At 53.2% G+C, this 57,671-nt stretch carries 53 protein-coding genes (2 of these 53 only partly in view); 1 reads left to right on the top strand and 52 read right to left on the bottom strand.

All coding sequences use genetic code 11. The annotated features are described in order from the left end of the window. The 16 genes from recA to uxaC form a co-directional block, all read right to left on the bottom strand. Nucleotides 1-204: the 5' portion of a recombinase RecA gene (recA, locus tag MKX76_RS03760; RefSeq protein ID WP_341033011.1), read on the bottom strand. It extends 858 nt beyond the left edge of the window; 204 of the gene's 1,062 nt are visible here — the first part of the coding sequence; its start codon is at nt 202-204; its stop codon lies beyond the left edge, outside the window. Nucleotides 205-492: 288 nt separating this feature from the next. Then, entirely contained in the window at nt 493-1,761 is a 1,269-nt protein-coding gene (locus tag MKX76_RS03755; RefSeq protein ID WP_007128678.1) for a competence/damage-inducible protein A, read from the bottom strand. 108 nt (nt 1,762-1,869) lie between these two features. Then, nucleotides 1,870-2,457, bottom strand: coding sequence for a CDP-diacylglycerol--glycerol-3-phosphate 3-phosphatidyltransferase (gene pgsA, locus MKX76_RS03750; protein WP_007128679.1), 588 nt, complete (start codon nt 2,455-2,457; stop codon nt 1,870-1,872). A gap of 259 nt (nt 2,458-2,716) precedes the next feature. Beyond that, a complete protein-coding gene (locus MKX76_RS03745) occupies nt 2,717-3,208 on the bottom strand; it encodes a YajQ family cyclic di-GMP-binding protein (protein WP_007128680.1) in 492 nt (163 codons plus the stop codon). A 161-nt stretch (nt 3,209-3,369) separates the two neighbouring features. Then, a complete protein-coding gene (locus MKX76_RS03740; RefSeq protein ID WP_007128681.1) occupies nt 3,370-3,543 on the bottom strand; it encodes a hypothetical protein in 174 nt (57 codons plus the stop codon). Nucleotides 3,544-3,628: 85 nt separating this feature from the next. Then, on the bottom strand, nt 3,629-4,606 hold the full coding sequence (locus MKX76_RS03735) for a RodZ domain-containing protein (protein ID WP_341033010.1): 978 nt from the start codon (nt 4,604-4,606) through the stop codon (nt 3,629-3,631). A gap of 44 nt (nt 4,607-4,650) precedes the next feature. Next, nucleotides 4,651-5,418 (bottom strand): DUF3388 domain-containing protein, encoded by a 768-nt coding sequence (locus tag MKX76_RS03730; protein WP_007128683.1) that lies wholly within the window; start codon nt 5,416-5,418, stop codon nt 4,651-4,653. Between the two features lie 201 nt (nt 5,419-5,619). Then, nucleotides 5,620-5,874, bottom strand: coding sequence for a DUF3243 domain-containing protein (locus MKX76_RS03725; protein ID WP_007128684.1), 255 nt, complete (start codon nt 5,872-5,874; stop codon nt 5,620-5,622). Between the two features lie 106 nt (nt 5,875-5,980). Then, nucleotides 5,981-6,748: an elongation factor P 5-aminopentanone reductase gene (gene ymfI / locus MKX76_RS03720; RefSeq protein ID WP_251537203.1), complete on the bottom strand. Its 768-nt coding sequence runs from the start codon at nt 6,746-6,748 to the stop codon at nt 5,981-5,983. Nucleotides 6,749-6,751: 3 nt separating this feature from the next. After that, on the bottom strand, nt 6,752-8,032 hold the full coding sequence (gene yfmH, locus MKX76_RS03715; RefSeq protein WP_007128686.1) for an EF-P 5-aminopentanol modification-associated protein YfmH: 1,281 nt from the start codon (nt 8,030-8,032) through the stop codon (nt 6,752-6,754). Nucleotides 8,033-8,035: 3 nt separating this feature from the next. Further along, on the bottom strand, nt 8,036-9,316 hold the full coding sequence (gene yfmF / locus MKX76_RS03710; protein WP_341033009.1) for an EF-P 5-aminopentanol modification-associated protein YfmF: 1,281 nt from the start codon (nt 9,314-9,316) through the stop codon (nt 8,036-8,038). Nucleotides 9,317-9,441: 125 nt separating this feature from the next. Beyond that, a complete protein-coding gene (gene sleB, locus MKX76_RS03705) occupies nt 9,442-10,272 on the bottom strand; it encodes a spore cortex-lytic enzyme (RefSeq protein ID WP_144866393.1) in 831 nt (276 codons plus the stop codon). Nucleotides 10,273-10,512: 240 nt separating this feature from the next. Next, complete coding sequence (locus tag MKX76_RS03700; protein ID WP_341033008.1) at nt 10,513-11,634, bottom strand: glycoside hydrolase family 88/105 protein; 1,122 nt, start codon at nt 11,632-11,634, stop codon at nt 10,513-10,515. Between the two features lie 181 nt (nt 11,635-11,815). Continuing rightward, nucleotides 11,816-13,339 carry a UxaA family hydrolase gene (locus tag MKX76_RS03695; protein WP_341033007.1) on the bottom strand — a complete coding sequence of 508 codons (1,524 nt, stop codon included), beginning with the start codon at nt 13,337-13,339 and terminating at the stop codon, nt 11,816-11,818. Then, nucleotides 13,336-14,853 (bottom strand): tagaturonate reductase, encoded by a 1,518-nt coding sequence (locus MKX76_RS03690; protein ID WP_341033006.1) that lies wholly within the window; start codon nt 14,851-14,853, stop codon nt 13,336-13,338. The genes MKX76_RS03695 and MKX76_RS03690 overlap by 4 nt, the downstream gene beginning before the upstream one ends. A 2-nt stretch (nt 14,854-14,855) precedes the next feature. Next, nucleotides 14,856-16,283 carry a glucuronate isomerase gene (uxaC, locus tag MKX76_RS03685; RefSeq protein ID WP_341035021.1) on the bottom strand — a complete coding sequence of 476 codons (1,428 nt, stop codon included), beginning with the start codon at nt 16,281-16,283 and terminating at the stop codon, nt 14,856-14,858. A 194-nt stretch (nt 16,284-16,477) separates the two neighbouring features. Between uxaC and MKX76_RS03680 the strand changes: the two genes are divergently transcribed. Next, a complete protein-coding gene (locus MKX76_RS03680; protein WP_341033005.1) occupies nt 16,478-17,335 on the top strand; it encodes an AraC family transcriptional regulator in 858 nt (285 codons plus the stop codon). A 187-nt stretch (nt 17,336-17,522) separates the two neighbouring features. Here MKX76_RS03680 and MKX76_RS03675 read toward each other — a convergent pair whose 3' ends face one another. The 36 genes from MKX76_RS03675 to MKX76_RS03500 all read right to left on the bottom strand — a co-directional run. Then, nucleotides 17,523-20,162 (bottom strand): FtsK/SpoIIIE family DNA translocase, encoded by a 2,640-nt coding sequence (locus MKX76_RS03675; protein WP_341033004.1) that lies wholly within the window; start codon nt 20,160-20,162, stop codon nt 17,523-17,525. Between the two features lie 61 nt (nt 20,163-20,223). Further along, complete coding sequence (locus MKX76_RS03670; RefSeq protein ID WP_007128695.1) at nt 20,224-20,481, bottom strand: YlzJ-like family protein; 258 nt, start codon at nt 20,479-20,481, stop codon at nt 20,224-20,226. Then, the gene (locus tag MKX76_RS03665) at nt 20,478-21,251 is read right to left on the bottom strand and encodes a ClpP family protease (protein WP_007128696.1); all 774 of its coding nucleotides are present in this window, start codon (nt 21,249-21,251) and stop codon (nt 20,478-20,480) included. The genes MKX76_RS03670 and MKX76_RS03665 overlap by 4 nt, the downstream gene beginning before the upstream one ends. 391 nt (nt 21,252-21,642) lie before the next feature. Continuing rightward, on the bottom strand, nt 21,643-23,322 hold the full coding sequence (locus tag MKX76_RS03660) for a ribonuclease J (protein WP_007128697.1): 1,680 nt from the start codon (nt 23,320-23,322) through the stop codon (nt 21,643-21,645). Nucleotides 23,323-23,553: 231 nt separating this feature from the next. Further along, on the bottom strand, nt 23,554-24,435 hold the full coding sequence (dapA, locus tag MKX76_RS03655; protein WP_341033003.1) for a 4-hydroxy-tetrahydrodipicolinate synthase: 882 nt from the start codon (nt 24,433-24,435) through the stop codon (nt 23,554-23,556). 160 nt (nt 24,436-24,595) lie between these two features. Next, a complete protein-coding gene (dapG, locus tag MKX76_RS03650; protein WP_341033002.1) occupies nt 24,596-25,810 on the bottom strand; it encodes an aspartate kinase in 1,215 nt (404 codons plus the stop codon). A gap of 167 nt (nt 25,811-25,977) precedes the next feature. Further along, on the bottom strand, nt 25,978-26,568 hold the full coding sequence (locus MKX76_RS03645) for a dipicolinate synthase subunit B (protein ID WP_007128700.1): 591 nt from the start codon (nt 26,566-26,568) through the stop codon (nt 25,978-25,980). Next, nucleotides 26,565-27,464: a dipicolinate synthase subunit DpsA gene (gene dpsA, locus MKX76_RS03640; RefSeq protein ID WP_341033001.1), complete on the bottom strand. Its 900-nt coding sequence runs from the start codon at nt 27,462-27,464 to the stop codon at nt 26,565-26,567. The genes MKX76_RS03645 and dpsA overlap by 4 nt, the downstream gene beginning before the upstream one ends. 258 nt (nt 27,465-27,722) lie before the next feature. Beyond that, on the bottom strand, nt 27,723-28,169 hold the full coding sequence (gene dut, locus MKX76_RS03635; RefSeq protein ID WP_208604280.1) for a dUTP diphosphatase: 447 nt from the start codon (nt 28,167-28,169) through the stop codon (nt 27,723-27,725). Further along, nucleotides 28,144-29,412, bottom strand: coding sequence for a M16 family metallopeptidase (locus MKX76_RS03630; RefSeq protein ID WP_341033000.1), 1,269 nt, complete (start codon nt 29,410-29,412; stop codon nt 28,144-28,146). Before MKX76_RS03630 ends, dut begins: the two co-directional genes overlap by 26 nt. A 107-nt stretch (nt 29,413-29,519) precedes the next feature. Beyond that, nucleotides 29,520-30,518, bottom strand: coding sequence for a polysaccharide deacetylase family protein (locus MKX76_RS03625; RefSeq protein WP_341032999.1), 999 nt, complete (start codon nt 30,516-30,518; stop codon nt 29,520-29,522). Nucleotides 30,519-30,707: 189 nt separating this feature from the next. Beyond that, nucleotides 30,708-32,801, bottom strand: a complete 2,094-nt coding sequence (gene pnp, locus MKX76_RS03620; RefSeq protein WP_007128705.1) for a polyribonucleotide nucleotidyltransferase — start codon at nt 32,799-32,801, stop codon at nt 30,708-30,710. Between the two features lie 414 nt (nt 32,802-33,215). Further along, nucleotides 33,216-33,485, bottom strand: coding sequence for a 30S ribosomal protein S15 (gene rpsO, locus MKX76_RS03615; RefSeq protein ID WP_006211281.1), 270 nt, complete (start codon nt 33,483-33,485; stop codon nt 33,216-33,218). 169 nt (nt 33,486-33,654) lie between these two features. Continuing rightward, complete coding sequence (locus tag MKX76_RS03610) at nt 33,655-34,608, bottom strand: bifunctional riboflavin kinase/FAD synthetase (protein ID WP_028405660.1); 954 nt, start codon at nt 34,606-34,608, stop codon at nt 33,655-33,657. Nucleotides 34,609-34,639: 31 nt separating this feature from the next. Next, nucleotides 34,640-35,554, bottom strand: coding sequence for a tRNA pseudouridine(55) synthase TruB (truB, locus tag MKX76_RS03605; protein ID WP_028405661.1), 915 nt, complete (start codon nt 35,552-35,554; stop codon nt 34,640-34,642). After that, entirely contained in the window at nt 35,551-36,528 is a 978-nt protein-coding gene (locus MKX76_RS03600; protein WP_028405662.1) for a DHH family phosphoesterase, read from the bottom strand. The genes truB and MKX76_RS03600 overlap by 4 nt, the downstream gene beginning before the upstream one ends. A 29-nt stretch (nt 36,529-36,557) precedes the next feature. Continuing rightward, the gene (gene rbfA, locus MKX76_RS03595) at nt 36,558-36,911 is read right to left on the bottom strand and encodes a 30S ribosome-binding factor RbfA (RefSeq protein ID WP_007128709.1); all 354 of its coding nucleotides are present in this window, start codon (nt 36,909-36,911) and stop codon (nt 36,558-36,560) included. 18 nt (nt 36,912-36,929) lie between these two features. Continuing rightward, nucleotides 36,930-39,530: a translation initiation factor IF-2 gene (infB, locus tag MKX76_RS03590; RefSeq protein WP_341032998.1), complete on the bottom strand. Its 2,601-nt coding sequence runs from the start codon at nt 39,528-39,530 to the stop codon at nt 36,930-36,932. Next, nucleotides 39,523-39,846 (bottom strand): YlxQ family RNA-binding protein, encoded by a 324-nt coding sequence (locus MKX76_RS03585; protein WP_028405664.1) that lies wholly within the window; start codon nt 39,844-39,846, stop codon nt 39,523-39,525. Before MKX76_RS03585 ends, infB begins: the two co-directional genes overlap by 8 nt. Then, nucleotides 39,839-40,150, bottom strand: coding sequence for an RNase P modulator RnpM (gene rnpM, locus MKX76_RS03580; protein WP_028405665.1), 312 nt, complete (start codon nt 40,148-40,150; stop codon nt 39,839-39,841). The genes MKX76_RS03585 and rnpM overlap by 8 nt, the downstream gene beginning before the upstream one ends. A gap of 27 nt (nt 40,151-40,177) precedes the next feature. After that, nucleotides 40,178-41,275 carry a transcription termination factor NusA gene (gene nusA / locus MKX76_RS03575; protein ID WP_007128713.1) on the bottom strand — a complete coding sequence of 366 codons (1,098 nt, stop codon included), beginning with the start codon at nt 41,273-41,275 and terminating at the stop codon, nt 40,178-40,180. Between the two features lie 32 nt (nt 41,276-41,307). Beyond that, nucleotides 41,308-41,769, bottom strand: a complete 462-nt coding sequence (rimP, locus tag MKX76_RS03570; RefSeq protein ID WP_213616422.1) for a ribosome maturation factor RimP — start codon at nt 41,767-41,769, stop codon at nt 41,308-41,310. A 197-nt stretch (nt 41,770-41,966) separates the two neighbouring features. Then, complete coding sequence (locus tag MKX76_RS03565) at nt 41,967-46,283, bottom strand: PolC-type DNA polymerase III (protein WP_213616420.1); 4,317 nt, start codon at nt 46,281-46,283, stop codon at nt 41,967-41,969. 210 nt (nt 46,284-46,493) lie between these two features. Then, entirely contained in the window at nt 46,494-47,951 is a 1,458-nt protein-coding gene (proS, locus tag MKX76_RS03560) for a proline--tRNA ligase (RefSeq protein WP_007128716.1), read from the bottom strand. 260 nt (nt 47,952-48,211) lie between these two features. Further along, a complete protein-coding gene (gene rseP, locus MKX76_RS03555) occupies nt 48,212-49,486 on the bottom strand; it encodes an RIP metalloprotease RseP (RefSeq protein WP_007128717.1) in 1,275 nt (424 codons plus the stop codon). 130 nt (nt 49,487-49,616) lie between these two features. After that, the gene (locus MKX76_RS03550) at nt 49,617-50,756 is read right to left on the bottom strand and encodes a 1-deoxy-D-xylulose-5-phosphate reductoisomerase (protein WP_210095132.1); all 1,140 of its coding nucleotides are present in this window, start codon (nt 50,754-50,756) and stop codon (nt 49,617-49,619) included. A gap of 20 nt (nt 50,757-50,776) precedes the next feature. Next, on the bottom strand, nt 50,777-51,577 hold the full coding sequence (locus tag MKX76_RS03545) for a phosphatidate cytidylyltransferase (RefSeq protein ID WP_007128719.1): 801 nt from the start codon (nt 51,575-51,577) through the stop codon (nt 50,777-50,779). A gap of 20 nt (nt 51,578-51,597) precedes the next feature. Beyond that, on the bottom strand, nt 51,598-52,365 hold the full coding sequence (locus MKX76_RS03540) for an isoprenyl transferase (protein ID WP_007128720.1): 768 nt from the start codon (nt 52,363-52,365) through the stop codon (nt 51,598-51,600). A gap of 71 nt (nt 52,366-52,436) precedes the next feature. Continuing rightward, nucleotides 52,437-52,991, bottom strand: coding sequence for a ribosome recycling factor (frr, locus tag MKX76_RS03535; RefSeq protein ID WP_007128721.1), 555 nt, complete (start codon nt 52,989-52,991; stop codon nt 52,437-52,439). Beyond that, nucleotides 52,991-53,719, bottom strand: a complete 729-nt coding sequence (gene pyrH / locus MKX76_RS03530; protein ID WP_077567096.1) for a UMP kinase — start codon at nt 53,717-53,719, stop codon at nt 52,991-52,993. The genes frr and pyrH overlap by 1 nt, the downstream gene beginning before the upstream one ends. A gap of 281 nt (nt 53,720-54,000) precedes the next feature. Beyond that, nucleotides 54,001-54,651 carry a translation elongation factor Ts gene (gene tsf, locus MKX76_RS03525; protein ID WP_007128723.1) on the bottom strand — a complete coding sequence of 217 codons (651 nt, stop codon included), beginning with the start codon at nt 54,649-54,651 and terminating at the stop codon, nt 54,001-54,003. A gap of 237 nt (nt 54,652-54,888) precedes the next feature. Further along, nucleotides 54,889-55,587, bottom strand: a complete 699-nt coding sequence (rpsB, locus tag MKX76_RS03520; RefSeq protein WP_007128724.1) for a 30S ribosomal protein S2 — start codon at nt 55,585-55,587, stop codon at nt 54,889-54,891. Nucleotides 55,588-55,832: 245 nt separating this feature from the next. Beyond that, nucleotides 55,833-56,477 (bottom strand): hypothetical protein, encoded by a 645-nt coding sequence (locus tag MKX76_RS03515; RefSeq protein ID WP_341032995.1) that lies wholly within the window; start codon nt 56,475-56,477, stop codon nt 55,833-55,835. Continuing rightward, complete coding sequence (locus MKX76_RS03510; protein ID WP_007128726.1) at nt 56,474-57,010, bottom strand: DUF6115 domain-containing protein; 537 nt, start codon at nt 57,008-57,010, stop codon at nt 56,474-56,476. Before MKX76_RS03510 ends, MKX76_RS03515 begins: the two co-directional genes overlap by 4 nt. Before the next feature lie 67 nt (nt 57,011-57,077). Further along, complete coding sequence (locus tag MKX76_RS03505) at nt 57,078-57,392, bottom strand: hypothetical protein (protein WP_007128727.1); 315 nt, start codon at nt 57,390-57,392, stop codon at nt 57,078-57,080. Between the two features lie 95 nt (nt 57,393-57,487). Beyond that, nucleotides 57,488-57,671, bottom strand: partial view of a DUF342 domain-containing protein gene (locus tag MKX76_RS03500; protein WP_007128728.1) — the 3' portion only. It continues 1,226 nt past the right edge of the window; only the last 184 of its 1,410 coding nucleotides appear in the window; its start codon lies off the right edge, out of view; its stop codon occupies nt 57,488-57,490.

The following is a 57,671-nucleotide window of genomic DNA, read 5'->3' as shown; positions in this document are numbered from 1 at the left end:
GGAGGATTCCGGTCCATATACTTCAATAATCCGGCCTCTAGGCAATCCGCCGGTTCCAAGTGCTATATCCAATGCCAGCGATCCGCTAGGCACAATCTCTACCTGCATATGGGTGGACTCACCCAATTTCATGATGGAACCTTTTCCGAACTGTTTCTCTATCTGACGAAGCGCCATTTCAAGCGCAGCACGACGATCTGACAATTGTTCCACAACCCTTCACTGTTGATAGTCTAATCATACCTTGTTTTGACACGTTTGCCAAGCTTTTTTTCGAACATACATTCGTTTTTTTTAACCCTCCCCCTTCCCTGCTCATTTCCGGGCAGTCTCCATAAACAAGCAAAACCGCGGCATCATCCTTCGATATGCCACGGTTCTTCCGTACTTCCGATTATACCTGGATCGATTCTCCAGTTCAAGACCAATGTAAAAGATTTACTATTATTATGTCATGCAGCTCCGCATTCATTCACGAAGATGGGGCTCCTGCTACGCCTGCTCCGATCCCTCCGAGACAAGCCGCCGCCATAAGCGGTACAGCAGCGCCTTCGTCGCGCGCAAACGGATCGTCTCCCGGTTGCCTTGAAGATTAAGCTCGTGCACCTCGGTCTCTCTTCCGCGCTGGGACAATCCGATGTATACAAGCCCCACCGGCTTGCGTTCGGCATAACCGGGGCCGGCTACGCCGGTAACGGACAGTCCGAAATCGCTGTCGGTGATCAGCCGGACATTCTCCGCGAGGGCCTGAGCGACCTCCCTGCTCACTGCGCCGGGCGCATCATCGCCTTCCAGCAACGCTTGCGGGATATGCACAAGCTTTCGCTTCATTTCATTCGTGTAGGAAACGATCCCTCCAAGGAACATCGTCGCGCTGCCAGGTACGGAGGTCAAGCTTTCCGCCACCAGACCGCCCGTGCAGCTCTCCGCCGCGCTCAGCGTCAATCCCCGGTCTGCCATCGTGTCGACAATCACCTTCTCGATCGGCACATCCTCGCTGGCGTACATGAATTCGGGGCCGCGCTCGCGAATCCGCTCTTGCAGCTCATCAAGGCGGACCATCGCTTCGGACTCGCTTGCAGCCTTGGTGGATATGCGGACGGTCACCTCACCGTCCTTCGCATACAGCGCGATCGTCGGGTCGGTCTGCTCGGTGATCAGGTCCGAAAGCCTCTCATCCAAGGCAGATTCCCCGATTCCGGCAAACTTCAGCATCTTGGAGTAGATCGGAAGCTCATCCGTCAGCACATGCTGGAGCAGCCAAGGCTTGGCTTGCTGCTCGAACATCGGGATCAATTCCTTCGGCGGTCCCGGCAATACGATGTAATGCGTCCCGTCCTGCGTGATCGCATTGCCAACGGCCAGCCCGGTTTCGTTCGGCAGCGGCGTTCCCCCTTCGATGGCAATCGCCTGGCGGCGATTGTTCTCGGTCATAACGACGCCCCGGTCCTGGAAGAAACGCTCAATGCGGTCCATGGCCATCCTGTCGATATGCAGCGACCGGTTCAGCAGCGAAGCCAGCGCATCCTTCGTCAGGTCGTCCTGGGTAGGGCCGAGCCCGCCCGATAGGATGACGATGTCCGCTCTGCTGCTCGACAGGCGGAGCGCTTCCTTCAATCGCTCCATGTTGTCCCCGACTACGGTTTGGTAATATACGTCGATGCCCATGGCTGCAAGCTCTCTGGATAAGTACTGGGCATTGGTGTTTACAATCTGCCCCAGCAGCAATTCCGTTCCGACTGCAATGATCTCTGCTTTCATACGATAATAGCCCCTCCTGTACTCTTTTATGTTTGGTCTCGATATGGCTCAAACGGTGATAACAATGGAGCGCGGAAGAAAAAAGCAATAGGATTGCTCCTATTGCTGTTATGCTCCTGCACCGTCAAGCAGATGCCTGTTCTTGACAAAGTATTCGATTCCCGAATAAATCGTAATGGCCGCAGCAGCCCAGATCGCAATGATATCGAAAGGGATGCCGAGGAACACAAACGGAAAGTTGTTAATCAGCAGCGCGACAATCGCCACAATCTGAATGACGGTTTTGATCTTGCCGGACTGCCCGGCCGCGACGACCGCGCCGTCAAGAAGCGCAATCTGGCGCAATCCGGTAACCGCAAACTCCCTGCTGATAATGACAACCGCAATCCAAGAATCGCATTTGCCCATCTCCACAAGGGAAATGAGAATAGCCGCCACGAGCAGCTTGTCTGCCAGCGGATCCAGCAGCTTTCCGAGGTTCGTTACCATGTTGTTCTTCCTGGCCAAATACCCGTCAATCCCGTCCGTGCTTGCAGCAAGGATGAAGATCAGCGCCGCGATCAGCTGATTGTACGGGAGCTCGAAACCGTGCCACACAATCGGATCCGGGTAAAAATCAAAATCCACCAGCAAAAATACCATCATGATAGGGATCAAGCATATACGGGCAAGCGTGATTCGGTTGGGTAAATTCATAGGGCAACCTCCCTTGCATCGGGTTGTCTTGAAATTTCAGCAGCCCCACAAACGGCTGAGCGGATCTCTCGCGGCAAGGCCGCCCCTCCCAAGGGCCAAAAAGGTCTGAAGCGCTGAACGCTTTCCGTCATATTCATCCCCCAGTAATCTATGTATACGTTAATTCTTATATATCGTTTTTTAGTATAATCTTTCCGATTGCAGCCTGTCAAAAGGACAAACTGCAAGCCGGCAGGAATGCAGATGAAACGTCCATAGATTATTTGAAGTTGGTGAATTGCAAATCGAGCGGCAGATCCGCTTTGCGCAGCAGCTGCATGATCGCTTGAAGATCGTCCTTGCTCTTTCCGGTTACCCGGATTTGGTCCCCTTGAATCTGGCTCTTGACCTTCAGCTTGGAATCCCGGATAAGGATATTGATCTTCTTGGCGTTCTCCTGATCGATCCCCTGCTTCAGCGCCAGCCGCTGTCTCACCGTTCCCATCGAAGCCGGTTCGATTTTGCCGTACTCGACGTTCTTGATCGACAAGCCGCGCTTGATCATCTTCGTTTGCAGAATATCGATGACCGCATTCAGCTTGTACTCATCGTCGGACGTAATGATCAGGGCGTCCTTCTCCAGCTTCAGGCTGCTCTTGCTTCCCTTGAAATCAAAACGGTTCTCGATTTCCCGTTCAGCCTGATTAACCGCGTTGTTCAGTTCCTGCATATCCATCTTGGATACGATATCAAATGAATTTTCCGAAGCCATGGTGAATCCTTCCTCCTTGCATTATGCTGCTTCTATTATAGGTAAAACGAAGGCGCAAGTCTAATCCGTAAATGACATATACAGGCGGCGCGCCCTTCATTTTCGGGAACGAAAAAGACCCCGTTGTCCGCCGGCCCGGCGAACACGAAGCCCATCCATCGTCAATGTCTTGATTTCGGCTCACGCATCGGACGGCGGAACATGCTCAGAATTCCGAGCAGGACAAATGCCAGCCCAAAGCCTAATATGCCGTATCCCCAGTCGCCTGGAATTAAATAATATCCCAAGAGGCTGACAATAACACCCAATCCGAACACGATCCAGTTGACCGTCATACCGCATCACCTCATAAACAGGAAGTGAATAACAGCATGTTTCATCCAAACATGCCGTTAGTATCATTTCCTCGAAGCAAGGCAATTATTCAGTAGCGGCTTCGGCCGGCTCGAGAATGATGCGGGACGTCGTCTTGCCGTCGGTCACCGTCTGCCCGCCTACCTTAATCGTTGTTGCGGTCGAGTTGCCGGATTTTACGTACATGCCCTGACTGTCCAGATCGTAGCTGATCGCTGCGCCGTTCTCCAGCATCCCGAAAAACAGCTTCTCCCCGGACGAATTTTTCCCACGGTATACTTCAACCCAGCTCTGGGCATTGCTGCCTGCCACAAGCTCTACCTTTACATTAGATCCCGTTACCTTAAAGATGGTGTTTTTGCCTTCGGTCCGATCCTGCGTCACCGTCGTTTGACCTGGAACCGCGTCATCCGGACTATCCGTACCCGTTCCATCCGTACCATCGGTGCTGTCCGTATTATCGGTGCCTTCGGTGCCGTCAGCGGCATCCGTGCCGTCCGTGCCTTCCGTCCCTTCGCCGTTCGTGTCACCGCCGGTTTCGCCTGTCGTCCCGCTGCCCTTGGCGCCATCGCCATCACCCGGCGTTTGGGTCGTCTGTTGCTGGCCCTGATCCGTCTGCGTCTGGTCATTCTGGCTGACCGGAGGCGCATCCGATTTATTGGAATGGGTCGCAACCAGGTAGATCACCACGACGATCAGGATGGGAAACGTCCACATCAACAGGGTCGGCAGCCATTTCATATTCCGTTCGCCTGCAGGCCGGCTGGCGCGTTTTTGGATCACCGGCTCCATCGTCGGCTCCGCTTCCGTTTTCGGAACATCCTGTTTATGACCTTCCAGCAGCTCCTCCGGGTTGATGCCCACGGCTTCCGCATAGGTTTTGATGAATGCCCGCACGTAAAAACTGCCGGGAAGTACTTTGTAATCCCCTGCCTCGATGGCTTCCAAGTATCGTTTGCGTATTTTTGTCATTTCCTGCACGTCATCAAGGCTCATTCCTTTTTGCAGACGCGCCTCCCTCAATTGCTGTCCCAGTTCGGACATGCCATCACCTCCTACTTAGAATACTATGTAGTCCGAAGAACATATTATAAATCGTCACTATAAGAACCTGTGAACGTATCATAAACGATTTCCTCGTCCGGATTGTTTCGCAATTCAATAATAATGTCAAAATCATCATAGGAATATTCGGATTCGCGCACGAAAATATCCGGATGCTCGATTACCTTCGTGCTCTCCATGCTCATAATGTCCTGGAGCAGCTGGTAATGACGCTCATTCGAACGGATCGTGCTGACGATTCCGTCGATGATAAACACGTTGTTCGGGTTCATTTCATCCTCGGAGAGCTGACTGCGGATCGTCTGCCGCAGCAGGGTGGACGAAACGAAGGTCCAGCGCTTCATGGCGCAGACGCTGCCCGCAATAATAGACTCCGTTTTGCCGACGCGCGGCATGCCCCGAAGTCCCACCACCTGATTTCCTTCCCTTTTGAACATTTCACCCAAAAAGTCAACAAGTAAACCGAGCTCATCGCGCGTAAAACGAAATGTTTTACGATCGTCCGAGTCCCGGTCAATGTATCGTCCATGCCGGACAGCCAAAATATCCACCAGCTTGGGAGGTCTTAAGGCTGTTACCGTAATATTCGCAACCTTATTTAACATTTTACCCATGAGGATGATTTTTTCTTCATCATCGGTCTCTAGGAGCATACCGCGAGTACGGCCTTCCACGCCGTTGATCGTCAGGATGTTCACTTCCAGCATACCGAGCACGGAGGCGATGTCGCCAAGGAGGCCCGGCCGGTTTTTATGTATTTTATACTCCATGTACCATTGATTCGATTCCACAAAGACACCTCTTTGCACTTCTTTTCCATCTATATTCGACAATTCCCCTGTATTTTCCACAAAAAACGAGTCAAATGATTAATGGGTCACGTTAATGATATATAAAATAAAAATGAAAGGCAAGTATTAACGGTGACATGAAAATTACATTCTTTTATCTTGACAAAAAGCCCCTTGTAAAGGGGGCTTTTTGCAAGCGTATTAGGCGTTGTGTTTGGCCAATTTCACCATCAGACGGGCGATCACGCGGCGCTCTTCTTCACTTCCTACGTCCCACAATTCCTTAATTGCACGGTTGGAAGCATTCTGTGGGTCGATCTTCTCGTCGAGAAAGTCGCCGATTTCGTACGCAAGCTGTGAAATGGTGTCTTCGTTCATACCGGCTTTTTCGGCTTGCACGACACGCTCGCCCAGGAACTTCTTCCAGGAATCAAAGTTCTTGATTACGGATGACATGATGAAATCCTCCTTTTGCTTGTGGCAATTGAGATTGAAGTAACCAATAGTAATATGTCCCCGTAATCAATCCCTTATGAGTGGTGAATTACACCACGATTGCCGCCTACGTCACCCATCCGCCGTTCGGACTGATCACTTGACCGGTAATGTATCCGGATTCGGGCAGCGCCAGAAAATATACAAGCGACGATATTTCATCCGGATGCGCCAACCGGCCCGCCGGAATTTCCTCTTCGAGCATCCGAATCTCATCGGAAGCCAAATGCTCCAGCATCGACGTATCCACCGCGCCGGGTGCAACGGCATTAACGGTGACGCCCGAAGGGGCTAGCTCCTTCGCCAGCGCCTTCGTAAACGCATTGACGCCGCCTTTGCTTGTGGAGTACAGCACCTCGCACGAGGCGCCGGACAGTCCCCAGACGGAGGACACATTGATGATTCTCCCGAAGCGCTGGGAGATCATCCGATCCATGAAGGCCTGGGTGCATAGGAACATGCCTTTTAAATTAATCGACATGAGGGAATCCCACTCCGCTTCTGTAACGTCGGACAACAGCCCATAGTGGGACACCCCTGCATTGTTGACCAGTATATCAGGCTCCATGCCGTGGCTCTGGAGCTTTTCCTTCATCCGCAGAATCTGCTCCTTGTCGCGCAGGTCGGCCGATACCGTCAGCACCCGCGCGCCATGCTCAAGGCATCGCCTCGCCACTTCATTGGCCGCTTCATGCGAATTCATATAGTGGATGATCACATTCATCCGAACCGACGCGAAGCGCTCGGCAATCGCCGCTCCGATTCCCCTGCTGGCGCCTGTAACAAGCACCGTCATCTCCCCGATCGGCTTCATTTCCTTTCCCATGCCTGCCATCACCTACGGGCTCACCACGATCGAAACAGCCAGCTGATTCCAATCGACATGCTCCTGGAGACGGCGGTTTACTTCTTCAAGCGTGATCGATTCATAGACTGGCAGCACTTTAAACAGGTCGGCACCGCGGAACTGATAACGTGTAAATTCATGCGCAATGTTCTCAGGGGAATTGAGCATGCGCAGGTAACCGCCCATTTTTTTCTTGCGGGCCCGCTCAAAATCATCCTCCCGGAATCCGCTGGCCTTCAGCTTATCGACTTCTTCGCGGATGCGGGCAAGCAGGGCGTCCGGATCCTTCGTATCCCCGCCGACCGCGGAGAACGCATACTCCGGCGAGCTGTTGTATTCGTGCCCGAAGCTGTCCGAGATCAGGTCGTCTTCATACAGCTTCTGATACAGCTCGGTGCTCGCCCCGAACAGAAGATCCATCATCAGCTTGGTGGTCAAATCCCGGCGCAGCTGCTCCTCACCAGACAAGCCCGTCTCCTTCTCCTTGAAGCCGAACAGGCACTTCGGCAGCGATACCGCAAGCCGGCTCTCGCGCCGCTTCTCGGCAACCTCCGTCGGCTCAGGATCGAAAATACGCTCAATCTTGCCTTGTTGATCATAAGATTTCCGCGCTTGGTTGGAACGGATCAAATTCATCGTCTCTTCCGGGTCCACCCCGCCGACCACGAACAGCAGCATATTGCTTGGATGATAGAATGCATTGTAACAGGTGTACAGGTCTTCCTTCGTGATCGTTCCGATGGACTCCACCGTGCCGGCAATATCAATATGAACGGGATGTACCTTATACATTGCCTCGATCAGCCCGAAATATACGCGCCAATCCGGGTTATCCTGGTACATATTGATTTCTTGGCCGATAATCCCCTTCTCCTTCTCGACGTTCTGGTCCGTAAAATAAGGGTTCTGAACGAAATCGATCAAGGTTTCCAGGTTTTCATGGATATGATCCGTAGCGGAGAATAGGTACACGGTCTGGTCAAAACTGGTGAAGGCGTTGGCGGAAGCTCCGTTGGAAGCAAATTTCGCAAAGATATCGCCCTCTGGCTCCTCGAACATTTTGTGCTCGAGAAAATGCGCGATCCCGTCCGGCACCCGAACCTCAGCTGCTCCCTCCACCTTGAAGTGATTGTCCACCGAACCGTATTTGGTAGCGAAGGTCGCATAGGTTTTCTGGAATCCGGGCTTTGGCAGCACATAGACGCGCAGCCCGTTATCCATCACCTCGTAATACAGCGTCTCCTGCAGGTTGTCATAATGAATGCGTTCCACGGGCTATTCCTCCTTTTGACCTTTCAGGAAGTAAATCGTGTCCAGTGAAAATGCGGAGGCCGCCTGCTTCACATCATCCGCGGACATGCGATCCACCTGATCGAGAAGCTCATCCGGCGTGCGCTCCTTGCCGGACAGCTGGCGGTTGAAATCATAGGCGATCATCTCGAAGGCCGAATCCTGCATTTCCTTGATCACGTTCCGGATCATGGCCTTTGTCTGGGACATCTCGATATCCGTAATGGCGCCTTGCGCCATATCATCCAGCTGCTTGCGGATGATATCCACCGCTTTGTCAAAATTTTGAACCTCAATGCCGGACTGGATCGTGGCGATGCCCTTATGCCCGTCATAGCGGGAAGAGGCGTAATAAGCGAGGCTTGCCTTCTCGCGCACGTTGACGAACAGCTTCGAATGCGGATATCCGCCAAGAATGCCGTTGTAAAGAAGGGCTGCGGCATACTCGTCGTCCCCGTACGTGATGGTGCTGCGGAGCCCCATGTTCAGCTTGCCCTGGTTAATGTCCAGCTGCTCGATGACCGTTTGGGTATCTCTAGCCGCCGCGCGCGTAACCGAAGGCTTGTAATCCTTGGTCTTCGTCCGGTCCAGCTTGAAGTGCTCCTCCACAAGCTTCTTTACTTCATCAAGGGTGGTATCGCCGACCACGTACAAATCAAGCACCGACTCATCCAGCCATTTCCGGTAAGCCTGATAAAGCCCATCCGGCGTGATTCCTTCGAGATCCTTGCGTTCTCCCAAAGGATGCAAACGGTAAGGCTCATCCTTGCACATTACCTCGATGCAGCGATCGCCGGCGTAGCGGATTTTATCATTCACGATGGATTCGAGCTTCTTCCTTACGGTATCGCGTTCGGTCTGCACGTATGCTTTGCGGAATGCGCCGTTCTCGAGCACCGGCTCCGTAAACGCCTCGCCTAAAAATGCAAACGAAGAAGAAAGCAGGCTCTCCGGGCTGTTTACAAACGAATCGTTAATCGTGTCCATCCGGAAGTGAACGATCTGATAATCGCCCCGTTTATAAATATCGAAGCCAAAGCCGGCTCCATACAGCTGCTCAAGGCGTTCCCGGAACGCTCTGGTCTCGGGATAGGATACGGTTCCCCGGCGCAGCACGAATGGCGTCAGCGCGGTCGTTGTGACGGTATCTTCAGCTAAAGGGCTTCCGGCGTAAAGCGATATCGCAAATGTCTTGAATCGGCGCGTAGGCAGCACGTGGATCCGCATTCCACCGGCTGTGCCGTGTTCAAATTCGGTTTTCGTCAAGGTCCTTATCCCCTTACTTCGTGGATTGTCATTGCCATAATTTACTCATCATTTATCGTTCATTCTAACCCATTGCAAAGTGAAGAAGCAACCGAAGACAGGTCCCCGGTTGCTTGTAAAACGGCTTACATACAGAAGATATGCTGTCCGATGGTCTTGACCTGAGGCCGTGTCCAGATCCAAGGCGATGTCGCCGTTTTCGGGTTAAAGTAATAGAGACAGCCGCCGGTCGGATCCCAACCGTTGATGGCCTGGATTACCGCTTTTCTGGCATTTTCGTTCGGCTCGAGCCAAATTTGCCCGTCCGCGACGGCCGTGAATGCCCGCGGCTGAAAAATAACCCCGTGCGGTGTATTCGGGAAGCTTGGCGACTTGACCCGGTTTAAAATAACGGCTGCAACGGCAACCTGCCCTTCGAATGGTTCGCCCCGGGCTTCCCCATAAACCGCGTTGGCCATGATCTTAATGTCATTTTCAGATAAACCCATCGTATTCGAAGAGGCCAGGTTGTTGTCTCCCCCGCCGCCTGCATTCCCTGCATTCCCAGCATTCCCTCCGGCTCCGGCTCCGGCATTGCCGCCGCCCCCTTCATGAAGCTTCGGCTCCGTCGGCTTAAAATCCTTCGTTGCATTGTACAGCTTCAGCTTGACCTTCGGTCCGACGATGCCGTCTACCTTCATTCCGAATTCGGATTGGAACCATTTCACCGCTCCCAACGTTTTGGAGCCGAATACGCTGTCGATTTTTCCATAATAAAAGCCCAAATGCTTTAGACGGCCCTGCAGCTCATATACATCCTCGCCATAGGAGCCGAATTTGATCGTTTGCTGGCTGAAAGTGGGTATCGCATCCTGTACTGCCGGATTGTCGTCTGCATGAAGGGTGCCTTGCGCGAATACCGTGCCTGATAACAGAATCGCCGTGCTTATCATAATCAAGATTCTCGAGTTTTTCATGCTGCGCTCTACCTTTCTCTTATGGTTTAACAAGCCTCGCTAACGTATATTATGACAAGCCTGCCATGTTCCTATGCACCTGATGAACCTTGGGCACGGAGCTGTATCGATGGGAGGAACGTTTCGTGCAGCAGGATGCTTTTTCACGACAAAAAGGGTGCCCCGCATGATCAAATGATCATTACGAGCACCCATTTTTAACGCAAATTAACACCATATGCGCAAATCATGACCATTGCTTCATCCATGCAGCGATTCGCTTTGATCCAGCTCGACGCATGCCATGACAAGAGCGCCTACCCCGTGAAGGTCATTTTCGCAGCGGTCCCTCTGCACGTAATGCCTGTAATCGCCGACGCCTGTCCCGATACAAATATCGGGCATGATCAGCTGACCCCGTTCATTGTAGTATACCGCATCGACCAGTCCCTGGTACCCGCGCCGAGCATGCTCCAGGCACGAAGAATCCAGATGGCCCAGCCGCACGCCCTTTGCCAGTGTATACACAAAGAGGCTTGAGCATGACGTTTCCAGCCAATTATCCGGCTCCCCTCCTTTATCCAGCACCTGATACCATAGTCCGCTCGCCGGGTCCTGGCAACCAACGAGAGCCTTGCATAAGTCGCGCAGCACCGGTATAAGCGTTGCCCTTCCCGCATGATCCTCAGGGAGCATATCAAGAAATTCGACAAGCGATAGCGCATACCATCCCACGGACCGCCCCCAATATTCGGGCGATTGGCCTGTGGCCGGATCGGCCCACGGCATATGCCTGCTCTCATCCCATGCATGGTAATACAAGCCGCTCGCTTCATTCCGCGTATTTTTTCGCATCAGCTGCTCCTGATACAGCACTTCATCATACAAATGCGGCTGCCCGTATTGCTGTCCGTATTTCATCGTAAACACGCCGCCCATGTACAGCCCGTCAAGCCACATCTGGTAAGGATACCGGTCCTTATGCCAATATCCTCCCTCGGTCGTCCGGTTCAAGGCAGACTGCAGGCGAAGCAGCTTATCCGCCGCTGCCTTGTATTTGCGCTCTGGCTTGATCGCGTCCAGCTCCAGCAGCAGCAGGCCGGCCTGAACGGAATCCAGCTCGCCGCGGTCCAGCAGTACATTCCCGTTTGTATCGACGAGATGATCGACATAACCTTTTATATATTCCAAATATCGCGCTTCTCCGCATCTCTTCCAGAGCTGGAACATTCCCGTCAGAAACACGCCCTGATGGTAATGCCATCTCCCGGCAGGCGGGAGCTCCTCAGGGGAAAATGTCTCCATGATGGAACGGCAGGCCTCGATGCCAAGCCGGAGTGGTGTAATGTCTGCGGGCGCTTTGTGCTGCGTTTGATTGGACATCTCTACTTCCTCCCTTTAGAGGTTGTTCAAAAAGTCATCTTTGATCACGAGGCGAATCAAAGTAACCCGGCATCGAATCTTGAATTCAGCCGGGCCGAAGCATAAGCTTCAGTGTTGAAAAACCGGACTTTTGAACTCGCTCTTTAAATGATCTGCTTGAGCTGAACATCAGAATACCGATTTACAGAATAACGCCATCCTTGAAGATGGAGATTTCCCGGAAGCCGCCCATTTCGTTATGTGTCCGCCGCACCCCCGAGGCCAGCTGAAGGATCTGATCGGTCAATGCCTCCTCGAGCTCTTCCATACGGGCTCCTTCCACCAATGTTCCCGCATTGAAATCGATCCAATGGGGCTTACGGGCGGCGAGCTCCGAATTCGTAGAAATCTTTACCGTTGGCACTGGCCCGCCGAACGGCGTTCCTCTTCCCGTCGTGAAGAGCACGAGATGCGCTCCGGCCGCTGCAAGCGCCGTAACGGACACCAAATCATTGCCGGGAGCCTGAATCAGGTTCAATCCCGGGCGGCTAGACCTTTCGCCATATGGCAGGACAGCGGAAACGATGGCCGTTCCCCCCTTCTGCGTGCATCCCAGTGATTTTTCCTCCAACGTGGTTATGCCGCCGTCTTTGTTACCAGGGGAAGGATTTTCATAGATTTGCTGGCCATGGGAAATGAAGTACTGCTTGAAATCATTAATGAGCGACGTTATCTCTTGGAATACCTGCTCATTTTCCGCCCGTTCCATCAGGATCGTCTCCGCGCCGAACATTTCGGGCACCTCCGTCAGCAGCGCAGTGCCGCCTGCCGCCGTTACCCAATCCGCGATCCGGCCGGCTAGAGGGTTGGCGGTAATGCCGGAAAGCCCGTCGGAACCGCCGCATTTAAGCCCGATCTTCAGCAGCGACAACGGAAGCTCGGAACGCTGATAGCCCTCGGCATAATTCACAAGCTCCTCGATCATCGCCAGCCCGGATGCAAGCTCGTCTTCTACGTCCTGTGCACGCATGTATCGGACTCTGTCCGGCTCGTCTTCACCGATTAACGCCTGCATCTGGTCAATTTGATTGTTTTCGCAGCCCAATCCGACGATCAGCACGCCTGCGGCATTGCCGTGCCGCGCCAAGGAAGCAAGGAGGCGCTGGGTATGGGCCAGATCGTCCCCGAGCTGGGAACAACCGTACGGATGCGGGAAATGGTAAACCCCGTCAATTCCTCTACCGCGAAACTGCTGGTCTGCTATCCGGGCGAGCTGCTCGCAGGTTTTATTGATGCAGCCGACGGTATTAATGATCCAAATTTCGTTGCGGATGCCGGCTTCGCCATTCCTGCGCAAATAGCCCTGGAACGTTGGCCCCGCTTGTGCCGGATTGCCCGCCGGAACGAATGGCGGAGCGCTTGTACGGCCAGGCGTATAATGGTACTCCACCTCGCCGGCAAGTCCCGTCTTTAAATTATGCGTATGGACCCACGCCCCGGGTAAAATAAGCTGCGATGCCTTGCCGATGGAATAGCCGTACTTCAACACCGAGCGGTCCTTCTCGATGACCCGAAGCGCCACTTTATGTCCCTTCGGCACATCCTCGGCTAACTCGATAGCATGCTCTTTCCCATTGATGGTGACTACGGCATGTGCACCCGCCGTTAAAGGACGGAGCGCAACCCCTACATCATCTTTAGGGTGAAGGATGATTAAATCGGTCATGATTGCTTACGCTCCATTTCCTGAAGATTTCGGTGTACGCTCTGGACCAGCCCCGGAATATCGTTCAGCTTCTCGCCCCACAGCAGCTCCGAGCCCAAGATGGCATTCACCCGCTCGAGCCGGCTCCATTCCCCGCGGAGCTCCTTCTGCCACACGTCATGGAGAAACGCTAATGCGTCCGGATCGTCCCGGAGCAGCACCGGTTCGCCATCCAGACGGGTCCCGTGCCACTGATTATCGATCTGATGCGGCTGATAGAGCCTGATTAGCGACGACAGCGCCAGTGTGATTACGTCAGGGAGCTTGCCGTACTGATCCGCATAGCCCTTCAGGCCGGGGAGCAGCCGCACTCTGAATTTGGAAACGCTGTTCATGGCGATGTCGCCCAGCTTATGCCGGATAAAAGGGTTAAGGAACCGCTCCCAAACCGCATCGGCGTACAGCTTTGCGGATTCTGGAGGCAGCGGGACCAACGGGACGATTTCGTTCAGCATGGCTTCTCGAATCCGCGCTCCCCACATCGGGTGCTCAGCTGCCTCCCTGACCTCGCTTACACCGTGTAGCAGGCCGATCAGCGCCATTAATGTATGGGTCCCGTTCAGAATCCGCACCTTGCGGATCTGATAGGGAGACAGATCCGGAACCCATTCCACCTGCAGTCCAGCTGCTTTCAGCGGCAGCCTCCCGTCCAGAGAAGGATCCCCTTCAATCGCCCAGAAGTAATAAGGCTCTGCCGTATTCAGCAGTCGGTCCTCAAAGCCCCATTCGCGAAAATATTCCGGCGCATTGTCGGGATATCCGGTCACGATTCGATCGACCAGTGAATTCAGAAACATATTGCATTCGTCTAACCATTTCCTGAATGCGTCAGACAGTCCCCAATCGTCCGCATGCCGGAGCACAATCGCCTTCAAGGCGTCTCCGTTCCGCTCCAGCAGCTCGCACGGCATGATCATCAGGCCTTTGCCGGGATCTCCCCGGAAATGCTCGAACCGTCGATTCAGAAGCATAGTCAGCTTCCCGGGATAAGTGGCCGGCGGCTCGGAAGGAGTCCAAGGGATCTCCTCATAACAAATTCCGGCCTCGGTCGTATTGGACACAATGAGATCAAGCTCTGGGTTTTCAGCCATCGACAGGAATGTCTCCCACTCCGAATAAGGATCGATAAATCTTGAAAATATGGAAATCAGCTGCCGTTCTTCGATTTCATGTCCGTTTTGAATTCCTTTGACCAGCAGCCCATAAATTCCGTCCTGCTCGCGTAGCTGGTCCAGCTTATATTTACCACCCGGCCTCGGCTGGCTGACGGCCACGCTGCCCCGGAACAATCCCTGACGGTTGCACTCAAACAGCATCCAATCGATAAACCCTCTCAAAAAATTTCCTTCTCCGATCTGCAATGCTCTTACAGGATAACTGCGGGCATCCGTCTCCGGCTTTAGCTTTCCTGCCTCCCGCTGCTCCAGCGTATGGCGGTTAAGCAGCGGAAGCGTATCTTCACGCATCGTATCCATCGTCATGCTCCTTCTCTTGCCTGTCCGAATCGGAAGTAGGCCTCTGCATTGTAATAGCAAATATCCTGGACAATTCCGCCCAGCCATGGCAGATCTGCCGGGGCTTCGCCTTTCGTGACCCAGTCTCCGATGAGATCGCACAGCACCCGCCGGAAGTATTCATGACGCGTATAGGACAGAAAGCTTCTGGAATCGGTCAGCATGCCGACAAAGCGGCTGAGCAGCCCCATATTTCCGAGCTTGCTCATCTGATCCATCATGCCGTCTTTCGTATCGTTGAACCACCAGGCCGATCCGAACTGGATTTTCCCCGCGATTCCATCTCCCTGGAAGCTTCCGATGAGCGCAGCAAGAATGTCGTTGTCTCTAGGGTTCAATGAATACAGAATCGTTCTCGGAAGCGCTTGTTCTTGATCCAGGCGGTCCAATAAACGGACCAGCGGCTCGGCAATCAAGCCGTCGTGTATCGAATCATAACCGGTATCCGGACCAAGCTGCCGGAACATCCGGGTGTTATTGTTCCGATGAGCGTTAATATGAAATTGCATCGCCCATCCCAGCTTTGCGTACATCCGACCCAGCTCAAGCAGTGTTGCGGTCTTGAACTGCTCTTCTTCTTCACGGGAAACCGGACGCCCTTCAAGCGCTTTCAAAAAGATGTCTGCGACTTCACGCTCCGTTGCTTCGCGGTATGGCACAAAGTCGAGCGCATGATCCGAAACCCGTCCCCCAACCGAATGGAAAAATTGAATTCGATCCGACAACGCCTCCAAAAATTCGGTGTAGCTTCCAATGTCCTTCCCGCACCGCTCCGACAGCTGCTTCACCCAGCCCGTGAAGGTCGGACGGTTGATTTCAAGCGCCTTGTCCGGCCGGAAGGAAGGTAGCATCTGAAACCGGCTTTCCCCTTCTTGCGCTAGCTTGATATGGTATTCCAGGGAATCCGCCGGATCATCCGTCGTGCACACCACTTTCACCCCACTTGAAGCGATGAGCCCCCGTGTCGTGAAATCATCCTCCATTAAACGCGCATTGGCCGCTTCCCATATACGCGGCGCATTTTGCTCATTGATGATCTCCTGAATCCCGAACAATCGCCGCAGCTCCAGATGGGACCAATGGAATAACGGATTGCCGAGGGTTTTGGGAACCGTTTTCGACCAGGCAAGGAAACGGTCATAGTCCTGAACGCCTTCTCCTCCGGTGATATGGGCCTCATCTATGCCATTGGCCCGCATGGCCCGCCATTTGTAGTGGTCTCCGTTGATCCATGCCTCGGTCAGATTGCCAAACCTGTGGTTGTCGTAAATCATTTGCGGATTTAAGTGACAGTGGTAGTCGATGATCGGCATGTTCTTCGCATAATTATGGTATAAGTTCTGGGCTGTCTCGCTGTTCAACAAAAAATGCTCATCCATAAATGCCTTCAATGGGTTCACCTGCCATCTCTTTAGATTACTTCTAATCATACGGCATCATCGGTTGTATTTCTTCACGTTTATTGCTTACTTCGTTTAAAAATCAACATATCTTGCTTTTTTATTCCCGGCCCGCCTGATAGAATTAGAATTAAGATGATGAAACCCAAAAACTGACCGGATAATCAAAAGGAGGGCACAGCGATATGCCAGTCGATCATCACATTGTCTCTTTTGGCAACGAAGAAGAGGAATTTTACTATCATCGCATTCATCGGACGCGGCCCTTCGAGCGGAATAACCATTATCACGGAACGTACGAGATCTATTATCTGATCTCCGGTGAACGCAGTTATTTCATTAAAGAAAAGCTATATTCGATCCAAGCCGGAGATCTGATCCTGATCAACAAATTCGATGTTCATAAAACATCCGGCCAAGGTGATCCCGAGCATGAGCGCATTGTCATCAATTTCAGCGACTCCTTCCTGGGCAGCGGTCATCCGTTCCTGCCCGCCGGCTTGCTGAGGATGTTCGAGCTGGACCAGCCCGTACTGCGGCTGAGTCCTTCCGAGCAGAGCAGCGTCATGCAAATTCTCGACAGCATGGCTGCCGAAATCTTGAACCGGCCTTCAGCCTTCGAGCATATGCTCCGCCTGCTGCTGACAGAACTGCTGATCAAGGCGAACCGCTTGTCCGCTTCCGCCATAAAGCCTGCGTCACCGTCCTTGAACCCGCTGCATCAGAAAATTACGGATGTCGTCCAGTTTATCAACAGCCATTATCCGCTTAAAATCACGCTCAAGCAGCTGTCCGATACCTTTTACATCAGTCCGTTCTACCTCAGCCGCATATTCAAGGAAATCACCGGCTTTACGATCGTCAATTATATTCAGCTGACGCGGATCCGGGAGGCCCAGCGGCTGCTGGTCAGCACCGACCTGCGGATCGTCGATATTGCGGAGACCGTCGGATTTGAAAGCCTGACCCATTTTGACCGCACATTCAAAAAAATGACCAGCATGACCGCAAGCCGATACCGCAAGTTGAATAGCCAAGTATAAACACTCATGACGAGCAGCTCATCCTGGCCACAGTTGACGGCGATGATATAAGGAGCTAACCCATAAACCATCCCCGACTTGCTTATCACCCGCTTTTTTCGTTCATCCCATATATATATAAAACCGGAAAGGGCGTTTCTTCATCCATAAGAAACGCCCTTTCCGGACCTGGTTGGCTTAAACTTCATCAGCTTATTCGGTTTTGCTGCTGCTGATACTGCTCCATCGACATCAGCACTTCGCGTGGCTTGCTGCCCTCATAGGGACCTATAACCCCGCGGGCTTCCATGGAATCGATGAGCCGCGCCGCTCGGGTATAGCCGACGCGCATTCTCCGCTGCAGCAAGGAAACGGAGGCCTGCTTCGCTTCAAGGACGATGGTGACCGCCTGATCGTACAGCTCATCGAGCTCCTCATCCTCGGATTGCGCGGACTCCTCAATCTCCGGAACAAGCGATTCGTCATATTCCGCCTGCCCCTGATCGCGCACGAAGGAGACGATATTCTCAACCTCCTGGTCGCTCATAAAAGCTCCCTGTACGCGAATCGGTTTGGATGACCCCATTGGCATAAACAGCATGTCGCCACGGCCAAGGAGCTTCTCCGCACCGGCCATATCGAGTATGGTCCGTGAGTCGACCTGAGAGGAAACGCCAAAGGCGATCCGTGAAGGGATATTCGCTTTGATAACGCCCGTAATGACATCGACCGACGGCCGCTGCGTTGCTATGATCAGATGGATGCCCGCGGCACGGGCCATCTGCGCGAGACGGGTAATAGCATCCTCCACGTCGTTAGCCGCTACCATCATCAAGTCTGCGAGCTCGTCCACGATAACGACGATATATGGCAATACCGCCGCCGGATTATCTTTCATTAGATTGTTATAACCTTCGATATTGCGGGTGCCTGACTTGGAGAAGAGATCGTAGCGCTTCTCCATTTCGACCACGATTTTCTTCAAGGCGAGCGACGCCCGCTTCGGATCGGTCACGACCGGTGCCATCAAATGAGGAATCCCGTTATAAACATTCAGCTCGACCATCTTCGGATCGACCATCAGGAACTTGACCTCATCCGGCTTGGCCTTATACAGAATGCTCGTAATGATCCCGTTGATACAGACCGATTTACCCGACCCTGTCGCACCTGCGACGAGCAAATGGGGCATCCGTGCCAGGTTGCCGACGATCGTCTGGCCCGAAATATCCCGGCCAAAGGCGATCGACAGCTTCGATTCGGCCTCCTGGAAGATCGGTGTCTCCATAACCTCACGCATGGTTACAATGGATACCTCATTATTCGGCACTTCGATGCCGATGGCGGATTTGCCCGGAATCGGTGCCTCCATCCGAATATCCTTGGCAGCCAGCGCAAGGGCGATGTCATCCGTCAGGTTGACGATTCGGCTGACCTTTACGCCGATATCCGGCTGGATTTCATAGCGGGTCACCGAAGGCCCTCTTACGACCTCCAGCACCTTGGCACGGACGCCGAAGCTTTCCAGCGTAGCTTCCAGCTTGCGGGCCGTCTGCATGTAATCGCTTTGATCCCCGCCTTTTCCGCCATTCTTCGGCTTGGACAGCAAACGGAAAGGAGGCAGCTTATAAGGCTTAGGCGGTGGTGCGGGAGGTGCGGCAGGGATGGATTCTTCGGCTCCATTCCCGGCACCATCCAAGCTGTTTGCGCCTGCTGCTGCCCCGTCTCCCTCTGCTTCGGCTTGGCCGTCATCGACCGCAGCTTCCGAATGCTGCAGCGATACGTCCATTCCCTGTTCGCCGATTGGCCCGTCCGAATCATCAGCCTCCTCGTGCAGGCTGCCTTCCTGCTTCACCTGCTCGAAGAAATCACGGATAATCGGCGAGGAAGGAGCCCCTGAATGTTCGGCTGCTTCCGGTGACAAATGCGGTTCATCGTCATTCCGGTACAGAACCTTCTCGTCTTGATCATGAACTCCGTTCCCGGCCGTAAATACCGGTGCTTGGTCATCATCATGATCATCGTTGAAATCGGGCGCTGCCTGAGCCGTTTTCTGACCCTTGCCGCCAAACAGCTGGAAAAACTGCGGGGCTTTACGACGCGGCAGCCGCAGCTCCTCCATATCGTCCAAATCATCATCAAAATCGTCCGGCAGCGGCGTCCGCTCTTCCTTCGCGGCTGTTCTGGCAGCGGCTTTGGCCTTCGTCTGCCGACTGTTCATCTTCTTCTGCAGCCGTTCTCCCGCCTTGACGACTCTTACGCGGAACATTCGCATCAAATCCACATAAGACAAGTTCGTAATCAGCATAAAGCTGATAAACAGCATGACGATGACAATAAGTCTTGCGCCAAGGCTGCCAAACAGCATGATCAACAGCGCAAACTGCAAGGCTCCGACATATCCTCCGCTGATATCTCTGCCCATAACGGGGTGTTGATCGCTGCGAACCTCCCCATGCAGAAGCTCTCCTTGCAAATCGCTATGTATCTGGCTCATCACATTCGAAGCAGTCAACTGCCCGATGGGAGCCAGCTTGGATCCCAAGCCTGCGATGCTGCTCATCAATGTGAGCGCTAAGACCAGAAGAAGAACGCCGGTTCGTCTGCTGTTCCAACGACGCGGCCATTTACGGTGAATCATCACCATTAATCCGTAATAGATACCGATCAGGGGGATGATGAAATAATATTTGCCAAGCAAATATCCCGACATCTTGGCCAGGGAACGTCCGACCGGCGCCTCTCCGGATAACGCAATCACCGAGAGGGTCATGAGCACGATCCCGTAGATTTCATACTTCAGTACGGCTGCAAAGGCAGCCTTCTTCTTTTTTCTGCGCTTCGCCAAAAAGTCTCACCCCCGAAACCATATTATAGCATAAATTCGGTGGCGTACCTATGTTCTGTTTTCAGCCTTTAGCCTCATTTTCATCGGCTGCGATCGTCGGAATATAGCGAACGATACTGCCCGGAGCATAGCTGGAATTCAAGTAATGCTCGAGCCCGCAATCCAGGAGACGGACGATCCGGGCCTGCTCCTCTCCCATCGGTTCGACTTCCATCAGGACGCCTCCGATACGGACCTCTCTGAAGCGACTGCCCGGCTCTATATCGTCCGCACCTGGAGCCAGGCTCCGCTCAAGTGGAATAATGCTGTACCAGCTCATTGCGTGATCCCCCCCGGGCTGACTGCTTTACGCTCGGCAATCATGTGATTCAGCCGGTGCAGTGCTTGACCGATCCCTCCGACTTCATCCATCAGCCCGTATTCGACCGCGTCGGAGCCCGATACCGCCGTACCGATGTCCCGGTTTAGCTCGCCTGTCTTGAACATGAGATCCTTAAACTGCTCCTCTGTGATCCGGGAGTGACTCGTGACAAACCGGACGACTCGCTCCTGCATCTTCTCCATATACTCGAACGTTTGCGGTACACCGATCACAAGGCCGCTCATCCGAATCGGATGGATCGTCATTGTCGCGCTTTCCGCGATGAACGAATGATCGGCTGCAACGGCTATCGGCACTCCGATGCTGTGCCCACCTCCGATAACCACCGTGACGGTCGGTTTTGTCAGCGATGCGATCATCTCGGCGATGGCCAGGCCGGCCTCTACGTCTCCGCCTACCGTATTAAGAATAATGAGAAGTCCTTCAATCTTCGGATTCTGCTCGGCTGCCACGAGCTGCGGGATCATATGCTCGTATTTCGTTGTTTTATTTTGCGGAGGCAGCACGAAATGCCCCTCGATTTGGCCGATTATGGTCATGCAGAATACATTGGATTCATTGCCGACCGGCACTCCGGTTTGGCCAAGCTGGGTGATCGCTTCCGTTACGGCACTCTTCTTGCCCTCTTCGGCCGGAGCCGCCGGCGCTTCGGTTTCCCCGGTAATGCCGGCTCCCTTTCTGCCGGTAAACTCTAGCTCATTTTGCATAACGCCATCCCTGCCTTTTCACTTATTCTTGGGCTGCAGCTATATCCATAGCTGACCCTTAGTATGGCAAGCGGCGGCATAGTTTTATGCTTGCCGCAGGGATCGGCGTGCAGGCTTTCATATTTTTTAAAGTTATCCTTGTGCATGAGGCGGCCGATTCCGGCGCCAGCAGGCGTCCTCGACAGTACCTTCTCCCGGCAAACCCTCCGATAACATGATCGATGGCCAATCCGCCACGAACTGGATTTTCGCTTGTAGGTCGATGGAATCCCTGCGGTTTGTAAGACAACATAAAAAGCCCCTCTTTCGCGGAAACCGTCCAATTATTACCTGCGAAAGAGAGGCGACTGTGTGCCTGATTATTTTTGAGGTCGTTATGCTAAAACGACAATTACACTTCCATGATGATCGGCAGGATCATCGGTCTGCGGCGTGTCTGCTCGTACAAGAAGCGTCCGAGAGCGTCCTTGACGCTTGTTTTCAGTGACGCCCACTCGTTTACGTTCTCACTCATCAGCTTCTGAAGCGTGCTGGAAACGATACGGTTGGCCTCATCCAGGAGACCTTCAGATTCACGGACATAAACGAATCCGCGAGAAATGATATCCGGACCGGATACGATGGAGCCGTTCTGCTTGCTCAAGGTAACGACAACGACAAGGATGCCGTCTTGGGACAACAGCTTCCGGTCACGCAGCACGATGTTGCCTACGTCGCCTACACCGAGCCCGTCAATCAGAACGTTGCCTGCGGTTACCTTGCCGGCCTTGCGGGCGGCACCGCCTTGAATCTCTACGATCTCCCCGATATCGGTAATGAAGATGTTGTCCGGGTCGACGCCGACGGACTCTGCAAGCAGAGCGTGACGGCGCTGCATCCGGTATTCCCCGTGAACAGGGATGAAAAATTGCGGTTTCATCAGGTTCAGCATCAGCTTCAGCTCTTCCTGGCTTCCGTGTCCCGAAACGTGCACACCGGAATTGGAACCGCTGTAAATCACATCGGCACCGAGGCGGAACAGCTCGTCGATCGTGCGGCCGACGTACTTCTCATTGCCAGGAACCGGAGTTGCCGCAATGATAACCGTATCGCCAGGCAAAATATCCACCTTGCGGTGGGTCGAGCGCGCCATGCGCGTAAGCGCAGACATCGGCTCTCCCTGACTGCCTGTACACAATACGACCACGCGGTCGGCTGCCATCTTGTTAACCTCTTCCGGCTCGATCAGCATGCCGTCCGGGATATGAAGATATCCAAGCTCGGCTGCGATCGAGACGACGTTCACCATGCTTCTTCCGATTACCGTAACCTTGCGGCCGGTTGATTCGGCAGCATTCACCACTTGCTGGATCCGGTGCACATTCGATGCGAATGTAGCCACCACCACACGCTGCTCGGCCTTGCGGAAAATATCTTCAAGAACGATGCCCACATTTTTCTCCGATGGCGTAAAGCCGGGTCTTTCCGCATTGGTGCTGTCGGACAGAAGGGCGAGAACGCCCTTGCTTCCGATTTCAGCCATCCGCTGCAAATCCGCATATTGGTCATTGACCGGCGTATGGTCGAATTTAAAGTCCCCTGTATGCACCACATTGCCTTCAGGCGTCTCGATGCAGATGCCGACCGAATCCGGGATACTGTGGTTGGTCTTGAAGAAGGTCGCTTTCATGGTGTTTCCGAGCTTGACTTCTGAATCGGCATGAATCAGAATCCGTTTCGTTTCGCCCAGCAGATTCGCTTCCCTGAGCTTATTCTCCACCAATCCGAGCGTCAATTTCGTTCCGTACACCGGAACATTCAAGTGCTTCAACACGTACGGGAGTCCGCCGATATGGTCCTCGTGACCGTGAGTCAGCAAAATCCCTCTCACCTTGTCGCGATTTTCCGTTAAATAGCTAATATCAGGAATAACGATATCAATTCCAAGCATATCTTCTTCTGGGAACTTCAGCCCAGCATCCACGACTACGATGTCATTGGCATATTGGATGACATACATGTTTTTCCCGATCTCACCGACGCCGCCCAAGGCAAAAATCGATAGTTTATCGCTGCTTATTTTCTTAGACAAATGTATCTAACCCTCCTATAGTTTTGGACGTCGTACCATTGTTATATTTAAATTTCAAAAAAATACCGCACCCAGTCACTTGAATTCATTATACATGATGAAAAAGTGAAAACACAAGTCAGCCGCCTACGTGTCCCATAGGATGCCCGAAACGGTGCGGTTTAAAACGAAAGAAGCCGCTGCCTTGTTCAGGCAGCGGCTGTACGTTTACTCGGTTTTGAAGCAGGTATATTACAATGACGCCAGCATCGAACGGATAAACGATGCTTCGCTTTCACTCGGCGAGACGAGCGGCAGGCGGACATCCCCTACCTGATAGCCTCTTTCATTCAGGGCGAACTTAACGGCGGACGGGTTCGGAAGCGGGTCCGGACACTCGAACAGTCCCTTGAACAGCGGGAATAACGATTGGTGAAGCTTTGCAGCTTCCTGCACATTCCCGGCAACATATGCATCGATCATATCCTTCATCCGTGCACCGGCAATATGACTTGCAACACTCACGATACCATAAGCGCCTACCGCCAGAGCCGGCAGCGCTGCAGAGTCATCGCCGGAATAGACGATAAATCCTTCCGGTGCGCCTGCAGCGATCGCAGTCACCTGATCGATCGAGGCGCATTCCTTCGTGGCAACGATATTCGGCAATTGCGCCAACCGCAACGTCGTGGCGGTGCTCAAGCTGACTCCCGTGCGTCCCGGCACGTTATATAGCATGACAGGCAGCGAGGTTGCTGCTGCGATTGCCTCAAAATGCTTATACAGACCTTCTTGATTCGGTTTATTGTAATATGGCGCAACCAGCAAGATGCCGTCGACCCCGCAAGCTTCCGCTTTCTTCGTCAATTCGACGGAATGTGCGGTATTGTTGCTGCCTGTGCCTGCGATAATTTTGCATTTTCCGGCCGCCTGCTTTACAGCGAATGCGAACAATTCGAGCTTTTCCGATTCACTCAGCGTGGGAGACTCGCCGGTTGTGCCGGCGATCACGAGGGAGTCTGATTTTTGATCCGCAATCAAATGCTCAATTAATCTTGCCGTCTCGTCCCAATTGATCTCGCCGCTGTGATCGAACGGGGTTACCATGGCCGTAATCAATCTTCCGAAATCCACAATGATTCCTCCTTAGCTTTTTCCCGTATACGGGAAAACCTGCTTCATTCTCTACATAGCATATCCTAAATCAGGGCAATCTGCATTACCCATACCTTAATCCCGTACCGATAAATTGATAAACGATGATGTCACACAAACCTGGAAAAACGACACGGATCTATCGATGAAGCTCAAATTTGCTGTGCAGCGCGCGCAGCGCCTGAGCCATATCTTCTTTTTTGACAAGCACCCAAATCGTTGTATTGGAGTCAGCCGATTGCAAAATCGAAATATCGTGCTCGCTGAGCGATTCGACAATTTTCGCCATAATGCCAGGCACACCGTTAATGCCGCCTCCGATTACCGATACCTTCGCGCACCCGGATAAGCTTCTTGGCTTCAATCCAAGGTTCTGCAGCACCTCGATCGCTTTTTCCGAATCGCTGTCGAATACGGTATAAACAACCCCCGTCGGGGTAACATTAATAAAGTCTACGCTGATCGAATGCTCAGCCATGGATTTGAATACCTTCAGCTGTAAGCCTTCGGTCCGATCGCACTCGACCGAAATTTGGGTAATGTTGCTCACATAAGCAACGCCGGTCACATAACGGTCTACAATACCGGATTGGATATCCCTGAATCCTTCAGGCTGGGTCACAAGCGTTCCTTCGCTATCCGAGAAGGTCGAACGGACGCGAACCGGAATTTGGGACTGCATCGCGATCTCCACCGCTCTCGGATGAATGACCTTGGCCCCCTGATGGGCCATGTTGCAAATCTCCGTGTAGCTTACATAGCTTAACGGCTTGGCATCCTCTACAATCCGGGGATCTGCCGTCAAAATGCCGTTGACATCGGTATAGATATCCACCATTTCAGCGCGAAGCGCCGCACCCAGTGCTGTTGCGGAGGTGTCACTGCCTCCTCTGCCGAGCGTCGTTAAATCACCCGACTCGGTCTGCCCCTGAAAGCCCGTCACGATCACGACCTGATATAACTCCAGCTCCTTCAACACCCGGTCAGGCTTCACATCCTTGATTCGTGCATTGCCGAAATGATTGTCGGTTAGAAATCCGGCTTGGGCGCCCGTCAGAACCGTAGCGGTAATGCCCTCATGGTGGAGCAGGCTGCACAGGGTTGTCGCCGATATCACTTCTCCACAGCCCAGCAGCATGTCCCTTTCCCTGCTTGGTAGTGCATTTCCGTTATGCTCGATCCAATCAAGCAGGGTGTCTGTTGCGTAGGGTTCCCCACGTCGTCCCATCGCGGACACCACGACAACCAATCGATACTGATTGTCCAACTCGCGCCGGATGTGTCCGATAACATGGGTTCTCGCTTGCGGTGTGGACAACGAAGTGCCTCCGAATTTTTGAACTAAGATGCGCATGCATATTCCTCCGTTTATCTATGCCCGGGAGCGTGAAAACTCGGGGCCGACCGACTGAAACGGCCGGCTATTTAGCCTGGCCGCTTCGGTTCGTGCAGGTTGATTTCAGCAAAACTCCATGGTCTGCTGTTTTTCGAATGTTAAGGTTCTAAATGATGCCTATCGTATTAATGAGCGTATTCCACGAGCATTGGCTGCAGCTGTTTTCCTTCCAACGCCGCGTAGCAGGCTTCCGGTATCAGGTCCATTCTCGCCACGAGCGAGTTCGGCTTCTGCTGCGGGTTATCCTGGCCGAACGGAACGAAATATATATTCTTCGTAACCAGCAGTTTGGCGATATTGGCTGCATTCAGTCCCAGTCCATCATTTGTTGAAATGGCAAGCACGAGCGGTCTGCAGTTTCTCATCTGCGCCTTGGCAGCCATCAGAACAGGGCTATCCGTCATCGCGTTCGCCAGCTTGCTGGTCGTATTCCCTGTGCAAGGTGCAATGACCAGCACATCAAGAAGCTTGGAAGGTCCAAGCGGCTCCGCCTCAACAATCGTAGAAATAATATCATTCCCGGTTATATCTTTCAACTGTTTCTGCCAATTTTCCGATGTCCCAAATCGGGTATCCGTCGTCATGATGGTGCTCGATACAATCGGAATCACATTCGCTCCGCCCGATTTGAAACGCTCGATCTGCGGCATCACTTCTTCCAGCGTGCAGTGGGACCCCGTCAGGGCATAGCCCACCGTTTTTCCATTCCAATTCATTTCGCATCCCCCCGAATCTTGATTTCTTCAGAAATCAGCTCCACCAGCGCATTGGCGATAATGATGCCGGCTGTCTTAGGAGCCACGATTCCGGGTAGTCCGGGTGCGAGCATGGCTTTGATACCCCGTTTTTCGGCATAGCGAAAATCGCATCCGCCGGGTGCGGAGGCGAGATCGATGATAACGGCCTCCCGAGGCATTTTCGAGATGATTTGTGCTGTGACTATCATAGTTGGAATCGTGTTAAAAAGCAAGTCAATGCCGGCTACGTGAGTCCCCAAATCCTTTATGAGAAAAGGCTTCCAGCCCATTTCCTCCGCTCTGGCATAATGCTCCGATTTCCGTACGCCCATTATGACATTCGCACCGAGCCCCTGCAGGCTCCGCGCCATCGTAAATCCCGTCCGGCCCATGCCGAGCACCATGCTCGTGGATCCATGAATCGTAAAATCGGTATTTTGGATCGCCATCATCAGCGCTCCTTCTGCCGTCGGGATGGAGTTGTAGATCGCTACATCGTCCCGCTCAAATATTTCCACCAGCTTGATGTTATATTTGTCGCACAGCGATCGTAAATAAGGTTTGGCCATGCCGGTATAAACGACTCCGTGCTTCGGCATAGCGGCAATATGATCCTCCTGCAGCCGTAATGGACCTTCCGAAAACAATGCGCTGACACGTCCTTCATCATCACAGCCCACTACCGGCAAAATCAGGGCATCGGCATCCGCCATCAGCTCGGTGGAAAGCGTCTCGCGCGTAACCCCTTGGAATGAATCCTGCAGCTTCTCAAAGCCCGCGATCATGACGGAAGCATCCATCTCGGCGCACTTGCGGATCACTTCAATTTGCCTTGCGTCTCCTCCAACGAAGACGGTCCGGACTCCAGTCAGCATGGAAGGCGTCGCTCCTTTCTTTCTAACCAATGTATAGACCATCTTATGCTGCGGCCCATAAGGTGGTGAGCGAATTATCCATGTAACGCGTTGGATAGCCCCTTACGCTGCGGGAAGCGAGGTTTCGGCCCGATGGTCATCGTCGCACGGAAGACCCGACAAACCGGGGATGTCCTTGGCAACGGCAAAAAAGGCCGCCTTGGCTAATCAGCCAAAACGACCTTTCCAATTCGATGTGTAGAACTCGTAAACGCGAGCCTATTTCCCCGTGTGTCCAAATCCGCCCGTGCCGCGAACGGTTTCGGACAGCTCTTCCACCTCGGCAAAGGCGACTGCAGGCACGGTCTGAAATACCATTTGCGCTATCCGCTCGTTCCGCTCGATCGTAAATGGCTCTTGTCCCAAATTGATGAGCAGCACCTTCACTTCGCCGCGATAGTCGGCATCGATGGTGCCCGGCGAATTCAAGCAGGTAATCCCGTGCTTGAACGCCAGTCCGCTGCGAGGGCGGATTTGGGCCTCCAGCTCTGCCGGCATGGCCATTGCAAAGCCAGCCGGGATCAGCTTGCGCTCGCCGGGCTGCAGAACGACCGGCTCCGGTACAGCGGCATGCAGGTCGAAGCCTGCAGCGAGCTCGGACATTTTCACAGGCAGCTTCACATCTTCATTACCGGGTAATCTATGGATTTGAACGTAGTGCAACAAATTCATTCCTCCTAAGTCCATTCAATGCTTTGTCTGAGGTTCCAACCATCGCGAGTGCATATGGAGTATTAAACATTCGGTCGAGGACGGCATTCACATCCTCCATGCTTACTTGCTCAATGCGCTTGATCAGCTCATCAAGGGTGTGATGCCGGCCCAGCATCAGCTCGTTCTTGCCAAGCCGGTTCATGCGGCTGCTGGTGCTCTCCAGACTAAGGATGAGGCTTCCCTTCAGCTGCTCCTTCCCCTTCTTGAGCTCCTGCTCCGTCATTCCGTTCGTTGCCAGATCATGCAGCATCTCGATCGTCAAATCCAGCACATCCTTCGTCTGCTTGGGCGCCGTGCCCGCATAGATGGTGAACATGCCGCTGTCCGCATGGGAGCTGTGATAGGAATATACCGAGTAAGCGAGCCCCCGCTTCTCCCGGATTTCCTGGAACAGCCGCGAGCTCATTCCACCGCCGATGGCATTGTTAAGAAGCACCATTGCATATTGCAGATCCTCGCCGATCGAGCAGCCCGGGAACGACATGCAGATATGATTCTGCTCGGTCTTCTTCTTCCGGAACTGGACGCCGTCCAGAAATGACGGCACCTCAAGGGCTTGGGGCGCACGGCGATTGGAAAATCCGCCGAAGTGCCGCTCCAGCAGCTCGATCGTTCCTTCATTGATATTTCCGGCAAGCGCAATGACCGTATTCTCGATCGTATAGTGATCTTCCATGTAAGCGCGCAGCGCATCGGAATCCATCGCTTCCAGCCGTTCCTTCGTACCAAGGATCGGAAATGCGAGCGGGTGATCGCCATAAACGGCCGTTGACATCAGGTCGTGCACCAGATCATCCGGCGTATCCTCATACATGGCGATCTCTTCCAGGATTACATTCTTCTCCTTGGCCAGCTCTTCCGCATCCAGCTTGGAGTTGAAGAACATATCGGAGAGAACATCGACAGCAATCGGAAAATGCTCATCCAATACCTTAGCATAATAGCAGGTATACTCTTTAGCCGTGAACGCGTTGACGTTTCCACCGATCGCATCGAACTGCTCGGCAATCGCACGGGCGTCAAACCGCTCCGTCCCTTTGAACATCATATGCTCTATAAAATGCGTAATCCCATTGATCTCCGGCGTCTCATTGCGGGATCCGGTCTTCACCCAGATGCCGAAGGATACCGAACGACTTGTGGGGATGCTCTCCATAACCACACGCAGGCCGTTTGACAATTGTATTTTTTTCACGCAAGGCCCCCCTAACTGTCCATCCAGGTTCATTTCAGCTGACCAACAGCCTCATGCCATCCATTCATTCTATCAAACTTTACCATGTGCCACAACACCCTGGACTTCTAGGTTCCACCCGGCATGATCCGGTCAGGCGAAAGCGTCTGGCTGACCGTGCCGATCGATAGACCCTTGGCCCGTATCCCGTCAATCATGCCCTTCAACGCTTTCGAGGAGGAGTCTGTTGGATGCATGAGAATGAGGAAGCCTGGTTCGACTTTACTGCTTATTTTCTGAACGACCGCTTCCGGCTCAGGATGCTGCCAGTCCACGGTGTCAAGCGTCCACAGCACCGTTTTCAGCCCCCGGGCATGGGCGATCGCTACCGTCTGCTTGTTGAAATCGCCGGAAGGGGGCGCAAACCATTTATTTTCCACCCCTAAACTGGTCTTAAGCAGCTCCTGCGTTTTCGCAATTTCCAGATCGGCGCGTTCCCTGCTTAGACGGCTCATGTTGGGATGGGTGAAAGCATGATTCTCGACTTCATGGCCCCGCTTTACAATCTCGCCTGCAAGCTCCGGATTTTTCTTGAGCCAGCTGCCGTCGAGGAAGAAGGTGGTCTTGATATTTTCCTCATCGAGCGTATTCAGCATGGGCTCCAGAAATTCGTTGCCCCAGGCAACATTAATCATGAGCGACACCATCGGTTTATTCGGGTTCCCCCGATAGATCGGGTGAGATGCAAGATCCAGGTCGTTTAGCGTTACTTTGGCCGGAATTTCACGATATACGAGCGGGAGGGCCTCTCCCTTCCCCCGGTTCTTCACGGCCAGATTATATGTAGCCTCCACATCGACCTCAAGTCCGTTATAGCCGGGGATTGCCTCCCATACTCTGTCCACTCTCGCGTCAACAGGCTCTACTCTTTCCTTGGCAGCCGCAGCCTCAATCTGATTGAGCAGCTCCACGTCGACTACCGCTCCCGTAAGACTGCTGCTGTTCACGAGCTTTGTATTTGCCGCGGGCTCAAGTCCGGACACATAACCCCACGCGCCGCTGAACACGGCGGCAGCCGATACCAATGCGGTACCGGTCAGGAGCACGGCGATTTTCTTATCTTTCATGGGCTCTCCCACTCCCCCTCAGGCAGCTTTGTCCCATTTTATGTGCCGGGCTCCGGAATTATGAGCCAAAAGTAGAGCTGCGGCCTCGGTATGAGGGTGTATGGCGAGCTAGACGCAAAAAAAGAGCCAGAATCAGGTTCTGCCTCTTTCTTCATTTGCTATTTCGGACGCTCAGGCCATGGCCCGCGCTTACTTCGCTTCCGCAGTCAATACCGCTTTGCGCGACAGGTTAATGCGTCCTTGCTGATCGATTTCCGTGACCTTAACGGTGATGACGTCACCAATGGCAACAACATCCTCCACCTTCGCCACCCGCTCGGTCGACAGCTGGGAAATGTGAACCAGCCCGTCTTTATTAGGCAAAATTTCCACGAACGCGCCGAACTTCTCGATCCGTTTGACGGTACCGGTATAAATTTCGCCGACCGCGACTTCCTTCACAATGCCTTCGATAATCGTAAGAGCTTTGCGGTTCATCTCTTCATTCGAAGAAGCGATAAATACGCGTCCATCCTGTTCGATATCGATCTTCACGCCGGTTTCCTCAATGATTTTGTTGATAATTTTGCCGCCGGCTCCGATGACATCGCGGATTTTGTCCGGATTGATCTGCATCGTGATGATCTTAGGCGCATATTGGGACAAGCTTGCTCTCGGTTCTTTGATGACCTCCATCATTTTGCCGAGGATATGCATGCGTCCTTCCTTTGCTTGCTGGAGTGCTTCCTGCAAAATCGCGCGGTCAATGCCGTCGATTTTGATATCCATCTGAATGGCGGTAACCCCATCCGGCGTTCCGGCAACTTTGAAGTCCATATCGCCGAGATGGTCCTCCATTCCCTGGATGTCCGTCAGAATGGATACATGCTCTCCGTCCTTAATCAAGCCCATGGCTACACCTGCTACAGGCGCTTTGATCGGTACACCGGCATCCATCATCGCCAGCGTGCTTGCGCAAATGCTCGCCTGGGAAGTCGATCCGTTCGATTCAAGCACTTCCGATACCAGGCGGATCGTGTACGGGAACTCGGCTTCATTAGGAATAACCTTGCTCAGTGCACGCTCACCCAAAGCACCATGTCCGATCTCCCGGCGACCCGGCGCGCGGAGGGGACGAGCCTCACCTACGCTGAACGGCGGGAAGTTATAGTGGTGCATGAAGCGCTTGGTCTCTTCCAGGTCGATGCCGTCAAGAATCTGCACATCGCCGAGGGCACCCAAAGTACATACGCTGAGCGCTTGCGTTTGACCGCGCGTGAACAAGCCGGAGCCGTGGGTTCTTGGAAGCAGACCCGTGTCGCATTCGATCGGACGAATCTCGGACAGGCCGCGTCCGTCCGGACGAACCTTGTCATGCGTAATGAGACGACGGACTTCCTCCTTCACGATGTCGTGAAGAACCTCTTTAACATCCTTCAAAAGTTCCGGCGTTTCAATATACTTTTCCTCAAATACGGTATAAGTCTCTTCATTAATCGCATCGATGGCATCCTGACGGGCATGCTTCTCTTCAATGCGAACGGCTTCGACAAGGCGGGCCTCCGCAAACTCGCGAACCTCGCGATTGACGTTTTCGTCTACGGCATGGAGCTTCACTTCCATCTTTTCCTTGCCGGCAACGGCCACCAATTCCTCGATCTTCGCCACAATCTTCTTGATTTCCTCATGACCGAACATGATCGCTTCCAGCATCACTTCTTCCGGAACCTCATTCGCTTCGGCCTCAACCATCATGATCGCGTCTTTCGTACCTGCAACGACGAGATAAATGTCACTGGCTTCCTGCTCTGCAATTGTAGGGTTCACGACAAAATTGCCGTTAACGCGTCCTACCGCCACGCCGCCGATCGGTCCGTTGAACGGAACATCGGAAATGCTGAGGGCTGCAGAGGTACCGATCATCGCGGCAATTTCCGGCTCGCAGTCCTGATCCACGCTCATGACGAGATTAAGGACCTGAACATCGTTGCGGAAGCCTTCGGGGAACAGCGGCCGGATCGGACGGTCAGTCAAGCGGCTTGCAAGGATTGCTTTCTCGCTCGGTCTGCCCTCCCGTTTAATGAATCCCCCCGGGATTTTACCAACCGCATACAATCTTTCCTCATAGTTCACCGTTAACGGGAAGAAATCCAAATCCTTCGGCTCACTTGAAGCCGTCACCGTACAGAGAACCGCCGTGTCGCCGTAACGGACCATAACAGCCGCATTTGCCTGCTTGGCCAGCCGACCGGTTTCGAGTACGAGAGGTCTTCCGCCAAGCTGCATTTCAACACTAGTTTCCATGTATTCCCTCCTCATAGGGATAAATTTTTTTGTCGTCTTCTAGCTTTCAGTATTGCCTAAAAACAGCATCATCTTTAATAATGCCGCCCGTTTGATCGATCGGAGTGTTTCACTGGATTCTATTGCTCGAGCTTATGTACGACAAACAACGAACTCATCTTGGAACACTCGATGACGAAAGCGGGAAACGCCGGCAGAAGCTTAAAGCTTATGGAAGGCGAATCGGGTATATCAATATCTATGTGAATATCTTTCGCTGCAAAGCCTCGGCTTATGAATAACAACATGGCTTTACAGGAAAGCGGGCAAACGAAAGCAATTTCCATAATACTTAGAAAAGAGCCCGGTTGTGCCGCTGTCGTTCCAAGAAGGACAGTGGACAACCAGGCTGTTTTCGGTAAATCCTATGGATGATTAGCGACGCAATCCAAGCTTCTCGATCAAAGCACTGTAACGTTTTACATCCTTGTTTTTCAAGTATGCAAGCAACTTACGGCGTTGGCCGACCATTTTCAGCAATCCACGGCGGGAATGATGATCCTTCTTGTGCGTACGCAAGTGGTCAGTCAAGTTCGTAATGTTTTCCGTTAGGATAGCGATCTGCACCTCTGGAGATCCTGTATCGGACTCGTGAGTTTTGTGCTCGTCAATCAGTTGTTGTTTACGTTCCTGAGTCAATGCCATCCTGTTCACCTCCTTCGTCATAATCGCCGTTGGCCCAGATACCGACGGTGAGATCAAACATCCAAGCCAAGGTTAAATTGCCCGAATCCCGGGCAACCTCTAAGAGTATAGCATACTTTTCCGAAAAAAGAAAATCCGATCCGCCAATTTATCGAAAAAGCGTGCTGCCCTATTCCATGTCCTTGAGAATCCTGCGGGCTTCGACCGCATCCCGGTGAATCCACTCCACAAGCTCCTGCACCGATTCGAATTTATGCTCTTTCCGAATATATTGAACCATCTCCACCGTCATGACCTGACCGTATAAATCGCCGCTGTAGTCGAAAAGATGCACCTCGAAGATCGGCTTCGTGATGCCTTCATGGAACGTTGGCTTGACACCGACGTTCATGACCCCGGCAATCCAGCCCCCCTCCTGATCCGAACGGGCACGCACGGCGTACACGCCCAGGGCCGGGATGACGTACGGATCCGTCAGCTCGAGATTCGCCGTCGGAAAGCCGATCTGCCTTCCGCGCTTCTCGCCGTGGATTACGGTTCCCCGAATGCTGTAATTTCTGCCGAGCCACCGGTTAGCATCCGCGAGCTGTCCGGTCTGCAGGGCAATCCGGATAGAAGAGCTGCCTACCTTCTCTCCATCCACTAAGAATGGCGGAACGGTGACGACAGACATCGCCCCTTCGCTTAATGCCTGAAGCTTGACGGCATCTCCCGCTCCCTTATGTCCAAAACGGAAATCGAATCCGACCACGGCCGTCTGCAGCGAGAGCGGGAGCAGCATGTCCGATACGAACGCTTCCGGACTGACTTCGGAGAACGCTTTGTTGAACTCCACAACGTACAGGATATCAATCCCCATCTCCTGCAGCAGCTTTTCCTTATCAGCCTGGGGAGTAAGATAGCCCTCATAATTTCCTTTGCCGATCACATCTTTAGGATGGGGATAGAAGGTGATGAGAGCGGCAGGAAGCCCTTGCTCCCGCGCAATTCCGACGGCCGTCGTAATCACGCTCTCATGACCCAGATGCAGACCGTCAAATTGTCCGATGGCCGCGACCTTCGGCACGCCGGCTTCCAATACGTTCTCCGGATTTATGGGGTAGGACAACGATACAATCCTCATGTTTCTCACCTCCATTCAACTAGAACAAGCACTATCTTGAAAATACCTTCACTGGCACGATCGCGCCTGATTCGGCTTGCCGCTTGTAGATTCCAAGAAAGCTTCCTTGGCTGTCATAGAGCCGGATCGGCTCGTCGCCTTCAACCAGAGGCTCCACGGCTCTGGCGGACAAGCGCTGTCCTTGCAGGGCAGCTTCCGCTTTCTCATCCGATACGGTATGAGCCGGAAGATGGGAGACCGCCCGGTCGACCGGAATCAGCTTATTCTGAAGCTGTCCTTCCTTCATAAGCTGTTCAATGGTTTCAAGGGTCAGGCAGTCGGCTGCCGGAATGCCGGCCGAGATCGTGCGTACAAGCCGAACCATGACGGAAGGAACGCCGAGCTTGCGGCCGATATCAACGCACAATGTGCGGATATATGTACCTTTGGAGCACAGCACCCGAAACGATATTTCGGGATAGGCGCCGCTGGCGTCAAAGCCGGTCATCTCAATCTCATGAATGGTGACGGTCCGGCTTTTGCGTTCAACGGTCTTCCCTTCCCGCGCAAGCTCATACAGACGCTTGCCGTTTACCTTGACGGCGGAATACATCGGGGGAACCTGGGAGATTTCACCCACAAACGAACTCAGCGCTTCCTCCGCTTCCTCCCTCGTTACCAGCACGCTGTCTGCCTCTTCAATGACCGTACCCGTGGCATCCTCCGTATCCGTAGCATACCCAAGACGCAGAACAGCCTCATATTCCTTCGGCAGTTCCTGCATATACTCCACGACTCGCGTCGCTCTGCCCAAACACAGCGGCAGCACTCCCGTAACCTCCGGATCAAGCGTACCCGTATGGCCAATCCGTTTCATGCGGACAATTCCTCTTACTTTGGCTACCACATCATGCGATGTCCAGCCGGCGGGCTTATGCACGGCCAAAATACCTTCCAACTCTGTCATAACCGTAGTCTCACCTGCTCCACAACGCGGGGGATAACATCCTCCAAAGGCCCCTCCAGACTGCAGCCGGCAGCCCGGACATGGCCTCCGCCTCCGAACCCTTGGGCAAGGGCGGCAACGTCGACTTTTCCGGCGGAGCGAAGGCTAACCTTCACGATACCGGATTTCAGAAGCTTAAACAAGATTCCGACCTCGACGCCTTGAATATTGCGGGGATAATTGACAATCCCCTCCAGATCCTCGCTGGCTGCACCGCAGCGGTCCATATGGTCAGGGGTAACGTGCACCCATGCGATTTTTCCATCCTCCGACACCTGGAGCGTATTCAGCGCTTCAACAAGCACTTTCATCTGGGGAAGAGTCATCTCTTCCAGCAGGATCTCCGCGAGCTCCGGCCCGTTAACGCCATGACCTAGCAGCTCTGAGGCAATGCTCATCACTTTAGGCGACGTGTTCGTATAACGGAAACCTCCGGTATCTGTAAGAAGCCCCGTATAGACGGACGTAGCAATCTCGGCATCCCAGGTGATCCCGCATACATTCAACAGGTCATACAGAATTTCTGCCGTCGCGGCGGCTTGAGGCAGCACCAGGTTAACGGAGCCGTACCGGTCATTGGTAGGGTGGTGGTCGATGTTCACGATTCTGGCATTCTCGGCAAACAACGTCCGGATGTGCCCTACCCGGGCAAAATCCGCGCAATCCACGCAGATCACATGCGTAAACGTCCGATCCGGCAGCTCTTCCGACCCGTTGATAATATCCTCGGCATGCCACAGCATGTTCATTCGTTTCGGGATCGGCCCTTCATTGATCATCGTGAATTTCTTGCCCAGACATGAGAGAAGCCAGCCCACCGCAAGGGTGGAACTGACTGCATCTCCATCGGGCTGAACATGCGACACAACCAAATAGTCATCGTGCTCCAGCAGAAACGACTTTACCTGCTGCAGCTCTTGCTCATAGGTCTGCATTCGCCCTCTCCTTTATTTACGAACTTGCATTATTTCTCTTCGCGCTCTCCGATTTCGTTGAGCAGCTTCTCGATCCGGCTGCCATAGGCAATGGATTCGTCAAACTTGAAGATCAGCTCCGGAACATGCCGGAGACGGATCCGTTTGCCAAGCTCGGAACGGAGGAAGCCGGTGGCCTTTTCCAGACCTTTCAAGGAAGCTGCCTTCTGTTCTTCGTCACCGAGCACGCTCAAGTACACCTTGGCTTGTGACAAGTCATTCGTCACATCAACGCCGGTCACGGTAATGAAGCCGATTCTCGGATCTTTGATTTCAGTCTGAATCAGTTGGCTGAGCTCTTTCTTAATCTGCTCGCCTACGCGCCCTGTTCTGATTTTTGCCATCGTTGATCACCTCGTTTATTAGCGCTCTACCGTCTCCATGATAAAGGCTTCGATGACGTCTCCTTCTTTCACATCGCTGTAGCTGGCCAACGTAATACCGCACTCGTAGCCTTGTGCCACTTCCTTCGCGTCGTCCTTGAAACGCTTGAGGGAATCGATCTTGCCCTCATGAATGACGATGCCGTCGCGGATCAAGCGGGCTTCGGCATTGCGCGAGATTTTTCCGGAAGTAACCATACAGCCTGCAATCGTACCAATCTTGCTCACTTTAAAGGTGTTGCGGACTTCCGCATGTCCGATCACGGTTTCTTTATATTCCGGATCGAGCATCCCCTTCATAGCTTGCTCAATTTCCTCGATTACATTATAGATGACACGGTGCAGACGCACGTCAACCTTCTCCTGCTCCGATGTCTGTTTTGCTTGAACATCCGGACGGACGTTAAAGCCGATGACGATCGCATTGGAAGCAGCCGCCAAAATAATATCGGATTCCGTGATCGCTCCGACGCCGCTGTGGATGATTTTTACGCGTACGCCTTCCACTTCGATCTTGTTAAGCGAGCTCTTCAAGGCTTCAACCGAGCCCTGTACGTCACCCTTAATGATCACGTTCAGATCCTTGATCTCGCCGTCCTTGATATGCTTGAACAAGTCGTCGAGGGTTACGCGGGTATTCGTGTTAAGCTCGGACTGACGCTGCGTGACCGCACGCTTCTCGGCGATCGAACGCGCCTTGCGCTCGTCCTCGAACACCATGAACGGATCGCCTGCGCCCGGCACTTCCGTAAGACCGGTAATTTCAACCGGCGTGGATGGACCGGCTTCTTTCAGGCGGCGCCCTTTATCATTCACCATCGCACGGATGCGGCCGAAGCAGTTGCCCGCTACAAACGCATCGCCGACTTTCAGCGTTCCGTGCTGAACGAGGATACGTGCAACCGGGCCTCTTCCCTTATCCAGCTCCGCCTCAATAACCGTACCGCGGGCACGCTTATCCGGATTGGCTTTGTATTCATTCACTTCGGCAACAAGCAGAATCATTTCGAGCAGATCCTCGAGACCCATGCGCTGTTTTGCCGAAACGTTAACGAAGATCGTATCTCCGCCCCATTCCTCCGGCACAAGCTCGTATTCGGTCAACTCCTGCTTCACCTTATCCGGGTTGGCAGACGGTTTGTCGATTTTGTTCACGGCCACGATGATCGGCAATCCTGCCGCCTTCGCATGGTTGATCGCTTCTACCGTCTGCGGCATCACGCCGTCATCGGCTGCGACAACAATAATCGTCATATCCGTAACCTGCGCACCGCGTGCACGCATAGCGGTAAACGCTTCGTGGCCCGGCGTATCCAGGAAGGTGATCTTCTTGCCGTTGATTTCAACTTGATAAGCACCGATGTGCTGTGTGATGCCGCCGGCTTCGCCGCCGCTCACGTTCGTGGAACGGATCGCATCCAGCAGCGTCGTTTTACCGTGGTCGACGTGACCCATGATGGTAACGACCGGAGGGCGCTCCTTCAAATCTTCAGGCGCGTCATTCTCTTCGACTGTCTCGAACCGGTCTTCTTCCACCGGAATCTTCACTTCAACCTCGACACCGAACTCCCCTGCAAGCAGCTGAATCGTCTCGATGTCCAGCTCCTGGTTGATCGTGGCCATCACGCCGAGGAAAATCAGCTTCTTGATGACTTCGGAAGCGTCCTTATGAAGCAGCTTCGCCGTTTCACCGACGGTCATGTCGCCACGGACGATAATTTTCTTCGGCGTGTTGTCGATTTTCTCACGAGGCGGCTGCTGGTTGTTCTGGTTCCGTCCGCGGTTATTCTTCCCACCGCGATTGTTGCCGCGGAAACCGCCCTGGCGGTTGTTATCATCAAACCGCTTGGAATTGTTGTTGTTATTGTTTCTTCCGCCCCGGTTGTTTTGACCGTTGCTGTTGTTCTGGCTGCCGGAGTCATTGCGTCCCGTTCTGCCTTGCGGACGCGAAGCGCCTTGAGCGCCGTTGTTCTGCGGACGAGCACCGCCTTGACCTCCGCCTTGCGGACGGGAGCCGGTTGCTGTACCGCCTTGCGGACGGGAGCCAGTTGCTGTTCCACCTTGTCTTGGTGCCTGGTTGCTGCGATTTTGGTTCTGGCTTCCTTGAGCCGGGCCTGATTGGTTTCTGCGAGAATCCTGTCCCTGTCCTTGTGGACGCTGGGAACCGGATGTGTTCTGGTTATTTTGATGATTTCTACTATTCATACCTACCTGCTTTTCCTGTTGTTTTTTGGGTTGACCTTGACCTTGACCGCGCTGACCTGCATTTCGAGAGCCGTCTTGCCCGCTGCTTACTTTCGCATCAGCAGCGGAAGAGTTGGAAGCAACCGACACGGGCGGCTTGCGGCCCTCGCCGCGGGAAGCGTCCGCACCGTCACGCTTGGCTGCCGCATTCGATTTGATATCCTTAAAGAACTGCTCAACTTTGGATACCGTATCGTTCTCCATGACGCTCATGTGGTTGTTAACCGGAATGTTCAAACGCTTAAGGATCGTTATAATTTCTTTACTGCTCATATTCAGCGATTTCGCGTATTCATATACGCGAAGTTTATTGTCTTTGTTTTCTTGTTTACTCAATATACTCCACCTCCGACATTGTCTCCATTGTTCTGGAGATCATTTCTGCGAATCCTTGATCCGTAACGGCCAGCACAACCCGCTCGGGTTTACCTACACTTGTGCCCAGACTTTCCCGGTCAAATCCGATTACCAGAGGGATGTTATAAGAACCGCATTTGTCGCGGAACTTTTTTTTAGTATTATCTGAGGCGTCACCCGCAAGAATAACCAACTTTGCTTCTGAAGACCGGATGGCTTTGAGCACGATCTCATCACCCGTAACCACCTTGCCGGCCCGCATGGCCAGGCCGAGCTGAGAAAGCGCCCTATTCATCATCGGCTGCACGCTCTTTAGCAGCCAGGAATTCATCCTCAACCTTGATGAAATCCTGGGCCAATTGTTCATAGATCTCAGGTTTCACTTGCTGCTTCAACGCTCGATCCAAAGCTTTATTTTTGTGTGCAAGCTTGAAGCAGGAAACTTTGCCGCATAGATAAGCGCCGCGGCCCGACTTTTTGCCGGTCAGATCAATCATGACCGCCTCGTCGGGCGTTCTGACAATCCGGATCAGCTCTTTCTTCGGCATCATTTCCTGACATGCCACACATTTACGCAGCGGTATCTTTCTCTGTTTCAAGACGCTTACCCCCCGCTTGTTTCGGAATTAATCCACGGAGACGGAATCCTGGTGCATTTCACCGGATTGGGATTTTGGTCTGCCAAATTCCTGCTCCGCCTGGCTTTCGCTCTTAATATCGATCTTCCAGCCTGTCAATTTAGCTGCAAGGCGCGCATTCTGGCCCTTGATGCCAATGGCCAGTGAGAGCTGGTAGTCGGGAACAATGACGCGGGCCATCTTCTCATCCTCGAACACTTGAACCTCAAGCACTTTCGAAGGACTGAGGGCGTTGGCCACGTACTCCTCAACCGAATCGGAATAGCGGACGATGTCGATCTTCTCCCCGCGGAGCTCATTCACGATCGTCTGAACGCGCATCCCTTTCGGGCCAACGCAGGAGCCTACCGGATCGACCTCTTCATTACGAGAGTAAACCGCAATCTTGGAGCGGTAGCCCGCTTCACGCGCAACCGAACGGATCTCGACGACGCCGTCGAAAATTTCCGGAACCTCCAGCTCAAACAGGCGCTTGAGCAGCCCCGGATGCGTGCGGGAGAGCATGATTTGCGGACCTTTCGTAGTGTTCTCGACCTTCGTGATATACGCCTTGATCCGATCGCCATGCTTGAACTTCTCGTTCGGCATCAGCTCCGTAAGCGGAAGCGCGGCTTCGATCTTCCCGAGGTCGATGTAGATGTTTCTAAGGTCCTGGCGCTGCAGCGTACCGGTGACGATATCGTCTTCCTTGTCGATAAACGCGCTGTAGATCAAGCCGCGCTCGGCTTCCCGAATGCGCTGCGTAACGACCTGCTTCGCCGTCTGAGCCGCGATTCGACCGAAATCGCGAGGCGTTACCTCGATCTCGGCGATATCCTCGAGCTGGAAATGCGGATTGATTTCGCGTGCCGCATGCAGCGAAATTTCCGTCCGCGGATCCAGAACCTCTTCAACGATCAGCTTCCGTGCAAACACTTTGATGACGCCGGTATTGCGGTTCATGTCCACACGGACATTTTGCGCAGTGTTGAAGTTACGCTTGTAACTCGAGATCAGCGCAGCCTCGATGGCTTCAAACAACACATCTTTGCTGATGCCCTTCTCTCTCTCCAGCTCGTTCATCGCTTCAATAAAATCCATACTCATTGAAAATCGGTTCCCCCTTTCAAAACTTCCGTCTAAAAAATGATGGCCAATCTGGCGCTGGCTACTTTTGCATATGGAATAACGTGCTGTTTCTTGCCCGTTTGAATAACAAGCTCTTCTTGCTCGAAGGACTCCAGCTTGCCCTCGAATTCCTTCAGCCCGTCGACCGGCTCGTATACCGTAACGAATACGTTCTTGCCGACAGCCTTGGCGACGTCCTCCTTCTTCTTAAGCGGACGTTCGGCGCCCGGAGAGGAAACCTCGAGAAAATAAGCGGTCGGAATCGGATCGTTCTCATCCAGCTTCTGGCTCAGATATTCGCTGATTACTCCGCAATCGTCAATATCAATGCCGCCTTCTTTATCTACAAACACACGCAGGAACCAGCTGCTTCCTTCCTTTACGTATTCCACATCGACCAGTTCGAAGCCGTGTTCATCCAGATACGGCTGCACCATTTCTTCCACAGTCGTTTTAATCTTTGATGTGCTCAAAGAACATAACCTCCAAGTTGATTTCCTATATACCAAAGAGTAAAGAGTGGGTTGCCCCACTCTTTACACAACGGTTTTATCTCCATGATTACCAAAAAAATTATAACATAGTCTGGTAATAGTGACAAGTATGACTCCTTGACTGTCAAGGAAGCCTCCTGAGCAGCAACGGGCCCGCCCTGAGAGATATGAAGAAATCAGAATAATGAGAGCTGATTGCTCTCCGGCAAACCGCGGAAGCAGCCCATCTGGGTCAGAAGTTCCACCGCCGTCTTACTCGCCTTGGACTTCTGCTGGAAATCTTCTATCGATAAAAACTCGCCGAATTCGCGCGCGGCCGCAATGTTGCGGGCGGCGTTTTCGCCGATACCGGCCAAGGCCGAGAACGGCGGGATGAGCGAATTTCCGTCAACCGTAAATTTCGTTGCATCCGAACGATAAAGATCGATGCTCTTGAAGGTAAAGCCTCTGGCCGTCATTTCCAGCGCCATTTCCAGGATCGGCAGCATGCCTTTCTCCTTCGCGCTGGCTCCGAAGCCGAGCTGCTCGATCTCCTCGATTCGGCGGTAAATCGCCTCATATCCTTGACAGCACAGCTCAATATCAATATCCTCGGCGCGGACCGAGAAGTACGTCGCATAGTATTCGATCGGATAATACAGCTTGAAATACGCGGTACGCACTGCCGAGATAACATATGCAGCCGCGTGGGCTTTCGGGAACATGTACTGGATTTTGAGACAGGAGTCAATGTACCACTGAGGCACCTTGCATCGCTTCATCTCGTCGATCCATTCCTGGGTAAGCCCCTTACCCTTCCGCACGCTCTCCGTAATCTTGAAGGCGAGGCTTGCATCCATCCCGGCCTTGTAGATCAGGAACAGCATGATATCGTCACGACAGCCGATAACCGTCTTGATGTTGCATGTGCCGTTCTTGATAAGCTCCTGCGCATTGCCGAGCCATACGCCGGTACCGTGTGAGAGGCCGGAAATTTGCAGCAGGTCGGCAAAGCTGGACGGCTGGGATTCCACAAGCATCTGCCGTACGAACTTGGTTCCCATTTCCGGAACGCCGTAGGTCGCCACCGGAGAACGGATTTGCTCCGGGGTTACCCCGAGCGCTTCCGTGGAGTTGAACATGCTCATTACCTTCGGATCATTCATCGGAATCGTCGTCGGATCGACGCCGGTCAGATCCTGCAGCATCCTCATCATCGTCGGATCATCGTGTCCCAGAATATCAAGCTTCAGCAGGTTCGCATCAAAGGCGTGGTAATCGAAATGCGTGGTCTTCCATTCGGCGTTGACATCGTCGGCCGGATACTGAACCGGGGTGATATCCTCCACCTCGATATAGTCCGGGACAACGACGATACCGCCGGGATGCTGACCGGTGCTTCGTTTCACGCCGGTACAGCCAGCGGCTAGCCGGTTCAGCTCCGCACCACGCCAACGCTTGTTATGATGCTCCTCATATTTCTTCGCAAAGCCAAACGCCGTCTTCTCGGCGACGGTACCGATCGTCCCCGCCCGAAACACGCTCTTCTCGCCGAACATTTCCTTCGTAAAGTTATGGGCATGCGGCTGATATTCCCCCGAGAAGTTCAAGTCGATATCGGGAACCTTGTCCCCTTTGAAGCCGAGGAACGTCTCAAACGGAATATCCTGTCCTTCGCCTTTCATCATGTTGCCGCAGTTCGGGCAAGCCTTGTCCGGCAAGTCGAAGCCGCTCGGCACGCTGCCGTCGAGGAACCACTCGCTGTGCTTGCACTCTTTGTTCAGGCAGATGTAATGCGCCGGCAGCGGGTTAACCTCGGAAATGCCGAGGAAGGTGGCAACGACCGAAGAGCCGACGGATCCCCGTGAGCCGACCAAGTATCCGTCGCGGTTCGATTTTTTTACCAGGCGCTCGGAGATCAGATAGTTCGCGGAGAAGCCGTATTTGATAATCGGCTCAAGCTCCTTCTCCAGCCGGGCTACGACAACCTCCGGCAGATCGTCCCCGTAAATCGACCGTGCTGTCTCATAGCAGGTGTTGCGGATCTCTTCGTCCGCTCCTTCCAGGATCGGAGTGAACAGCTTATCCGGGAACAGCTCCAGCTCTTCGAACCGGTCTGCCAGCTCCGACGTATTGGTTACGACGACTTCATAAGCCTTATCCTCGCCCAAGAACTCGAATTCCTCCAGCATCTCCTCCGTTGTCCGGAAATGCGCATCAGGCTTGCGCATATCCTTCAGCGGACTGAATCCGGTAATACCATGGATCGTAATGTCCCTGAACAGCTTGTCCCGCGGTTCCAGATAGTGCACGTTACCTGTGGCGATCACCGGCTTGTTCAGCTTCTCGCCGATCCGCACCACTTTGGATATGGCCGTCTTGATTTCTTCGGGACTGCCGACCAGGCCTTTATCCACCAAATGCATATACATCGTCAGCGGCTGGATCTCCAGCACATCATAGAAGGCCGCAATTTCTTCCGCTTCTTCCTCGGTCTTGTTGAGCACCGTCTCGAAAAACTCGCCCTTTTCGCAACCGGACAATACAAGCAAGCCTTCGCGCATCTCCTGAAGCTTGGATTTCGGTATGCAAGGCACGCGCTTAAAATACTCCGTATGCGACATCGACACCAGCTTGTACAGATTCTTCTTGCCCGTCATGTTCAAGGCATAAATGCCGCAGTGGAACGGACGCGCATTGGACAGGTCCATGCCGACGTAGTCGTTCAGCCGGTCCAGCATCTTGATCCCCTTCATTTTGTCCGCGTCCGCAAGCAGTCCGTTCAGGATGCCCGCGAGTGCAACGGTATCATCGATCGCACGGTGATGGCTTTCGAGCGCAACCTTGTATTTATCGGCAAGCGTGTTGAGCCGGTGGTTTTTCATCCCCGGATGCAAAAGCCGCGCAAGCTCCAGGGTATCCAGATACGGGTTGTCCAGTGTGTCCATGCCGGCATTTTGCAGCGATGCCTGAATGAAGCCCACGTCGAACCTTGCATTGTGCGCGACAAGCACCGCGTCCCCAACGAATTCGACGAACTCCTTCAGAACCGGTTCAAGCTCCGGCGCGTCCCTTACCATATCATCGTTGATGTTTGTCAATTGCTGAATATGGTACGGTATCCGCTCATGCGGATTGACGAATGTCGCGTACCGGTCGATTTCCTTGCCCTCATGCATTTTGACGGCGGCCAGCTCGATAATTTTGTTCGCGGTTATCGACAGACCCGTTGTCTCGATATCGAAGACGACGTAGGTTGCGCTGCTCAGCTCGATCGGCTTCGCCTGCTCCACGATATTCACCGCATCGTTAACGACGTTCGCCTCGAGTCCGTAAATCATCTTGATCCCGTTCTTCTTCGCATGCTTCGCCGCGTCGGGATAGCACTGTACACCGCCATGATCGCTGACGGCAATCGCCTTATGTCCCCAGCTCGCCGCCGTTTTGATATAGCGGTCGATCGGCGTAACGGCATCCATCGTGCTCATGGTCGTGTGGAGATGGAATTCGACCCGCTTTTCAGGCGCATTATCCTTCCGCGATGGCGGAGCTTTCACCTCGGACAAATCCGTAGGAATCATGACCAGCTCCGGCACCTGCATGAACCGGTCATATTCCACCCGGCCTCTGGCCTTAACCCATTTGCCGTCGGCAAGCAGGCTCAACACTTTCAGATCATCCTTCGTCTTGGCAAACATCTTCATCTGCAAGGAATCGCTGAAATCGGTCAAATTGAAGGTGAACAGCGTGCTGCCGTTTCGCAGTTCCTTTCGGTCCAAGCCAAAGATTGTACCTTGGATCGTAATCTTCTTCTCCTCGTCCTGGATATCCTGGATAGATACCGGCTGGTCCTTTATGTCGTAGCCGACCTGCAGCCGGTCCGGAGCCTCATCCTCGTCACCGGCATCCATCTCGGCTTCCAGGCTGCTCATGAGCTGCTCGATAACCTCCCGCTCTTCCTGCCGCTTGCGCTGCTCAAATTCCTCATAGGCAGCCTGCCCATTATCGCCGACCTGCATTTTAACGCGGAGCTGCAGATCGAAGTAATGGCTGAAGAAGCGGGTGATGGCCGTATCGATTTGCTTCTTCCGGGCAAGCTCGAGCGACATGCCGTCCGACATCGTCAGCAGCAGCTGCCCGTCCTCCACCTCGTGCCGGGCCCGGGTCATCCAGCCGTTAACGGATGGAATCTCACGGTGTACCCACTCCAGGAACAAATTCCAGTACTCCTGCACAATGTCGGCAGCCTGCACATTGCCCTGATACCGGAATACAAATACGATGCGGGCAATATGATTCATCTTCTCCTGTATTCTCAGGCAGAAGGTCCGATACACCTCGGCGGGAACGAGCGACTCCTTCAGGATCGTAATCTTCCACTCCTTGCTCGCCCGGCTCGTCTCCACCTGCTCGATGATACCGTCCAAGAAATAGGGTTCCACCAGATTGGCCGGAACTTCGCCCTGCTTCATCAGCAGTTCAAGCCGTTTCCTTTTATCTTCTGCTGTGCCCATGGTTCCCTCCCCCTAAGTTTTCACGCGAAATGCTTATAAAAACAGTAGAAGCTTCCGCCGGCAGCATCCACACGTCCTGCCTCGAAACAGAGCGATGGGTCTACTGCCATCCGGAAGCTTGCTCCAGACGCACATATTCCGGGTACAGGAGAACGAAGAAGCAATCTGCAGCCCTCCTCCCTCTACCCGGAATATCAAATTATCGGTATATTAATACGCTCTGGCAAACAGTACGGTATGCTTCGCATCATCACCGCAAACGAGACATTTCGTCTTCGTCTCGCCCGGCTCAAAAGGTATGTTCCGGCTGGTCGCCCCGGTCTCCTGCTTTACGGTATCCTCGCAAGCCTCGGAGCCGCACCAACCCGCCAGGGTAAATCCGCGCTTCTCTTCCATGCTCGCCTTCATCTCGTCCAGTGTATCCACCGAATAGAAATGATCCTCGCGGAACTGCTTCGCGCGGTTATACATTTCTTGATGCACCTGCTCCAGCATGCTCTGAACCTCTTGGACCAGATTGGCCTGCTCGACGACTTTCTTCTCGCCGGTGATTCGGGATACTAGCACGCAAACCCCGTTTTCCATATCACGAGGTCCGATCTCCAGACGCACCGGAACGCCGCGCATTTCATACTCATTAAACTTCCAGCCCGGGCGCACATCCGGATTATCGTCCACGCGAACCCGGATACCGGCCGCTTTCAATTCACGGTAGAGCTCGTCCGTACGGCCAACCACGGCATCACGAGTCTTCGGAGGACCGATCGGAATCATAATGACCTGAGTCGGCGCAACCTTCGGCGGGAGCACCAATCCGCGGTCATCCCCGTGAACCATGATCAAGGAGCCGATCAGACGCGTGCTGACGCCCCAAGATGTGGTGTGGGCATACTCCAGCGTATTTTCGCGGTTCAAATACTGAATCTCGAAGGCCTCCGCAAAATTGGTGCCCATATAATGGGACGTCCCTGCCTGGACAGCTCGTCCGTCCTTCATCATAGCTTCGATGGAGAACGTGTCGACGGCTCCGGCGAACTTCTCCGATGGCGTCTTCTGTCCTTTAATCACCGGAATAGCCAAATAGTTCTCAACAAAATCCTGGTAGATGTCCAGCATTTGCATCGTTTCTTCCCGAGCCTCGGCTTCGGTTTCATGAGCCGTGTGGCCCTCCTGCCACAGGAATTCGCTTGTACGGAGGAACGGCAGCGTTCGCTTCTCCCAACGTACCACGTTCGCCCACTGGTTGATCTTCACCGGAAGATCGCGATAGGATTGAATCCATTTGGAGTACATATGCCCGAACATCGTTTCGGACGTCGGCCGAATCGCCAGACGTTCCTCCAGCTTTTCTCCTGCCGCCTCGGTTACCCATGGCAGCTCCGGATTGAAGCCTTCTACATGCTCTTTCTCTTTCTGGAAGAAGCTTTCCGGAATGAACAGCGGGAAGTACGCATTGCGGTGCCCCGTTTCCTTGAAACGGCGATCCAGCTCCTCCTGGATATGCTCCCAAATTTCATAGCCGTCCGGCTTGAACACGATGCAGCCCCGGACCGGCGAATAATCCATCAGGTCCGCTTTTTTGATGACATCGATATACCAGCGGGAGAAGTCCTCTCCTTGCGGCGTGATCTCCGTCACGAATTGTTTATCCTTCGATTCCTTCGACATAAAAATCCTGTTCCTCCCATTATTAAAACGCTTCTTCGGGCGATTGTGCTGTAAGCCTGCTTCCGAATGCGGCGCTATTGGCGATATGTGTAAGCAGGCCCTGCGAATGACGGTTCGTATCACTCGTGCATTCGGGAAGAGGCCTGCCGGTAACGGAAAACCCCAGGAGGCTAAAGATCCGAGAGCTTCAGCGTAAAGCCGCTCCTATGCAAAGAGAGCTTACGGCTGATCGCTGCACGGGTACACCCCCGCTGGATGTTTTATCCGTTGATTAAGCGAAGTATGTCATTGTACGTCACGGCAATCATCAGCAGAAACAGCATCGCAAAGCCGATAAAATGCACCATGCCTTCCCGGTTCGGATCAATCGGCTTCCCGCGCAATGCCTCTATGCCGAGGAACACGAGCCGGCTGCCGTCAAGCGCCGGAATCGGCAGCAGATTGAAGATGCCGAGATACAAGCTCAATATGGCCGCCCAATAGGTCAGCTGTTCAATTCCTTGCTTCGCGATCTGTCCGGTCACTTCGAATGTGCGGACCGGGCCTCCAAGATCATCCATCGAGAATTGCTGGATCAATTGCCTGAACCCTTGGAAAATAATGCTTGTCGTGTCTACCATCGCGGTACCCGCGCCCGTAATCGTCTCACCGATGCCTGCCGATCTGGTCGGAAGCTCAGGAACGATCCCGACCTTGCCGCCTTCCTGGCCTTCCATCGTGCGCGGCGTCAGTGTCAGCTCGAAGGATTCGTCGCCGCGGCGGACGGTCCAATCCATCGGCTTGTCCTTGGATGCCGCGATCAATTCGATCATCTTCTGATAATCCGAGCCGATGGCAACACCGTTAATGCTCTCGATGATGTCACCCTTCTTCAGGTTCGCCTCATCGGCCGGCATGCCTTTTGTAATCTCTCCGATCTGCACATAAGTCGGATTCTCGACCGGAATGCCCGCCATCTGAATATGCAGCGCGAACAGAACAAAAGCCAGAATAAAGTTCATCACCGGCCCGGCAAAGATGGCCAAGGCTCTCTGTCCGACCGTCTTGCTGCCGAACTGGCGGTCTCTTGGCGCGATCTGGGTCTCAATGCCTTTGGCCACGGTCATCGCCTGCGGGTGAATCTGGTACTGCTGATGCTCGCCGTCCACATCCAGCCGCACCGACAGCCGATCCACCATATCCATGAATTCAACCTCTCCGCGGATCACGTTCTTCCGGTTGTCGAGCTGGTCTAAATAAATCTTCTTTACCTGATTGTCCGAATTCAATCGGACCGCAATCGTCTGACCTGGATGGATTTCAACCAGTTCAGGGTCTTCGCCCGCCATGCGCGCATATCCGCCGAAAGGCAGCAGGCGAAGCGTAAACTGCGTTTCGTTGCGTTTATAAGAGAACAGCTTCGGTCCAAAGCCGATCGCAAATTCCCGTACCAAGATCCCCGCACGCCGGGCAAAGTAATAGTGCCCCCATTCATGCACTGTGACAATGACAAAAAACATGAGCACCGTTAAAAAAACGATCCGCAGCATTTCCAAATCCGTACATCCCCCTTTTCCTCTGAGAACGCAGTATGTCCCTATAGATTATCATTATTCTCCTGTCGTCCACAAGAGAATCACAAGCTGTCAGCTTTTTTCAAGGGAGATTATGATGTGACATCTGATCCTATAGTCTGGAAGCAAGCTCGCGCGCGGATTGATCGCTCGCTTCGATCGTTTCGAGCGTCGGCTCCGAATGGATCTCGTGCTGCTCAAGCACTTGCTCGATGATCTCTTCGATCCGAAGGAAGGAGATTTCCTTGCGCAGGAACCGGGCAACCGCCACCTCGTTGGCAGCATTGAATACGGTTGGCGCCGTCCCTCCCATTTTACCACATTCATAGGCAAGCCTTAAACACGGAAAGCGTTCAAAATCCATTTCTCGAAAATTCAGCCTGCCCGCTTCCGCCAACGAGAGCCTTGGTGCCGGAGAATTCCAGCGTTCCGGATACGTCAGGGCATACTGGATTGGCACTCTCATGTCCGGGTTGCCTAACTGCGCGATAATGCTGGAATCCCGAAACTCGACGAAGGAATGAATAATGCTCTCCGGATGAAGCAATACGGAAATCTGCTCGTAGGGAAGTCCATACAGCCAATGGGCTTCGATCACCTCAAGCCCCTTGTTGACCATCGTTGCCGAATCAATCGTGATCTTGGCCCCCATGGACCAATTCGGATGCTTCAATGCGTCCTCAACCGTTACGTTCACCAGCTGCTCCCGCGTGTAGTCGCGAAAGGATCCGCCGGACGCCGTTAACGTGATCCGCTCGATATCCTCGTACCGTTCCCCGTTCAAGCACTGGAATATGGCCGAATGCTCGCTGTCGATGGGGAGAAGCTTGACCCCTTTCGCCGCTGCCGCCGCAGTCACCAGATGCCCTGCCGTTACCAGCGTCTCCTTATTCGCAAGCCCGATGTTCTTCCCCGCTTCGATGGCCGCCAGGGTGGATGGGAGTCCCATGCTTCCCACGACCGCCGTGACCACCAGCTCGGCATCCGTTCCGGCGGCGATCTCGATCAAGCCTTCCCGCCCATAGAACACTTCCGTTCCGGCAGGCAGGGAATGCTTCACCAGGTCCGCGAGCTCCTTGGTTGCGACCGAAACTTTACGCGGCCCAAATTCCTTCGCCTGCTGAAGCAGCAGCTCCACGTTGCTCCCAGCAGCCAAACCTTCGATCTGAAACTGGTCCCGATGCATCCTGGCGACATCCAAAGTCTGTGTACCGATCGAGCCGGTAGACCCGAGAACGCTGATTTTCTTCATAAATACATCTTTCCTTTCCATCAGTAAGGCAGAAGGCCAAGCATATGTACGAACGGGAATACGACGATCCAGCTGTCGCAGCGATCCAGTATTCCGCCGTGCCCGGGCAGCAGGCTGCCTGAATCCTTGATGCCGTACACCCTCTTGTAGGCGGACTGCACCAGATCTCCCAGCTGACCGATGACGGCACAGGACAGACCGATCAGAACGGCTTGTCCGGCCGATAATAATCCATTCGAGAAAAAGGAAAAGATCAGGGATGTGAACACAGCGATGACGACACCGCCAAGTGCACCCTCGATCGTTTTGTTCGGACTGATGGAAGGCCACAGCTTATGCCGCCCTGCCGCCTTCCCGACAAAATAGGCCCCGGCATCGCTCGCCCAGATGGAGCCCAGCAGGAGGAACGTCCAAAAGATGCCGTGACCGTCCTCCGCATGCCGCGACTCGGCGATGAAGGAGAAGCCGATGCCGACATAGACTGCCCCCAGGAACAGCAAAGCGACCCGCTGAATATCAATGGCATTCTTCGTGGTCACCGTTGCCAGTAGGAACAGGAGAAGCAGGAGCCATATCGCGTGTTCCCAAGGGAGCTGAACATCGATATTCAGCAAATTCCACGGGAACACCAGCAGCAGCACTCCTGCATAACCGATCCACGCCGTTCCTCCGAACGGCGCCGTTTTCGTCATTTTCACAAACTCATAGTATCCGATGAGTGCCATGGCCAGGATAAGAAGATGGTACGACAGTCCACCGATGAAACATAATCCCAAAAAGACCGTGCCCGCTATAATTCCGGTAATCAATCGCTGCTTCAATGTGACCCATCCTCCGTCGGCTACGACAGTCCACCGTAGCGCCGTGTTCTATGTTGATAATCGGCAACTGCCGCGACCAAATGTTCTTTGGTAAACTCCGGCCAATAAATGTCGGTAAACCATAATTCGCTATAAGCAAGCTGCCATAGCATGAAATTGCTCAAACGCAATTCCCCGCTCGTCCGGATAAGCAGATCCGGATCCGGCAAATCGCCTGTGAGGAGCCGCTGACCGATCAGTTCCTCGGTTATATCTTCAGGACGAAGAATTCCGTCACGCACTTCCTGCCCGAGCGCTTTAAAACTCTCGGTGATCTCTTTCCGGCTGCCGTAATTAAGCGCAAAATTCAGCACAAGCCCCGTGTTGTCCGCCGTTCTGGCAACGGCCTCTTCCATCGCGGAAACTGTATGGGACGGCAGGTCCTCCGGATGCCCCATCATTCTGACCTGGACATTCTTCTCAATGAGCTCTTCCAGCTCAATGGCCAGGAACTCCTGGGGAAGCTTCATAAGAAAATCCACTTCCTCCTTCGGCCGCGTCCAGTTTTCCGTCGAAAAAGCATACATCGTCAATATTTTGATCCCTAAATCATCGGCGGCGATGGCCGCTCTTTTGACAGCCTTCATGCCGTTCTGGTGACCGACGATTCGCGGCATGCCGCGCCGTTTAGCCCAGCGTCCGTTACCGTCCATAATAATTGCCACATGATGAGGGATGTTGTCCGGAGAGAGCTGATGCGTCTGCTGACTGTCCTCCTGATTCAACCACGATCGAACCCGTTTGATCATTCCATTTCCTCCAGGCTTCTTTCTGCAAAAAAGAGACAAACCCCACCATAACCGGAGGGGCCGCAAGTCTCTTACACTTCCATAATCTCTTTTTCTTTGGCAACGAGGACTTTGTCGACTTCCGCGATAAATTTATCCGTCGTTTTCTGGATATCTTCCTGATGTCTCCGGGACTCGTCCTCGGAAATATCCGTTTTCTCCATCTTTTTGATGTCATCGTTGGCATCACGGCGAATGTTGCGGATGGCCACTTTCGCTTCCTCGCCGAATTTCTTGGTCATTTTGACCAATTCGCTTCTGCGCTCTTCCGTGAGCGCAGGAATCACCAGGCGGATTTGCATGCCGTCGTTCGCCGGCGTCAATCCGAGATCCGATTTCATGATCGCCTTTTCGATATCTGCCAAAGACGACTTATCCCAAGGCTGAATCATCAGCGTCCGGGAATCCGGCGTGCTGATGTTTGCCAGTTGGTTGATCGGCGTAGGCGCTCCGTAGTACTCAACCGTAATCCGGTCGAGAAGGGCTGGCGCTGCCCGTCCTGCGCGCAGCGTAGCCAGATCGCGTCTCAAAGCCAAAATCGCTTTTTCCATGCGTTCTTCTGCGTTCTTTTTCACTGATTGCGGCATTAATCTACACTCCCTTTGACAATCGTTCCGATTTTCTCACCCAGAACGACACGCTTGATATTGCCTTGCTCCGTTATGGCGAATACGATGAGCGGAATGTTGTTGTCCATACATAACGATGAAGCTGTAGAGTCCATTACCCCAAGGTTTTTGTTCAATACATCAAGATACGTAAGCTGCTCGTATTTCTCAGCAGTTTCATCCTTAAATGGATCAGCGGAATACACTCCGTCCACTTTGTTCTTAGCCATCAAAATCACTTCTGCTTCGATTTCCGCTGCGCGAAGCGCTGCAGTCGTATCGGTGGAGAAGTACGGGTTACCCGTTCCCGCCGCGAAAATAACGACACGGCCTTTTTCCAGATGTCTTATCGCTCTGCGACGAATATACGGTTCTGCAATTTGCTGCATGGAGATGGATGTTTGCACACGGGTCGGCACTCCGATTTGCTCCAATGCATCCTGAAGCGCCAGGGAATTCATCACGGTTGCGAGCATCCCCATATAATCCGCAGTCGCGCGGTCGATCCCGTTCGCGCTGCCGGCAATGCCGCGCCAGATGTTTCCGCCGCCGCAGACGATGGCCACTTCCACACCAAGCTCTACGACATCGCGAACCTGCTCTGCGATTGAACCGATCGTTTCCGCATCAATTCCATATCCGTTCTGACCTGCAAGGGATTCCCCGCTTACTTTCAATATGACTCGTTTATATACAGGCTGTTCCAAATGATAACCCTCCACTTTAAGACGGCGCCTCGTTGTACAGACGCCCGTTTGAAAAACGACAGACAGACACACCGGCACTGCTTGACGGTTAAAAAAATCGGGTAAACACATCCGTCTCAAGTAGAAACATCCTGGTCGTCTAATCAGACTATAGTCGGTTCTCTCTAACGAGATAAGGGTAGTCTCTACTCCGGGCTGCATCGCATTCTTATCTCTCTTTAAAAAAGAAGGAACACGGGTGTGTTCCACTCTTTCCTCTTACTTATATTAGCTCATTCGAATTAATTATTCACCTGAGCCATAACTTCTTCTGCGAAGTTTTCTTGTTTCTTCTCAAGGCCTTCGCCCAGCTCGAAGCGAGCAAAACGACGGATCGAGATGTTCTCGCCGATCGTGCTGATTTTCTCGTTCAGCAGCGTGTTGATGGTTTTGTCCGGATCCTTAATGAATGCCTGCTCCATCAAGCAGTTCTCTTCATAGTATTTGTTGATGCGGCCTTCAACCATTTTTTCAACGATTTTCTCAGGCTTGCCTTCGTTCAGCGCTTGGTTCTTGAGAATTTCCTTCTCTTTCTCAAGCTCCTCAGCAGGAACTTCCTCGCGGCGAACATATTTAGGGTTTGCTGCGGCGATGTGCATTGCGATATCGCGGGCAAACTCTTTGAATTGATCGGTCTTGCCGACGAAGTCGGTTTCGCAGTTGATTTCAACGAGAACGCCGATGCGTCCGCCGCCGTGGATGTAGGATTCTACAACGCCTTCAGTTGCGATACGACCTGCTTTATTCGCAGCTGCCGCCAAGCCTTTTTCGCGAAGAACCGCGATCGCTTTATCGATATCACCGTTTGTTTCGTCCAGCGCTTTTTTGCAATCCAGCATGCCTGCGCCTGTTCTTTCGCGAAGTTCTTTTACCGCACTAGCTGTTACTGCCATTTCAATTCCCTCCAAATTGGTATTGATGAAGCGGTAGCCTCGGTCAAGGTTTTATTCGCCGGAAACGGCGAGTTCCAACCCCAAAGGCCGCTTCGCCTTCTAAGTATTCATCATTTGCAAAATCATCTTTAGATATCAGACACTTATGTACTGACATCTTAAAAAAAGGGCGGTGAGAGGTTATCCACCTACCAACCACCCTTTTCATTTAATTCATGGTTATACGTTTAATCCCGATTAAGCGGTTGTTTCTTCACCTTGGTGAGCTTCAACAACAGCGTCGGCCATTTTGCCAGTCAGCAATTTAACCGCACGGATCGCGTCATCGTTACCTGGGATTACGTAGTCGATTTCATCCGGATCACAGTTCGTATCCACGATGCCTACGATTGGGATGCCCAATTTGCGGGCTTCCGCAACAGCGATGCGCTCTTTGCGAGGGTCGATTACGAACAATGCGCTTGGAAGACCCTTCATGTTCTTGATGCCGCCCAGGAATTTCTCAAGACGATCTTTCTCTTTGCGGAGAAGGATAACTTCTTTCTTAGGCAGCACTTGGAACGTGCCGTCTTCTTCCCAAGATTCGAGCTGCTTCAAGCGGTTGATACGCTTCTGGATCGTTTCGAAGTTTGTCAGCGTTCCGCCGAGCCAGCGTTGGTTGATGTAGTACATACCGCAACGCTCTGCTTCTTCCTTAACGGAATCTTGAGCTTGCTTCTTCGTGCCGACGAACAGGATGGTTCCGTTCTCAGCAGCAATGCTTTTCACAAAGTTGAATGCTTCTTCAACTTTCTTGACCGTTTTTTGCAGGTCGATAATGTAGATACCGTTTCTTTCAGTGAAGATATATTTATCCATTTTCGGGTTCCAGCGACGAGTCTGGTGACCGAAGTGAACGCCAGCTTCCAAAAGCTGCTTCATGGAGATTACTGCCATCTTCACGCACCTCCTAAATTTGGTTTTTGTGTGTCCCTCCGCCAAGATCATTTCCCGTCAAGACTCCCGCTCTTCGCAGAAGCACCCTTTACGGAATCACTCTGGCGTGTGTTTTAACACCGTCAATTACTATAACATAACCGAAGGCAGGTTGCAATGTCTTTTGTGCATGTCCTAAACGGCCCATTTCACCCATAAATAAGGCCCGGTTTTGACTTCAAAAAAAACCGTTCGCAACCAGAAGTCTAGTTGAACGGTTTTGCCGTTATTTTCGTTATGATCGAGCCGTAATCCTCGCCCGCCGTGAACGTGTACGTTCCGCTCTGGATAAAGCGGTTAATCCTCTTCTCGGTTGCTTTGTCGATGAATCCCTGCCTGTCCTTGATCACCCCGGCTGCAAGCAGACTGTCGGCCACATCGCTGAGGTTGTTGCCGGCAGGCACGCGGACGGTTATCGGCGCATTGGCTTTAGCCGGCGCCTTGGGCTCCGGAGGTGCTGCTGCTTGCTGCATCTCCTTGGTCTTTGCGGCTTCAGGCTGATTCGGCTGTTTAGGCTGATTCGGCGTCTTTGGCTTATCCGTCCCGGTATTGTCAGCCGGTTCCGAAGGCTTGTCTTGTTCATCAGCCTTAGGCTGCTCCCCGCCCTCAGACGTTTCCTCGCTAAGCTGCTTCTGCTTCCACTGCTCAGCGGTCAAAAGCTCCTCGGATTTGTCCAGCACTTGCATATCCATTGCTTCGGCCGCAGCCTGCAGCTCTTCCTTCGTCAGCTCCCCGGTCAATGAGGCTTTGGTCAGCTGTGCCCCTTGGCCGATCAGCATAAGCTGAAGCAGCACGGCTCCTGCCACGATGCCGAGGCCCAGTCCCATCATGAAGGTTCGGTTCCTGATCATACGGATTCCTCCTGTCTGGCCAGTTGAATAATCAGCTGAACCTCGCCGCGCTGCATACCCGAAGCCTTGGCAATCATATCGATCGATTTACCCTGATCATACCATTCGAACAGTTCGGCGTATCGCTCCTTGATTGAAGGCATATGCGGCTCCGCCTCCCTATTCGAAGCAGCGCCCGCCTGGCGATCTTCCGTCACCGATGACAGCACCTTCGCAAGCTGGTCCTCCGCAGCGCGGAGCCTGTCTTCGGATGCGGCTGCCTTCCTCTCCAATTCCACGATCCTTGCGCTCCATTGCTCCGCCTGCTCCTGCTGCTCGATCAGCTTGGCGCTCTGTTCTTCCTTCATCTTCCGGATCAGCTCTACCAGCTGCTCGTTCTCCTGCTGGATTTCGGCCATGTATCCTTCGAGCGTAGCCTCGACTTCCTTCACCAGCTGTTCCCCGGATGCGCTCTCCTCCCGGCGTTTAGGCAGCATGAACGCATACAGTACGGCCGCTGCGCCCAGCAAAACGATGTATATCCATGGATACAAAACGATTAACTCCTTTGTGTACTTAATATAAGAGGCTGTTCAAAAAGACCGACTCCTCGAACTCCCACTATAATGAGATATCCAAGTTTCTTCCTTTATAGGGATGCTCAGCCGGATGCTCGGCAGCCTCCTTCGATTCGTCGCCGTCCGCGCTCTGGCCCTGCTGTCCTTGCGACCGGCGGCTGCCATCATCGCGCACCGCGGTTTCAGACGACTCGCTGACCTCGGCGCTCCGCTTGGCTTCGGCCCGGCTGTTCTTGATCTGCTCGCCAGCAAGCAGATTTTGGTCATTTTGCGGACGCTGCTGAAGTTCATTATGCAATTTTCCAGCCTCATTCGTTCTCGGTACGGCAATTTGCATTTCGACAGATTTCAAACTCAAGTGAAGATCACCTCATTATAATAGGATCATTCCCACATGCATCTGCTCGATCAACTACATAGGCCTCATACGCAGCTCTCCTCTGCGACAAGCTCCTACAATAACGGCACCATCGTGACATCTCCCTCATGATAGTAAAAAGAAACCCGCTGCGTGGGATCCTTGATGAAGCGGGTATACCGGCCGATCACAATTTTGGCTCCGCCGTATATGGTCTTGACGACGTTAACCCTCGCTTTTCCGGTATCCTCCAGCGTCTTTTCGATTTCCAGCATCCGT

The organism is Paenibacillus sp. FSL R5-0810, assembly GCF_038002285.1.
GTDB lineage: Bacteria > Bacillota > Bacilli > Paenibacillales > Paenibacillaceae > Paenibacillus_AQ > Paenibacillus_AQ lactis.
Note: the sequence above shows the minus strand (reverse complement) of the source record. Positions and strands in the feature narration are given on the sequence as shown.

What these genes read in the sequence shown, in the direction of transcription:
- dpsA (WP_341033001.1), bottom strand. Translation starts at nt 27,464, where the DNA reads ATGCTGACTGGAGTCCGGACCGTCTTCGTTGGAGGAGACGCAAGGCAA.
- rpsO (WP_006211281.1), bottom strand. Translation starts at nt 33,485, where the DNA reads ATGGCATTGACTCAGGAACGTAAACAACAACTGATTGACGAGCACAAA.
- frr (WP_007128721.1), bottom strand. Translation starts at nt 52,991, where the DNA reads ATGCCGCAATCAGTGAAAAAGAACGCAGAAGAACGCATGGAAAAAGCG.
- ymfI (WP_251537203.1), bottom strand. Translation starts at nt 6,748, where the DNA reads ATGGCAGGCATGGGAAAGGAAATGAAGCCGATCGGGGAGATGACGGTG.
- proS (WP_007128716.1), bottom strand. Translation starts at nt 47,951, where the DNA reads ATGTCGAAGGAATCGAAGGATAAACAATTCGTGACGGAGATCACGCCG.
- truB (WP_028405661.1), bottom strand. Translation starts at nt 35,554, where the DNA reads ATGACAGAGTTGGAAGGTATTTTGGCCGTGCATAAGCCCGCCGGCTGG.
- sleB (WP_144866393.1), bottom strand. Translation starts at nt 10,272, where the DNA reads ATGAAAAACTCGAGAATCTTGATTATGATAAGCACGGCGATTCTGTTA.
- MKX76_RS03600 (WP_028405662.1), bottom strand. Translation starts at nt 36,528, where the DNA reads ATGCAGACCTATGAGCAAGAGCTGCAGCAGGTAAAGTCGTTTCTGCTG.
- MKX76_RS03680 (WP_341033005.1), top strand. Translation starts at nt 16,478, where the DNA reads ATGCCAGTCGATCATCACATTGTCTCTTTTGGCAACGAAGAAGAGGAA.
- MKX76_RS03515 (WP_341032995.1), bottom strand. Translation starts at nt 56,477, where the DNA reads ATGATCAGGAACCGAACCTTCATGATGGGACTGGGCCTCGGCATCGTG.
- MKX76_RS03625 (WP_341032999.1), bottom strand. Translation starts at nt 30,518, where the DNA reads ATGAAAGATAAGAAAATCGCCGTGCTCCTGACCGGTACCGCATTGGTA.
- MKX76_RS03670 (WP_007128695.1), bottom strand. Translation starts at nt 20,481, where the DNA reads ATGAGCTGGTACAGCATTATTCCACTTGAGCGGAGCCTGGCTCCAGGT.
- MKX76_RS03690 (WP_341033006.1), bottom strand. Translation starts at nt 14,853, where the DNA reads ATGGATACGATGCGTGAAGATACGCTTCCGCTGCTTAACCGCCATACG.
- dapG (WP_341033002.1), bottom strand. Translation starts at nt 25,810, where the DNA reads ATGCGCATCTTAGTTCAAAAATTCGGAGGCACTTCGTTGTCCACACCG.
- MKX76_RS03645 (WP_007128700.1), bottom strand. Translation starts at nt 26,568, where the DNA reads ATGAATTGGAATGGAAAAACGGTGGGCTATGCCCTGACGGGGTCCCAC.
- nusA (WP_007128713.1), bottom strand. Translation starts at nt 41,275, where the DNA reads ATGAGTATGGATTTTATTGAAGCGATGAACGAGCTGGAGAGAGAGAAG.
- MKX76_RS03550 (WP_210095132.1), bottom strand. Translation starts at nt 50,756, where the DNA reads ATGAAGAAAATCAGCGTTCTCGGGTCTACCGGCTCGATCGGTACACAG.
- MKX76_RS03700 (WP_341033008.1), bottom strand. Translation starts at nt 11,634, where the DNA reads ATGTCCAATCAAACGCAGCACAAAGCGCCCGCAGACATTACACCACTC.
- MKX76_RS03740 (WP_007128681.1), bottom strand. Translation starts at nt 3,543, where the DNA reads ATGACGGTCAACTGGATCGTGTTCGGATTGGGTGTTATTGTCAGCCTC.
- pnp (WP_007128705.1), bottom strand. Translation starts at nt 32,801, where the DNA reads ATGGAAACTAGTGTTGAAATGCAGCTTGGCGGAAGACCTCTCGTACTC.
- MKX76_RS03665 (WP_007128696.1), bottom strand. Translation starts at nt 21,251, where the DNA reads ATGCAAAATGAGCTAGAGTTTACCGGCAGAAAGGGAGCCGGCATTACC.
- MKX76_RS03565 (WP_213616420.1), bottom strand. Translation starts at nt 46,283, where the DNA reads ATGGGCACAGCAGAAGATAAAAGGAAACGGCTTGAACTGCTGATGAAG.
- MKX76_RS03610 (WP_028405660.1), bottom strand. Translation starts at nt 34,608, where the DNA reads ATGAGGATTGTATCGTTGTCCTACCCCATAAATCCGGAGAACGTATTG.
- MKX76_RS03540 (WP_007128720.1), bottom strand. Translation starts at nt 52,365, where the DNA reads ATGATCAAACGGGTTCGATCGTGGTTGAATCAGGAGGACAGTCAGCAG.
- MKX76_RS03745 (WP_007128680.1), bottom strand. Translation starts at nt 3,208, where the DNA reads ATGGCTTCGGAAAATTCATTTGATATCGTATCCAAGATGGATATGCAG.
- MKX76_RS03695 (WP_341033007.1), bottom strand. Translation starts at nt 13,339, where the DNA reads ATGACCGATTTAATCATCCTTCACCCTAAAGATGATGTAGGGGTTGCG.
- MKX76_RS03755 (WP_007128678.1), bottom strand. Translation starts at nt 1,761, where the DNA reads ATGAAAGCAGAGATCATTGCAGTCGGAACGGAATTGCTGCTGGGGCAG.
- rpsB (WP_007128724.1), bottom strand. Translation starts at nt 55,587, where the DNA reads ATGGCAGTAATCTCCATGAAGCAGCTTTTGGAAGCTGGCGTTCACTTC.
- pgsA (WP_007128679.1), bottom strand. Translation starts at nt 2,457, where the DNA reads ATGAATTTACCCAACCGAATCACGCTTGCCCGTATATGCTTGATCCCT.
- tsf (WP_007128723.1), bottom strand. Translation starts at nt 54,651, where the DNA reads ATGGCAGTAACAGCTAGTGCGGTAAAAGAACTTCGCGAAAGAACAGGC.
- MKX76_RS03725 (WP_007128684.1), bottom strand. Translation starts at nt 5,874, where the DNA reads ATGTCATCCGTAATCAAGAACTTTGATTCCTGGAAGAAGTTCCTGGGC.
- MKX76_RS03735 (WP_341033010.1), bottom strand. Translation starts at nt 4,606, where the DNA reads ATGTCCGAACTGGGACAGCAATTGAGGGAGGCGCGTCTGCAAAAAGGA.
- rbfA (WP_007128709.1), bottom strand. Translation starts at nt 36,911, where the DNA reads ATGGCAAAAATCAGAACAGGGCGCGTAGGCGAGCAGATTAAGAAAGAG.
- MKX76_RS03585 (WP_028405664.1), bottom strand. Translation starts at nt 39,846, where the DNA reads ATGAATAGGGCGCTTTCTCAGCTCGGCCTGGCCATGCGGGCCGGCAAG.